The following is a 57,508-nucleotide window of genomic DNA, read 5'->3' as shown; positions in this document are numbered from 1 at the left end:
TGATAGTCGAGAGCGACGACGACGGCCTTGCCGTCCTTCTTGCCCGATGCCATCCAGATGCCCTTGTCATCCTTCTTGAGGTCTTTGAGGTCGGTGTAGCCGGCCTGTTCAATCCGATCCCTGGCTTGGCTCTCGGTGAAGCTGTTGGCGCCTTCCACCGGGGCGGTCGCGTTATTCGACCCAGGCGTCGCGATGGCCGGCGTCTTGCCGTCGCTTGTCGTTGCGGGCGCCGTCTGGGCCATGGCTGACAATACCGAAGCGCCCAGAAGCGCGGCGGCGAAAAAGAGCTTGTTCATGGAAATTTCCTTTCGTGTCGAACCTCTCGGATCCGTGGGCAGGAAACCCAAGTCGAACCTATTCGTTCCAGGCTCCGAGGCATAAACTCGATATGAGAGTCTTTGCCGATTTGCTGTTGAACCCATAGATCCAGTGCACGCTCGCCTATCAATCAATCGTGGGTGGGATCGGGCGGCGATATCGGATAGCACTCGTCTGTGGATGGTGGCGCATGCCATGGGAACGCGTCGAGGACCTCTTTGAAAAGGACGCAGGAATGAAATTCAAGTTCCCGATATCCTTGTCGCAAACTCTCAAATCGCAAAAGAGACTGCGGCGGATCCTGGAGAAAAACCTGCTTCAGCCGGCAATAGGCCGCCCTAAAAAGGCCCGGCGCCCTTCTGCGAGAATAGTGTTGAGCGAAGTCACGGGTTTCGGCAGCAATCCAGGACGGCTGTCCATGAAGCTCTACGTCCCCAGCCGAATGACTGCCAAGCCGCCTTTGGTGGTGCTCCTGCACGGATGTCGGCAGACGCCTGAAGGCTTCGACGCCATGAGCGGTTTCTCGGCGCTCGCGCGCCAATGCGGGTTTGTTCTCCTCTATCCGCAACAGACTGAGGCAAACAACCCGCAGCGATGCTTCAATTGGTTTCGGCCGAGCGCGATCGCTCGCGATCGGGGCGAACTGATGTCGGTGCGGCAGATGATCGACTTCACCTGCGGCCGGCACCGGATCGATCGTTCCAAGATATACGTGGCAGGACTGTCGGCGGGAGGCGCGCTGACCTCTGCCTTGGTAGCGACATATCCCGGACTGTTTGCTGGAGCCGCGATTTTCGCCGGCATGCCGCTCGGAGCCGCCCGGGACGCGATGTCGGCCCTGCGTGCGATGAAATCCGGCGTGTTGCGATCGCCGGGTGAATGGGGTGATCTCGTTCGCACCGTTTCGCCCGACCAAAAAACGTGGCCGCCGATTTCCATCTGGCATGGCACCGATGACAGCGTGGTAAACTTGTCCAACGCGCGGGCGTCCGTCTTCCAGTGGCTCGCGGTCGGCGGGATCAACGCGGACGCCGGCCGAACAACCTTAAAGCCGTGGGGTGAGCTCACCCAATGGAGGTTCAAAAATGTGGTCCAGGTGTCGTTTTATTCGCTGAAGGGTTTCGGACACGGCTTGCCGGTCCACCGCACGGCCAGAGCGGGCCAAACATCGCGGTTTGATCCGTACATTCTCGACGCGAGCATTTCAGCGCCGCTGACGCTGCTGAGGATATGGGGATTGAAGAGATGAGCCGAACGGTAAACGGTGATCGACGATGCCTGCGCATAGTCTTCGCCGAGCCAAAGGACACTAGCCGGCTGCGAATTTGCCGGGCCGAGGAAACGCACGAAACACAGGCTGGTCGGCGTTGATGGGCCCAATTGATCTGGCATCCGAGAACCGCGAAAATTTTTACACACGCTGTCGATTCCATAGCGGAATATCCACAACCGTTCCTCACCCGGGAGGATCCACATGCCCATCTTTCATGCCAGGTGCTCCTGCGGCGCGCTTTCCCTTGAGGTCGATGGAGACCCTTTGCACAATCACATCTGCACCTGCACGCGTTGTCAGCGTGCATCCGGCAGCGCGCTTTCACATAATGTCTGGTTCCGCGAGGAAAATGTCCGGGTCGTGTCCGGAGAATATTCGGCCTGGTTTCCACGAGGCGAGAGCTCGCCCGATGTGATGAAAGCCTTTTGCCGGATCTGCGGCGGTGGCGGTTTTTCAAAGTCCGGCGCCTATTTTCCCGGCTCGGTCGTCATCGCCGCCGGTACCTTCGCCGATCCCTCCTTTCCCGCGCCGGATCATGTCCATTGGTGGAACAACCGTCCGCACTGGATTGATCTGGCCCAGGCAATCGAACGTCATGCCGAGGATTAACTTTTCGGCATGAAGGGGATGCCACCGCGCTGGAGTCCCGTGAGAGGCCGCGACGGGAGTGCAGCACCGCCTCAAACCTGGAGATAGCCTGAGTTATGGGATGCATCGTCTGCTAAATCGGTTGATCGCCTTCGAAACACTCGAAGGCGTGGGACGTTGCTGGGCGACCTCTTATCAAGTGTGAAAGCATGACCAGCCATTCGACAAAAAAACTGCACGGCGACTTACCTTCGGCGTCAACAAAAGCAGCCTTGGCCGACCGGAAAGAACTTGCGGCGATCGCTTTCGAACGCACAAGGATGCCGATGGTCGTCGCAGACGCCCGCAAGCCGGATCTGCCGATCGTGTTGCCCCCGGAATGAACGATAAATAGCCGCCCGCAGTATTGCGCGAAAACGTCCGATCATGATGCGTGGTGCGGCTCGCTGGGCTGAAAGGAGAGCAGCGGAACTCGCAGCGTTTTCGCGCATTATCGCGGCACCGAAACCTCCCGGTGGACCGATGGACGCGCCGACGCCTCTCCGAGCAAAAACCCCGCAGTTCCTCAAGTCTCTTGGGCCTGGTCTCGTGACCGGAGCCGCCGACGACGATCCGAGCGGCATCGCCACCTACAGTCAGGTCGGCGCCCAGTTCGGCTATACTCTCGGCTGGACCATGCTGTTCAGCTATCCGCTGATGGCAGCAGTGCAGGGATTGAGCGCGGGTATCGGAGCGGTCTCAGGCAATGGGCTAGCCAAGAACCTGAAGCTGCATTACCACCGATGGCTTGCTTATGCGGCGATGGGGCTCCTGTTTGCGGCCAATTTCGTCAATATCGGGGCCGATCTCGCGGCCATGGGCGCCGCGCTTCGTCTCCTCGTCGGCGGTCCGGAAGTCGTCTACGCGCTCCTGTTCGGCATACTCTGCGCCACCATCCAGGTCCTGGTGCCGTATCCAGCCTATGTCTCGGTCCTAAAGTGGCTGACATTGTCACTCTTTAGCTATGTCGCCGTCGTCCTCATGGCAGGCGTACAATGGGGTGAGGCACTCGACTCGATTGTGATGCCGAGCGTCGCGTTCACCGGCGACTACTTCACCGCGATCGTCGCGATACTCGGCACTACAATAAGCCCTTATCTTTTCTTCTGGCAGGCCGGAGAAGAGGTTGAGGAGCTGCGACGCAGGAAGCTTGCGCGGCTCCGACGAAACCCCGACGCGGCGGAGCCAGAACTCGGCCGAATACGCATGGATACGCTCGTCGGTATGGGGTTCTCCAACATCGTGGCGCTTTGCATCATCGTGGCGGCCGCCGCCACGCTGCATTTGAACGGTGTCGAGCAGGTTGAAACCTCCGCCCAAGCAGCCGAAGCCCTGAAGCCGGTGGCGGGCGAATTGGCTTTTGCGGTATTTGCTGTGGGTATAATCGGGACAGGGCTTCTCGCCGTTCCCGTTCTCGCCGGCTCCGCCGCCTATGCGGTCGCGGAAAGCTTTGGATGGCCTGAGGGCCTGGACAAGAAGCTGAGGGAGGCCAAGGCCTTCTACGCAACAATCGTAGTGGCTACGATTGCTAGTGTCGCGGTGACCATGCTGGGCGTTGACCCTGTACGGGCCTTGTACTGGAGCGCGGTGGTGAACGGAGTTCTCGCCACGCCGATCATCATCATGATGGTGATCATGGCAAGGAACCCGGCTATCATGGGCGGGTTGAAGGCACCGCGCTGGATGGTCTTCATCAGCGGCTTAACTGCGCTCATTATGGGCCTGAGCACCATTGGCATGTTCCTCTTCTGAATACGCTGGCGCCCCGAGACGGGCGCCCACTATGGCTATCACGTCCATCTCGGTAGACCTACGCAGGAGGCACACCCCCGCCGCGTGATCTCTTTGCTGACACCCTTGTTCTTTCACAGTTTCGCCCCATGACGTTCTTTGGCGAGGTGTATTGCCGTGGAATTGTCTATGGAGAGCTTTGCGACGAGCGTCTTTGCTGCTGGGATTTTGTCCCGAAGCGGAACTGCGGGATCGAAAGTTCGTTTGATGAACTCTCAAGGAACAGGCGATGGCGCGATATTATTTTCATGTGCGGAGAGGCGAAAGATTGGAGCCGGACTCGGAAGGCGTGGAGTTGGCCAGTCCGGAGGAAGCCTACAGGGAAGCTGTCGGGGCCGCGCGGGAGATCCTTGCCGAAGCTATCCTGGCCCAACAGTCAACTGATGGCGACAGTTTCGAAATTACATTGGAAGACGGTACGTTGTTAGCAATCATCCCGTTCGCCTCTGTTATCCCGAAGGGGTGAGAGTCGCCGAACGGCCTCAGACAGTGAGGCGGCTGACGTCCGATCTTGAATATCCTCTCGCAGTTGATCATGAGGAGTACACTACAATTTGCTAACTTGCGCGAGAGTCCGGCGAGGGCGCAGGCAGCGATTTTTGAACATCTCGCGATCGACAGCCGATTGGTGCAATTGAAGGCATTCCGGTTCAGCCGACCTGCTCCACAGACAGGGTCCCCGCAGGGAGCGACTTGATCATCGACTTCGCGGAAACCGTCGGATCGAGCCAGTTGGCCCATGCGTCGCGCTCAAGGATGACGATCTGCCGGTCGTGGTAGGGCGCGATGTCCGGCCCTGGCTCCATCGTCAGCATGGTGAAGGCCTGTCCGACTTCCGGGGTTTCGCGCCAGATGCCGGCGATGCAGAAGATCGGTTCGTCCTTCTTGGTGAACAGCCACTTGTCCTTGCGTTTCTTTTTTGGGTCCTTCGGATCCGTGAACTCGTAAAAGCCGTCGGCAACGATCAGACAGCGGTTGGAGGTGAACTCGCGACCTTCCGACCGAAAATTATAGACTGGCCGCTTGTTCGGCCCCGGCCAACTCCAGCGCCGCTGCACGAGCTCGCCCTCATCGCGGATCCCGTCGATCGTCCTGACGACAGGCCCGACGTCGGTGATCTTGATGTCCTCACGCGCTTCGAGGTTGGGCATGCCTTCGCCGAAACGGATCTTGATCTTGAGGTCGGCGAAATCCTCGACAACCGATGCGACATCCACCAACAGCCGATAATCATTGCACATTGCTCTTCCCTTCGATTGTGGTCCCGCTACCGCACCACTGAGGCGCTGCAGGTGCAATATATCCTGGGATTGTTTACGCTCCAGCAGGACGAGAAGTACCTCGGCATCCCTCGTGCGCAGGCGGAGCGCGACCAGTCTTTTGATCAGTAGAGTTTGCGGCGGGACGATGGTGGCGCCATCGGGAACGTGCCGCACGACCATCTAAATTCGGTCTGATGTGCGCGCATACGTTTGGAACAGCAGTTTTCAGTCTGCCCACAATTATCCATTAGTTTTGTCTAATGTGACTGTTCTTGGTATGTTCTGAACGTTATGAACACGCCTGTTTTCCATTCCGATGCACCGCGCCGTCAACGTCGTCGGAAGGACGAACGTTTCCGAGCCACCGCTGCCTGGTGCCGGCGTCGGAGTTTCGGCATAAGAGCTTCAGCTTTTCGCTCGCCGGTGGCGACTGGTTCTATTTCGCGGGGATCTGGCGGCCGGCGGCCAGCGATTGGCCGGAGGCCTATGCCATCCTGACGATCGAAGCGAATGCCGACATCGCGCCGTTCCACAACCGGCAGATGGCGGTGCTGACACGGGATCAACGCACGGCCTGGCTCAACGATCTAAATCCTGCGGCCGCTGCCGGCGGGGGACGTTCCGGATCAAGCGCCACGCCGGCGCGCCGACCCAGCCGATGCATGACCGTCTAAAGCGCCAACCGCAGCTGCGGCTCCGTCCCGGAGGTCCGCCGCTCCAGCGACGACAGCGAGACGCCGAGCAGGCGAATGCCCTTCCGGGGTGGAAAGATCGGCGTGAGCAGTAGGCTGACGATGTCCTCCAGATCGGTGACAGCAGCGAGAGGCGCTGGAATCGTCTTGCTGCGGGTGATCTGGTTGAAGTCGGCATATTTGACCTTGAGGGTCACCGTCTTGGCACCGATCGCATTGGCCTCGCAATAACCCCACACCTTTTCGATCAGCGGCTGAAGCCCTTCACGCGCCGGCCCGTAGGCGTGGAGGTCATGCGAGAAGGTATCTTCAGCGCCGACGGATTTGCGCACCCGATTCGGCTTGACCTGGCGCTCGTCAATGCCGCGGGCGATGCCGTAAAAGTATGGCCCCGACTTCCCGAAATGCTCGACCAGGAATTCGAGGGTCTGCCGCTTGAGATCGCCGCCGGTGTCGATCCCGAGCCGGTGCATCTTCTCTGCGGTAGCGGGGCCGACACCATGGAATTTCTTGACAGGAAGGGCCTCGACGAAGGCCGGCCCATTCCTCGGCGTGATGACGGCCTGGCCATTCGGCTTGTTGAGGTCGCTCGCCATCTTGGCGAGGAACTTGTTGTAGGAAATCCCGGCCGAGGCATTGAGGCCGGTTACCTCTTTGATCCTGGCGCGGATCTCCAGCGCGATCTCGGTGGCGATCTCCATGCCCTTGAGATTATTTGTGACATCGAGATAGGCCTCGTCGAGCGACAGCGGCTCGATCAGCGGCGTGTATTCCGCGAATATCGCGCGGATCTGCTGCGATACCGCCTTGTAGACGTCGAAGCGTGGCGGCACGAAGATCAAATCCGGGCATTTGCGCTTGGCGGTCACCGACGGCATGGCCGAGTGGACACCATAGGCCCGCGCCTCGTAGCTCGCCGCTGCCACCACGCCGCGGGCCGCGGAGCCTCCGACGGCAATTGGCTTGCCGCGCAGTTCCGGATTGTCGCGCTGTTCGACCGATGCGTAATAGGCATCCATGTCCACATGGATGATTTTTCGGACAGGGATCGAGCTCATGTCGTTCATGGCGGCTTCAGCGATCGCGATAGGATCGGCTTTGAAAATTCACGCCGAAACAAAGCAAGAACATAGCAGGCTTCGGCGCGATATCAACCATTTCAATGGCGCCTCGGCCCTGCGGCCGAAACTACCAGCCGCCGGCAGCGTTCTCATCCCTAAGGAAATCAACATCAGGAGAAGCCCGATGGCGGACGACAGCACCACGACGATCAGAGCCACGTTCGAAACCCGGGAAGCGGCAGACCTTGCCGTCGAGCATCTTGTCCAGCAGCACGGCATATCCCGGCCCGACATCTTCATCCAGTCGGCCAGCGACCGCAATACCGCCGGCGCCGCACCATCGGGCGGCGATGCCTCGCATGACGATGGCGCCCGTCGTGACGCGCCGCTCGAAGGCGAGATCGAGGTCTCGGCGGATATCGCATCCAGCCAGGTCGCCGCCGTCCAGCGCAGCCTTGGAGATGCCGGCGCGCTGCGGGTGTCGCAAGGCTGAGCGGAAAATGGATGCCAGCGCCGTCCGCTCGTACGACTAGGAGATCATGAGTCCCATGACCGACAATCTCTCGAAATACCGCGCCAAGCGCAATTTTCAGAAGACCAGCGAACCGAGCGGAGAGGCGCATGTCAAACCGTCGAACCGCCGGCGGTTCATAATCCAGAAGCACGACGCCACCCGGCTGCACTATGACCTGAGGCTCGAGCTCGATGGCGTGTTCAAAAGCTGGGCGGTCACCAAGGGACCGTCGCTCGATCCGCATGACAAGCGGCTGGCGGTCGAGGTCGAGGATCACCCGCTCGACTACGGCGACTTCGAAGGCACGATCCCCAAGGGCCAATATGGCGGCGGTACGGTGATGTTGTGGGATCGCGGCTATTGGGAGCCGGAAGGCCGGAAGTCCCCGGAAGAGGCGCTGAGGAAGGGCGACTTCAAGTTCACGCTCGAGGGCAAGCGCCTGCATGGCAGCTTCGTCCTCGTCCGCATGCGCAACGACCGCGATGGCGGCAAGCGGACGAACTGGCTGCTGATCAAACATCATGACGATCACTCCGTCGAGGAAAACGGTGCGGCGATCCTGGAACAGAATGCGACGTCGGTCGCCTCCGGCCGCAGCATGGAGCAGATCGCCGCGGGCAAGGGCAGAAAGCCGCGGCCATTCATGATGGCGAACGCCGATGTCGAGGCGGACGCCGTCTGGGACAGCAAGCATGGTCTGGCCGCCGACGAGCGCAAGAAGCGGTCCCGCAAAGATGTCGCGACCTCCACCGCCGTCGACCTGCCGGAGTTCATCGAGCCGCAGCTGTGCGACAAGCTTGACCGGCCGCCAGCCGGCGACGATTGGCTGCACGAGATCAAGTTCGACGGCTATCGGATCCAGATACGTGTCGCCGCTGGTCAGGTAACGCTGAAGACGCGCAAGGGCCTCGATTGGACCGCGAAATATCCCGAGATCGCGGACGCGGCGTCGGAACTCACCGATTGCATCATCGATGGCGAGATCTGCGCGCTCGACGAAAACGGCGCCCCCGATTTCGCGTCGCTTCAGGCCGCACTGTCGGAAGGCACGACGGGGAACCTGGTCTATTTCGCATTCGACCTGCTGTTCGACGGTGGCGAGGACTTGCGATCGATGCGCCTGGTCGAGCGGAAGGAGCGGCTGCAGAGCCTGCTCGCCGCTGCCGGCGATGATCCTCGCATCCGCTATGTCGAGCATTTCGAATCCGGCGGCGACGCCGTGCTGCGCTCCGCCTGCAAGCTGCATCTCGAGGGCGTCATCTCCAAGCAGATGGATGCGCCCTATCAATCCGGCCGCACCGACAGCTGGGTGAAGTCCAAATGCCGGGCCGGCCATGAGGTGGTGATCGGCGCCTACGCCAAGACCAATGGCCGGTTCCGTTCCCTCCTGGTCGGCGTCCACCGCGGCGATCACTTCGTCTATGTCGGTCGGGTCGGAACCGGCTACGGCGCGAAGAAAGTTGACATGCTGCTGCCGAGACTGAAGGCGCTGGAGACGGCGCGATCGCCGTTCACCGGTATCGGTGCTCCGAAGAAACAGGCCGAGGTCGTCTGGGTGAAGCCTGAACTGGTGGCCGAAATCGAATTCGAAGGCTGGACCGCGGACGGCCTTGTCCGCCAGGCAGCCTTCAAGGGTCTGCGCGAGGACAAGCCGGCCAAGGAGGTCGAGGCCGAAAAGCCGGCGCCACCCGCCAGGACGGACACCGCTGAACCTGCGGCGAATGCCAAACACAGGCCTGTGCGTCGCAAGGGCGCGAAGGCCGAGGTCATGGGCGTCCTCATCTCCAATCCCGACAAACCGCTCTGGCCGGACGGTGGCGATGGCGAGCCTGTCACCAAGGAAGACCTTGCCCGTTATCATGAACTAGTCGGCCCCTGGCTGATCGAGCACATTAGGGGCCGGCCTTGCTCGATCATTCGCGCGCCGGACGGGATGGGCGGAGAACAGTTCTTCCAGCGCCATGCGATGCCCGGGACCTCCAATCTTCTCGAACTGGTGAAAGTCTTCGGCGACAAGAAGCCCTACCTGCAGATCGACCGTATTGAGGGGCTGGCGGCGATCGCCCAGATCGGCGGGCTCGAACTGCATCCGTGGAATTGCGAGCCCGGCAAGCCGGAAGTGCCTGGCCGGCTGGTGTTCGATCTCGATCCTGGGCCCGATGTGGCCTTCTCGACCGTGGTCGCGGCCGCCCGCGAGATGCGCGACCGGCTCGATGAACTCGGGCTCGTCAGCTTCTGCAAGACGACCGGCGGCAAGGGGTTGCATCTCGTCACGCCACTCGCCGTCAATAAGCGCAAGCCTCTCTCCTGGACCGAGGCCAAAGGTTTTGCACATGACGTCTGCCAGCAGATGGCGCGCGACCATCCCGACCTATATCTCATCAAGATGACGAAGAGCCTGAGAGGCGGCAGAATATTCCTCGATTATCTCCGCAACGACCGCATGGCGACCGCCGTCGCGCCGCTCTCGCCGCGCGCTCGGCCTGGCGCCACCGTATCAATGCCGCTCACCTGGGGCCAAGTGAAGTCCGATCTCGACCCGAGCCGGTTCACGCTGCGCACCGTGCCGTCGCTGCTTGCGAAAACCGCCGCATGGCGGGACTATTGTGACGGCGAGCGGCCGCTGGAACAGGCGATCAAACGTCTCGAAAAATCAAAGCGGGCAGCGTAGACTGCCAAGGTGGGTTCCAGAATTGTTCTATCTGTGCATTGCCTCAACCTGCATCCGCGAAGCTCAACGTGCCGGGGGGCACACATGAAAGGAGGCGGCGCTATGGCAAGAATTGTTCAAGAACAGACGACAAACAGGTTGTTGCGCAGTCTTTCTCAGGAAGCATTCAAAGTAATCGGGCCCTATGTGGTCTCCGTTGACCTGCCGGTGGGCCGGCCGTTGGTGGAAGCCGGCAAACCGATCGATCATGTCTGTTTTATCGAGAGCGGCTTGGCCTCGATGGTGGTTGTGAGTTCGGACGGCAACAGTATCGAAGTCGGCCAGATCGGATTTGAAGGCCTCAGCGGGTATCCTGTGCTGCTCGGTGTCGACCGGACTCCGAACCGCACGTTCATGCAGGTCGCTGGCCGGGGCCTTGAGTTGTCCACCAGTCGCGTTCTTGCCCTCCAGGATCAACCGGAAGCCCGCCTGCTCTTCCTCCGCTACATCCACACAAGGGAGCTGCAGCTTGCGCACTCCGCCTTGGCTGCTGCACGCTACAGCATGCACCAGCGCTTGGCCCGCTGGCTGCTTATGTGCCATGACCGCCTTATCTCTGACGATATGCCTCTTACGCACGACTTCCTGGCGCTGATGCTGGGCGTTAGGCGTTCGGGCGTCACCGAGCACCTGCATGTTCTCGAAGGCATGCACGCCATAAGGTCAACGCGCGGCAGCGTCAGAATTTTGAGCCGGCGCATTCTCATCGATATTGCCGGTGCCTGCTACGGCGCTCCGGAGGCAGAATACGAGCGCCTGATTGGAGCGGAAATGTCAGGCGGTGAGCGACCATCAAAATTGAGGGGGAAGGTTTGGCTTTCCTAGTTCCCTGCTCGCCTAGTGTAGGAAGGGCATCTCGAGCGTCTGTTAGATCAGAAGCCGCAACAGAGCATCTTCGTCCTTCACTCCATGCTGGAGCGCGGGACACTTATGAAACTTCGGGGCCGCGCGGGGCATCGCTCGATTGGAAGCAGACCTTGCCTCCGCACGACCCAACTCTGGAATAGATAAACCATACGAGAAAGGGCATCTCCGTTCAGCGGATGGCCCTTCCACGATCCAGTGAACTAGCCTTTAGTGCTGCGCCAAATTCCCGTTCGATTCCAAGTAAAAAAAGCCCCGTCGAGACGGGGCAAGTTCTTCACCGGGATCGCACAGGAATAAATGACGGGAAAAAACCGTGCGGCCGATCCCTTCTAACGAACTGGCCTCAAGCTAAGTTCCGGTACGGTATGTGACAAACGATATCCGCCTGTCGCATACGTCTGGACCGCAAAGCCCAGCGCAAATACGGCGTTCAAGGCACGCCTGCACCGCGAGAAGTCCCAGCTTGGCGGGGGCGGAACTCTGTCGCGCTCGCAAAAGTTAACCGTTGCTTTGACACGCGGGGGCGTAATGGAAAATTCGCGAATCGGGACTGATGAGGGACTGATGGCTTCCGCGTTGAAAGCTGTCCAGACCTCCCTCACTTTGACCCAAGTTGCCGATCTCCTAAAAACGGTTGACTTCGCAGCTACGCCTCTCGGCCCGCCGCAGCATTGGGATCAGTCTTTAAAGTCGGTGACGGCGCTGATGATCGATAGTCAGTTTCCTATGTTCGTGGCATGGGGTGACGAGCTGACCTTCCTTTACAATGATGCGTATGCGGAGATACTCGGAAGCAAGCATCCGGCCGCCTTTGGGGCGCGGTTCAAGGATATCTGGCATGAGATCTGGGAGGATATCTTTCCGCTCATCGACAGGGCCATGAAAGGCATCGCCACTTTCAGCGAGGACCTTCCGCTTATTATGAACAGGGCGGGTTATGACGAGCAGAGCTGGTTCACCTTCTCGTATTCGCCTGTTCGCGATCAGCAGGGTGTCGTACGGGGTATGTTCTGTGCCGTCACCGAAACCACCCAGCGCGTCATGCTGGAAAACCGACAGTCGTTCCATCTCGCGTTGGAGGAGACCCTCAGGGATATCGCCGATCCGGTTGCAGTGATGGCCGCGGCGTCCGAAGCGTTGGGCAGAGCGCTCGGCATAGCACGAGTTGGTTACGGTGAAATCGATGACGAAGAAGAACATGTCACCGTGGAGCGCGATTGGACGGATGGACGCATCGCAAGTGTAGCGGGCAAGTACCGCATGAATGACTTCGGTCCGCCGATCATCGAAGAGCTCAAGGCAGGGCGAGTCCTGTGCGTAGACGACGTGGACCGAGATCATCGGGTCGGAAGCATGGCTGCGGCGTTCCATGCAATCGAATCGAGAACGGTCTTGGCAGTGCCCTTGATCAAACATGGCCGGTTCAGAGCTATGTTGTTTCTTCACCACCCGCTTCCACACAAGTGGACGGATAACGACGTTGCTCTAGCGACCGAAGTTGCCGAACGGACGTGGTCAGCTGTCGAACGCGCAAAATCAGAGGCGGAGAAGGCACGTTATACGGCCCGGCTGGATTTTCTGGATGCGCTTGGCAAGGCGACCTCAACGCTTAAAGACGCGGATTCCATATTGGAAATCAGCACGCGCATGCTCGGCCAACAATTAGGTGTGTCCGTTTGCGCCTACGCCGATATGGACGCAGACGAGGACGGCTTTACCATTCGAGGAGACTGGGCAGCCCCCGGTTCGGGCCACATTACTGGTCGATACCATCTTAAGGATTTTGGCCGGCTCGCTGTTATTGAGCTTTCCGCCGGCCGCCCCCTTGTCATCAATGACAACTTGAAGGAAATCGCGTCGGAAGAGGCAGCCACGTTCCAGAGAATAGGCATCGCAGCGACCATCTGCCTGCCACTGGTTAAAGGCGGCAAACTCACAGCGTTGATGGCCGTCCATCATAAGCTGCCGCATCACTGGACCGCCCATGAAATTGCGCTTGTCCAGGAGGTTACTGACCGCTCGTGGGCCCATATCGAACGGGTAAGATCGGAGGCGGAGTTGCTGGCGAGTCAGGCCGAGTTGCGTCGGGCCAACGAGGTCTTAGAGGCAACGGTCGCGGAACGTACGGGCGAACTCATGGCAGCGGAAGAATCTCTGCGCCACGCGCAGAAGATGGAGGCCGTGGGGCAGCTCGCGGGCGGGCTCGCCCACGACTTCAACAATCTGCTCGCTGGGATCCTTGGCAGCCTAGAGGTGATGAGGACCCGTCTGGCACAGGGCCGATTGAACGATATCGATCGCTTTCTGACTGCGGCAGCCGGTGCGGCCACGCGCGGCGCGTCGTTGACGCAGCGTATGCTCGCTTTCTCCCGGAGACAAACACTTGCTCCGAAGCCCACCAATGTCACCAGGCTCATCACCTCGATGGAAGAGCTGCTTCGCCGTAGCGTCGGTCCTGCCGTGGCCGTCGAGGTTGTTCAGACATCCGGGGCCTGGCCAACGCTTGTCGATCCGGGTCAGTTGGAAAGTGCGCTGCTGAACCTGTGTATCAACGGACGCGATGCGATGCCATCTGGCGGCAGGTTGACGATCGAGACGGCAAATCATTGGATTGACGATCGCATGGCGTCTCTTCTGGGGCTCAAGGCCGGGCAGTATTTATCGGTGTCTGTCTCGGATACCGGTACGGGCATGTCAGCAGAAACAGTTGCTCGCGCTTTCGATCCATTCTTTACAACCAAGCCGATCGGCGAGGGGACCGGCCTCGGTCTTTCGATGGTATGGGGTTTCGCGGGCCAATCTGGCGGCAGCGCAAAGATTTATTCTGCGTTGGGTGAAGGTACTACCGTGTCCATCTATCTACCCAGGTTTACGGGTGACGTCGGCTCGGAAGAGACGCTTCCCGCTGGCAGGCTGACTGCAGCAGAGCGAGGTAAAACAATCTTGCTCGTCGACGACGAGCCCCTGATCCGCATGGTCTCCGCTGAACAACTCGAGGAATTGGGTTATCTGGTGATTCAGGCCGGCGACGCTCGTGAAGCAACCAAGGTGCTGGAAACAGGCCGGCGGATCGATCTGCTGTTGACCGATGTGGGGCTGCCCAATGGCATGAATGGTCGGCAGCTTGCCGATCGTGCCCGCGAATGGCAAGCAAATCTACCAGTCCTGTTTATGACAGGCTACGCGGAGAATGCGGTTTTAAATCACGGACATTTATCACCAGGCATGCAGGTATTGACCAAGCCGTTCGATATGGAGGCGCTGGCAAGAAGGGTGAAGGCTTCCATTGAGGGTCAATAGATGATCTCTAGCCGCGCTTTCACTCAAAAAGATCGTGGCCGCTAATTGCACCAAAGCGAAAACTAAAGGCGGCGCCATTGCTTATCTCGTCAGTTCTCAGGCGGTCACATTACGAGTGCCAATCCGAGGCTGGATGGAGGGATTTGGCCGGCGCAGTGCAGCTTAGGCCTGGGCCCCATTGTTGACATTCAAAGGCGTTGGACTGGTATTGCTTACGCGAGATCGCACACACCCTAAGGAGGCGGCATAGGTTCGCATCCGCCAAAAGGCGATACGGGCCTCGTGCTGAGGCCGACTTTCGCTCGAAGTGGCGATTAGTGAATTTCGGTTCCAAGGCTCAGTGCAACTTGAACTCGCCCGTGACGCGGCGCCATTCGTTTGGCCCGATCAACCGTTGGTGGGTATAGCGGACGGAATGAAGCGGCCCGTCAAGCGTGGACTGCCAAAAATCCAGGAACTTATGCATCTCCGGAAAGTCCGGAGCCAGATCGTAATCCTGCCAGACATAGGTTTGCAGGACGGACTCAAAATCAGGAATGCGATAGAGGATATGCGCTGTCGTCAGCCCATAGCCATTGAGCTGACGGTCGAGATCCGATGAAAATTGCATGCTTCATCTCCGTTTCATGACGATCGAAGGTCGCGCGAAATTTTGCGACGATCAACATATTCCCGAACGTGCCCACCGTTTTAATGTTCCTTTACAGGGTGTTAGCAGCCATATCGGCCGAGTGCTGATTTTTTTACATGGCCCTCTTGAAATCAAAAAAGCGCAAAACCAGATTTTGCGCGCAGAACGCTCGACGAGAGGTTTTGCACCCGCCCGGACTGGTCATCCGGTCCGGCCAGGGGAACAACATCGTTATTGTTTGTCCATTGGAGGAAAACATGTCGTTCCGACCGCTTCATGATCGCATTCTCGTCCGCCGGGTCGATTCCGAGGAAAAGACCAAGGGCGGCATCATCATTCCCGACACTGCCAAGGAGAAGCCGCAGGAAGGCGAGGTCATTGCCGTCGGCACCGGCGCGCGCAACGACGCAGGCCAGATCCAGGCGCTCGACGTCAAGGTCGGCGATCGCATCCTGTTCGGCAAGTGGTCGGGCACCGAGATCAAGATCAATGGCGAAGACCTGCTGATCATGAAGGAAAGCGATGTCATGGGCATCACCGAGGCCCGGGCCGAAAAGATCGCCGCCTGAGGCGATTTGCGCGCATTAGTCAAAAAAGCTGCCTATTGAAGGAGTGACAGAATGGCTGCGAAAGAAGTCAAGTTTCATAGCGATGCCCGTGAACGCATGCTGCGTGGGGTCGACGTGCTGGCCAATGCGGTGAAGGTGACGCTCGGCCCGAAGGGCCGCAATGTCGTGATCGACAAATCCTTCGGCGCGCCGCGCATCACCAAGGACGGCATTTCGGTCGCCAAGGAAATCGAACTCGAAGACAAGTTCGAAAACATGGGCGCCCAAATGCTGCGCGAAGTCGCATCCAAGACCAACGACCTCGCTGGTGACGGTACCACCACTGCGACGGTGCTCGCCCAGGCGATCGTCAAGGAAGGCGCCAAGGCGGTTGCATCCGGCATGAACCCGATGGACCTGAAGCGGGGCATCGATCTGGCCGTTGAAGCCATCGTCGCCGAGCTGAAGACCAATGCCCGCAAGATCTCCAACAATTCCGAAATCGCCCAGGTCGGCACGATCTCGGCCAATGGCGATTCCGAAATCGGCCGCTACCTGGCCGAAGCGATGGAAAAAGTCGGCAACGAAGGCGTCATCACGGTTGAAGAAGCCAAGACCGCCGAAACCGAGCTCGAAGTCGTCGAAGGCATGCAGTTCGACCGCGGTTATCTCAGCCCCTATTTCGTCACCAACCAGGACAAGATGCGGGTCGAGCTCGAGGATCCTTATATCCTCATTCACGAGAAGAAGCTCTCGAACCTGCAGTCGATGCTGCCGGTGCTCGAAGCCGTCGTCCAGTCCGGCAAGCCGCTCCTGATCATCGCTGAAGACGTCGAAGGCGAAGCCCTTGCAACGCTCGTCGTCAATAAGCTGCGCGGTGGCCTGAAGATCGCTGCCGTCAAGGCGCCTAGCTTCGGTGATCGGCGCAAGGCCATGCTCGAAGACATCGCCATCCTGACGGGCGGCACCGTCATCTCCGAAGATCTCGGCATCAAGCTCGAGAACGTGACGCTCAACATGCTCGGCCGCGCCAAGAAGGTGGCGATCGAAAAGGAAAACACCACCATCATCGACGGCGCCGGTTCGAAGGCGGAACTCGACGGTCGCACCGCTCAGATCCGCGCCCAGATCGAAGAAACCACCTCCGACTACGACCGGGAGAAGCTGCAGGAACGCCTTGCCAAGCTCGCCGGCGGCGTTGCCGTCATTCGCGTCGGCGGCTCGACCGAGGTCGAAGTGAAGGAGAAGAAGGATCGCGTCGACGACGCGCTGCATGCGACGCGGGCGGCAGTTGAGGAAGGGATTCTGCCGGGCGGCGGCGTGGCGCTTCTGCGCGCCGTCAAGGCGCTCGACAATATCAAGACCGTCAATGACGACCAGCGCGTCGGCATCGACATCGTTCGCCGCGCCATCGAGGCACCGGTTCGCCAGATCGCCGAAAACGCCGGCGCCGAAGGTTCGATCATCGTCGGCAAGCTGCGCGAGAAGAGCGAGTTCTCCTACGGCTGGAACGCCCAGACAGGGGAATATGGCGACCTCTATGCGCAGGGCGTCATCGATCCGGCCAAGGTCGTTCGCACCGCGCTGCAGGACGCAGCTTCCGTCGCCGGCCTGCTGGTGACGACGGAAGCGATGATCGCCGAGAAGCCGAAGAAGGACGCCGCTCCCGCCATGCCCGCCGGCGCCGGCATGGACTTCTAGTCGATCGCTCGGCCCGTCCCGCCTTCGGGGCGGGCCACCCCACATACTCTCATATGAACCAAGTTCCATCGGTCGACACAATGGAGCCAAACCATGAGAAAGGAAAACACAAGCAACTTCTCCAAGCAGCAAGCCGCGGCGATCAGCGCGGCGCACCTGCTGCATCCGGGAAAACACTTCAGTCATCCCCGTGACGTGCTGACCGCCACCGACATCAGCGTTGAGGAAAAGCGGGCGATTCTCGCCTCCTGGGCATCCGATTGCTTTGCGATCGAATCGGTACCTGCACTGCGACTCTATCCCGGGACGGAAATAGCCGTTTCCTATGATGAGATCCTAGAGGCCCTCAAGGCCTTGGACAAAGGTGATCGGCAATCCGGCGGGCCAGATTCATCGGGCTTCTCCCATGGCGGGAGGCCCCGTCGCGGCTTCGCCGGTCAACACTTGGGGTTGGGAAGGAGAATATGATGAAGCCCGATATGTTCAGACAGCCTGTCTCCGTTCTTGTTGGTCTTGGATTTCCGGTTGAGGTCCGCAGCGTGATGGACGCCTATCGGCATCTCACCGAGTGGCCGGCGTCGTTACGGGATAGCGCGCATTCCATCGCGCTCAAGGCGTGCGGTGCCGCACTCCGCGGCGAGATCGAGCCGGAGACGGCACGCGGCCTTTATGTCGCCTTCGCCGAAAAACACGATCTGCTGGCACCGGAAGACCAAGTCATTGCTGTCTCTCGGATGACGCGGGACAGGGATCCTCGGCCATACTGAGATACAGCCGATTACGACAGCACCTCGAGCCGCCTGGCCACGGGCGCATGTCACTTGTAGATCTTGGATGCAGATGCAAATGCGCAAGCTTGCGACGCAGGCAGCGGCGAAAGATGAGCCGCTGCCGACGCGATGCCATCGGCTGTTTTGAACCTGATTTTATCTCGGCTTGCCAGAGTTCGCTGCGGTCCTGCGATTTGTCTGGCTGTTGATTACGGCTCCCGCAAGAGTCCCTGTCGTTTCAGCCGGTTTGCTTTTCGTCCATATCGAAGACCGCCGCATTGTCCTGGACCTCGCGCAGGCCTTTGTAGGATGGGTGACGCAAGCTGCCGTCCTCCGTCCATCCGCTAAACTCTACCTCGGCGATTAATGTCGGCTGAGCAAAGACCAGGTTCTTTCCCTTGAGCGGGACCGCCGGTCGCGTCGTTCCCAGTTTATCGAGCGTGCTGCGCAGATATCCGGCGTCCTTCGCGTTGAACCCCGTTCCAACCGAGCCGACATCGATCCATTCGCGGCCCTTGCGAGCGGCAAGGAGCAGGCTGCCCAAGCCGTTGCGGGCAGATGCAGACCGCTCGTAGCCGATGATCATGAAGCTCTCGCGCTGGACGCATTTGATCTTGAGCCAGTCGCCGGTGCGACCGGAGCGGTAGGGCTGATCGCGATGTTTGGCGATGATGCCTTCGAGACCCATCGAGCAGGCATTCGCCAGAAGCTCTGCACCATCGCCGTAGACTTCCTCCGACAGCTGAATCGCGCCGGTGACACCGTCGAGAAAATCGTCCAGCAGGTGCCGGCGCACCGAGAGTTCGGTCCTCGTCAGATCATGGCCGTCGAAATACAGAAGGTCGAACGCCAGAAAAACTGACTCCGTCGACGTGCGCTTGCCGCCGCGTCCACCAAGCGACCGCTGCAGCGCCCCAAAATCCGAGCGCCCCTGCTTGTCTAGCACGACGGCCTCACCATCAAGGATCGCAGTGCCGACGCCGAGCTTCGCGGCCGCTTCGGCGATCATCGGGAACCGGTGTGTCCAATCGTGGCCACCGCGGGTGAGGACCCGCACTCCCTTCGGCTCGATGTGGATCGCCAGGCGATAGCCGTCCCATTTCACCTCGAATAACCAGTCCGGGCCTTTCGGCGGAACTTTCTTCAGCAGCGCCAGGCACGGCTCGACACGGTCGGGCATCGGATCGAACGGAAGACGCGGTTGTGCCGGATCGCGCGGCCGGGCCGGCTTGGACTTGGCAGCGGAACCGTCCTGCAGCAGCGGTTTGGTACGACGGCTCATCTGCCGGCCCGCTTTTCGGCCGCGACCGACTTCTTCAGGGCGTCCATGATATTGACCACATTGTTCGGGGGAGCCGAGGCGGCGGGTTTGCCCTTGGCTTTGGCGGGTCTCTTCAGCGTCTTCTTCTTGGCGGCGATGATATCGAGCAGGCGCTCCTGGACCGGATCGGCGACCATTTTCGGGCTCCAATCCTTGGTCTGCTTTTTGATGAGCTGTCGGACCAGAGGCATCATCTCCGAGTCCGCCGTTTCCTCACCGATCGCCCCGAAATAACTGTCTTCATCGCGGACCTCATCTCCATAACGCAGCGTCCAGAGGACGATACCCTTGCCGCGTGGCTCGAGCATGACGGCGCGCTCGCGGCGCGAAATCACCAGCCGGGATATGCCGACCATGTTCTGCGCCTCCATCGCATCGCGGATCACGGAAAACGCCTCCTGTCCGACCGGGTCGTTCGGTGAGAGATAATAGGGCGTGTCGAGCCAGGTCCAATCGATGCTGTCGCGCGGCGTGAAGGTGGAAATGTCGATCGTCTTGGTGCTCTCAAGCGCCACGTTCTCGAGCTCGTCATCCTCCAGCATGACATACTCGTTCTCTCCGCGCTGATAGCCTTTGACTTCGTCTTCCTCTTTGACGGCCTTGCCGGTGACGGCATCGACATAATGGCTGACGACGCGGTTCCGGGTCTGGCGATTGAGCGTGTGAAAGCGAACCTTTTCGCTTTCGGAGGTCGCCGGCATCATCTGCACCGGGCAGGTGACGAGCGAGAGTTTGAGATAGCCTCTCCAATAGGGACGCAGGGCCATGGCGTCTTCCTCCGATCAGCTGGCGCGGCGCGTCGGCGCCGCCGCCGGCTTCGATTTCGCGGCGGGCTTGGCTGCTTTCTGGCGGCCGGCGGTCCGGTTGGCATTGGCGGCGGTGCGCTTTGGCTTCGTCTCCTTCACGCCGAGACCGGCGCTCTCGCGCAGGGCCTGGAGCAGGTCACTCGGCTTGGACGCCACCGGTGCCTTCTTCTTCGGCAATGTGCGACCCTCGATCTTGGCTTTGACGAGCTCGGCGACGGCGGCTTCATAGCGGTCATCGAAGGTGCTGGCGTCGAAGCTGCCCTTCTTGGTGCCGATGATGTGTTCGGCGAGTTCGAGCATTTCGCCTTCGATCTTCAGGTCGGGCATCTCTTCGAACGCCTTGTCCGACGAGCGGACCTCATAATCGAAGTTCAGCGTCGAGGCGATCAGGCCTTTGCCATGCGGCCGAATGAGCACCGTGCGCAGCCGCCGGAAAAGCACGGTCCGGGCGATGCCGGCGACCTTCTCCCGCTTCATGCCGTCGCGCAGCAGCAGGAAGGCATCCGTGCCCATCTTGTCCGGCGCTAGGTAGTAGGGCTTATCGAAATAAGTGGTGTCGATCTGCGAGCATGGGATGAAGGCGTCGATTTTCAGCGTCTTGTCGCTCTCGGGAATTGCCGCTGCGACTTCCTCGGGCTCGAGCACGACATAGTGGCCGTTCTCGACTTCATAGCCTTTGACCTGGTTCTCGCGCTCGACCGGATCGCCGGTCTCGCTGTCGATGAACTCGCGCTTGACCCGATTGCCGGTTTTTCGATTGAGGGTATTGAAGGCGATGCGCTCCGACGAGGAGGCCGCTGTATAAAGCGCCACGGGGCAGGAAACCTCCCCGAACTTGATATACCCCTTCCAATTGGCTCTTGGACCCGCCATGACTTGGGACCTCCGCACACAACTCACGCGATTCAAGTGATTCGGCAGCGAATCGTTCCGAGTCGAAACGAATCATTTTTCAATGACTTAGCTCTATTCGGGTGCGCGTACTGCCAGTCCTGTCTAGACTCATGATTCCATGCATCTTTTCGCGCCGGCGCGCGTTTTCTCGGTGGAACAACCCCAAAGGAGTCCTGCCATGAGCAAGCGCGAACTGATCGATACCGGAACCGACAAACGCTATGTCCGTCGCGATAAGAAGGGCCGGTTCAAGGAGAGCGACGACGTCTCGCGATCGCTGTCCAGCGATGCCCGCATGAGGCTCGGCGCGAGGCCAAGCCTGCCAGGGCGACAAGGGCGATCGCAAGCACTGAAGGCCGTTGAGGCTGTCCATCGACATCGATAGTTGGACCTTCAGCCAGCGACTTTCCGAAAGCGCAGCCGATATGCCCAAAGCCTATGGTCGAAGTTGTCGGTCCTTCGGCAACGCGATCGCTATGAGCGCTGAGATCAAGGCCATGACCGCCACGGCGAGATAGATGCCCTCAAAGCTTTGGGTCGATGTCTTGATCACCCCGCCGAAGAAGTTGCCGGTGGTGCCGCCGATTCCCTGGAGCACGGTGCAAATTCCCAGGACAGTCACTGCAAGACGTGGCTGGGCGCGGTGGGAGACATAGACCGGGAGCAGGCCATAAATGGGGTAGAAGCCGAGCGAAAAGAAGATTGCCGACGCTAAAGCCTGGTCCATCGAGGGGTCCATGATCACAAGAGCGCCGGCAATGAGGAAGCTCGAATAGCAGGCAAGCATGGCGTAGCGTGATCCAAGGCGTGACGATATCGTCCCCACGACGAAACCCGCGCCGATCCCCACCGCTCCGACGGTTGCCCAGAGCCAGGAGGCGAAGCCGACCGAATAGCCCAGCTCCTCCCGCAAGAAGGGAGAGAGATAGGTGAGGTAGGGGTAGGGCATCATGCCATTGACGAAACCCAGCACGAAAATCAGTGCCCCCCACGGCATGATCGAGCGCAGGCTTGGCGACCCATCCGCAACTGCGGTTGATGTCTGTCCTGTTGTGTCGTCGAAGAGGCCCGCTCGACCAAAGAGGATGGCAACGGCGATGGCCAGCGTGATTGTGACCCCGCCCGTGACGGACCAGGCTATCCGCCAGTGACCGCTGCCTGCGAATGCCGATACCAGCGCGCTGTTGATCAGAACGCCATAGGCCGGAGCACTGGAGATCAGACTCATGGCAAAACCGCGCCGTTCAGCGTTCACGACTCGCGTGGCAAGATCAATCATCGGAACGAAGGTCGACGCGCCGGTCCCGCCGGCGATCATGAGAAGGCAGGCGGTGACATATATATTGCCGGTGGCAGGAATGGACATGAGGCAAAGCCCGCAAAGCGACACGGAGGCCACCACTGTCCAGGCGGCGCCGATCCGATGGACGAGCCAGGTGCCGAGCAAGGCGAAAGCGACCGTGGAAAGTTGGACCAAGCCGGTGACGAAGCCCACGAATCCATAGTCGAAGCCAAGGTCACGCCGCATGTCGGGGATGATCTGGGGAAAGAGGCTGAGACCAAAACCATAGCACGTGGCGACGCAGGCGATCATGAGGGCGACAAGAATCTCACCTCTGAGGCGTAGGCTGGTCACGATGATCGGTCCCCTCGACATACATTCGCGCATTTGCCGCGATTATCAGTTACCGATCCCGGGGCAAAGGCGATTCTGACTGTTTGATCGCAGGCATCGCATCAGTCTTGTCGGTATCCACTTTTCAAGACGGCGGGGTCGTTGGTCTCATTCTTCATCTTGATCGGGCAGAAATTCCAGCATTTCCAGCTCGTATTCCAGGCTGCCGATCTTATCGAACAGCGCCTGTTCGTAATTGGAAAGAACGCTGCCAAGATGCGCAAAGGCCTCCGGCTGCGGTCTTGTGCCGTTACTCGGCGTGAAGACGATTTCACCGTCATAAGCGAGATCGATATAGCTTTGAACAAGCGCCAGCTCATTCCTGGCAAACTCGATGTTCGAGCGGATTGCTGCCAGTTTCAGTTCTTCGGCCGTCGATCCGAAGATCGTGCCCGATACCTCGAGGCGCTTTTCCTCGAACGATACGACCTTTTCCGTCATGGGGTATCCTCCTTGCTGAATGGAAGGCCATTGACGGCCAAGCGGGGGAAGCGAGTCTGGCAGCGGTCAACGCCGTCTTCCGAAAACATTCGAGGGCAGCCGAGGCTCAGCCGCCGGCGAAGCTGCTGGAACGTGAAACTCGCGCCGTACTGCTTGACCAGTGTCTTTCGATCGAGCTCAGTGGTCCGATCGCAGGCAATGCACTCGACGGTGACGACCGATCCACGGAAGTCGCGAAGCGTCGCCGGTTCTTCATAGGTATTTTTTCTTATCGATGACATTTGAGAGCCTGTCGACCGTTCATCAGTAGGCGATTGAATTCCCTGTTCTTCCGGTGCCGCAGCAGGTGGTCAGGTTGCAGTCCGACGGTCACTCGCCGGTATATGCACATTGACTCAAGTATTCGGAACAAATAGGGAACATACTCGCTTTCAAATAAGATGAAAACCTGTTTTGACGAAGGCTTCGAATGGCGCGGACCAGCGCGAATCCCATTATTTCCGATCTTCGAGACCGCATCCAGCATCTCGAAGGGGCTGCGGCACGACGAAAATCGGTCCTTCCATTTGGAGTGACTAAGATTGACGCGCACCTGCCGGGAGGTGGATTGGCTTATGGGGCCGTCCACGAATTCGCCGGCGGGGGAGTAGGGGCGGTCGATGGAGCCGCGGCCGCGGTTTTTGTTGCAGGTATTGCGGCTCGAACCGCAGGCAAGGTCGTCTGGTGTCTGACGCGGCCCGATCTCTTCGCGCCGGGGTTGGCCCAGGTCGGGCTCCACCCGGACCGCGTTATCTACGTCGAAGCAATCAGGGAGGAATATGTTCTTGAAGCCTTCGAGGAAGCATTGAGGTTTGGCGGACTGGCGGCGGTCGTCGCAGAGGTGGTGCGATTGCCCATGGTCGCATCTCGCCGTTTGCAGCTGGCGGCCGAAAATTCCGGGACCATCGGGCTGATCATTCGACGATGGCGGCGGCAGACCGAGGCGGGGGATTTCGGGCATCCAACGGCAGCGACGACACGATGGCGAATATCCGTGCTGCCATCAGAGCCCCTCCCGGTGCCTGGCCTCGGCCGGGCGAGATGGCTGGCCGAACTGATCAGGGTCAAGGCAGGTGAAAGTGCGAATTTTGAAATAGGTGCATGCGATGCCAAGGGTCGTATCAGTCTTTTTTCCGACATTCGCGACGGATCGGCTGAGACGCGCCGATCCCTCGATACCGGCTGAAATGCCGCTCGTTGTCGTCGCCAGGAGCGGCTCGAAACGATGGCTGTCAGCCGTCGATGCCAACGCTGCCAGGCTTGGCCTCCACGTTGGTATGGCCGCCGCAAAAGCGCAGGCATTGGTACACGGTCTCCGCGCAGTAGATGCCGATCCCGCCGCTGATCATGCAGCACTCGAACGCCTGACCCTCTGGGCGCTGTCTCAATACTCGCCGGTCGTGGCAGCCGATCCGCCGGACGGCATCGTCATGGATACTGAAGGAGCCGATCATCTTCAGGGCGGCGAGGAGCTGATGCTTTCCGGTCTCGTAAACCGGTTTCGGGCACGAGGCCTGCCAGCTCGTGCGGTCGTTGCCGACAGCTGGGGAGCTGCATATGGGCTGGCGCGAGCGATCAGGGAGGTTAGAGTCATCGCGAAAGGGAAAACGGCTGATGCGGTAACGCCGCTTCCCCTCTCGGCGCTGCGACTGAGTGCCGAGACGGTGATTAGTCTGCGCACGCTCGGCTTCCAAACGGTCGGCGAGCTGGCTGCGACACCGCGTGCGCCCCTATCGCTCCGCTTTGGTCCGGAAATCGGCCGTCGCCTTGACCAGATGTTCGGCCGGGTGGCTGAGCCCATTGATCCGATCCGATGTCCGGAGATCGTCGAGGTAGATCGTGCTTTCGCCGAGCCGATCGGCGCTGCGGAGACCATCGGAAAATATATCTCGCTGCTCGTAAGGAAGCTCTGTCGCGAGCTGCAGGCGAAAGGTCTGGGTGTCCGGCGCACAGACCTCATTGTTTACCGCGTCGACAACACGATCCAGGCGCTTAGGGCAGGGACGGCCAAACCGGTACGCGACGTAGCCTGGTTGACGAAGCTGCTGCGTGATCGCATCGAACGCATTGATCCCGGGTTTGGCATCGAGAAGCTTAGCCTCGCCGCCAGTATGGTCGAGCCGCTGGATGACCGCCAGATCGTCTCTGGTCTCGTCGAAGCCGCCGAGGTCGATGTCACGTCCCTCATCGATATCCTTGGAAACCGTGGCACGCTGCGCATCTACCGACTGGCTCCGGTCGCAAGCGACGTGCCAGAGCGGTCAGTCCAAAGGATTTCGCCCATCGCCGATGAAAATGGAGAGACCTGGCCGATGACCTGGCCCCGGCCGGTGCGATTGATGGACCGCCCCGAGCTGATTGAGGTCATGGCATTGCTGCCCGACCATCCTCCCGTTTGGTTCACTTGGCGCGGTAAGCGTCGGCGCGTGAAGCGTGCCGACGGACCTGAGCGCATCTTCGGAGAATGGTGGCGAAGGACGTCGGAATGGGTTGCCGTTCGGGACTATTTTTCGGTCGAGGACGAGATGGGCGAGCGCTACTGGATTTACCGGTCCGGCGACGGCATCGATCCCGAGACCGGTTCTCATCGCTGGTTCATCCATGGAACCTTCTCATGAGGTATGCCGAGCTCCAGGTCACCACACATTTCAGCTTTCTGCGCGGAGCATCCTCGGCAGAGGAACTGTTCGCGACCGCAAAGCTGCTCGGCATCGAGGCGCTCGGCATCGTCGATCGCAATTCCTTGGCCGGCGTCGTGCGAGCACTGGAAGCGTCTCGGGCAACCGGCTCGCGACTGGTCGTCGGCTGCAGGCTCGACCTCAAGGACGGCATGTCAATCCTGGTCTATCCGACAGATCGCGCGGCATACGCCCGATTGACCCGTCTGCTGACGCTCGGGAAGAGCAGGGGCGGGAAAGCGAACTGCATCCTGCACCTCGATGATCTGGCCCTCTATTCAAAAGGCCTGCTCGCCATCCTGGTGCCGGACCTGGCCGATGAGATCTGCGCGACGCAGCTCAGGAAGATGGCCGAAATCTTCGGCGACCGCGCCTATGTCTCGCTCTGTCTGCGCCGGCGGCCGAACGACCAGATGCGGCTGCACGAGCTGTCGAACCTGGCGGCGCGGCACCGGGTGAAGACGGTCGTCACCAATGACGTGCTGTTTCATGAGCCCGGCCGGCGCCAGCTCCAGGACGTGGTGACCTGCATCCGCACCGGAACGACAATCGACGATGTCGGTTTCGAGCGTGAAAGGCATGCGGACCGCTACCTGAAGCCGCCGCAGGAGATGGAGCGGCTGTTCAGTCGCTATCCCGAGGCGTCCGCGCGAACCATGGAAATCGTCGAGCGCTGCACGTTCTCGATGGAGGAGTTGACCTATCAGTATCCGGAGGAAGCCATTTTCCCCGGAAAGACAGCGCAGCAATCGCTCGAGCATTATGTCTGGGAATGTGTGCCCAACCGCTATCCGGAGGGCATGCCTTCCCACGTCGAGAAGATCATACGCCACGAGCTGGCGCTGATCGAGACCATGCGCTACGCTCCCTATTTCTTGACGGTCTTTTCCATCGTCCGATTTGCCAGATCCCAGGGAATCCTCTGCCAGGGGCGTGGCTCGGCCGCAAACTCGGCCGTCTGCTATGTGCTCGGAATTACATCAATCGATCCCGACACCAACGATCTGCTATTCGAGCGTTTCGTTTCGCAGGAACGAGATGAACCACCCGACATCGACGTCGATTTCGAGCACGAGCGGCGCGAGGAGGTGATCCAGTGGATCTACAAGACCTACGGCCACGACAAGGCCGCCTTGTGCTCCACCGTGACCCGCTACCGCGCCAAGGGCGCCATTCGCGACGTCGGTAAGGCACTCGGCCTGCCCGAGGACCTGATCAAGGCGCTTTCCTCCGGCATCTGGTCCTGGTCGGAAGCGGTCGGGGAGAGCCAGGTGCGCGACCTTGGCCTCAATCCGGACGATCGACGTCTCGCATTGACCTTGCAGCTTGCCCAGCAATTGATGGGCGCGCCGCGGCATCTCGGCCAACATCCCGGCGGCTTCGTCCTGACCCACGACAGGCTGGATCATCTCGTGCCGATCGAGCCGGCGGCGATGGCTGACCGCCAGGTGATTGAATGGGACAAGGATGACGTCGAGGCGCTGAAGATGATGAAGGTCGACGTGCTGGCGCTCGGCATGCTGACCTGCATGGCCAAGGCTTTTGCCCTGATCGGCAAGCACAAACATCAGGATCTCAACCTCGCCACCATCCCGCAGGAGGACCCGGCCACCTATGCGATGATCCGCAAGGCCGATACGCTCGGCACCTTCCAGATCGAAAGCCGAGCGCAGATGGCCATGTTGCCGCGCATGAAGCCGGAGACTTTCTACGACCTGGTCATCCAGGTGGCGATCGTCCGGCCGGGCCCGATCCAGGGTGACATGGTCCATCCCTATCTTCGCCGCCGCGAGGGCAAGGAAAAGGTCGAATACCCGACCCCCGAACTCGAGGCGGTGCTTGGCAGAACCTTGGGCGTTCCTCTGTTTCAGGAGTCGGCGATGAAGGTCGCCATGGTCTGCGCCGGATTTTCAGCCGGCGAGGCCGACCAGCTGCGCCGAGCAATGGCACGTTCAAATTTACCGGCGGTGTCAGCCGGTTCGAGGATAAGCTTGTTTCCGGCATGATCCGCAACGGCTACTCACCGGAATTTGCCAAGCGCACCTTCGGCCAGCTGGAAGGCTTCGGATCCTATGGTTTCCCCGAAAGTCACGCGGCGTCTTTCGCACTGATCGCCTATGCTTCCAACTATGTGAAATGCCATTTCCCGGATGTGTTCTGCGTTGCGCTATTGAACTCGCAGCCGATGGGCTTTTATGCGCCGGCACAAATCGTTTCTGACGCGAGGAAACACAGCGTCGAGGTGCGACCGGTTTGCATCAACCGCTCGCGTTGGGACTGCACGCTCGAGGAGGTGGAAGACACAACCCGGCATGCGGTGCGGCTCGGCATGCGTCTGGTGCGCGGATTGGCGATGGCCGACGCCGCCCGCATTATCGCCGCGCGCGCCGACGAGCCCTTCGCATCAGTGGACGACATGTGGCGGCGATCCGGCGTGCCGGTGGGCTCGTTGGTGGAGCTTGCGGAAGCGGACGCCTTCCTGCCGTCGTTGCGGCTCGAACGGCGCGATGCGCTTTGGGCAATCAAGGCGCTACGCGACGAGCCGCTGCCTCTCTTCACGGCCGCAGCCGAACGCGAGGCGCGGGCGATTGCCGAACAGCAGGAGCCGGACGTCGAGCTCAGGCAGATGACAGATGGGCATAATGTCATCGAGGATTATTCTCATATCGGCCTGACACTGCGGGAGCACCCCTTGCGATTCTTGCGGGCCGATCTCAGCAAGCGACGGGTCGTCACCTGTGCGGAGGCGATGACGGCGCGCGACGGTCAGTGGCTGATGGCCACCGGTCTCGTGCTGGTGCGCCAGCGTCCGGGTTCGGCAAAGGGCGTGATGTTCATCACCATCGAGGACGAGACCGGCATTGCCAATGTCGTCGTCTGGCCGAAGCTGTTCGAGCGCTCGCGCCGCGTGGTGCTCGGCGCCAGCATGATGGGGATCAACGGCAGGATCCAGCGCGAAGGCGAGGTGGTTCACCTGGTCGCCCAGCAGCTCTTTGATCTATCAGCCGACCTGTCGGGGCTTGCCGGGCATGATGGTGAATTCCGCCCCCCGACGGGCCGCGGGGACGAATTCGCCCATGGCTCTCCGGGAAGCCCGGACTCGCGCGAGAAAACGCCGCGGGCCGTTCGCGCCAGGGATATGTTCGTGCCGGATCTGCATATCGATACGCTGAAGATCAAGAGCCGGAATTTTCACTAGCTCGGCTATCCGCTGATTGCTGCAGTCGTGGGGCGGCTGGTTCGACTCCGTTCAAGGCGAAGGATAGGGACGAGCGTCTTAATTGGGGCCGCCTGCAGACCGTCTGCTATTAGGTGCCGAGCCCCGGATCGTGGCCGTCTGATTGACGCCAAGCCAAATACCAGATCCTGTTCCATATGCCGTCCTTGAGTCCTATCACCCTCCTGCATCCGGTGCGAGTTCGCCTGTATCGTTGATCCCGATCAAACCCTGCTATGGGAGAGCTGCTTGTCAATCCCGGTCTTGTTGCGGCGCATGCGTCGCTCGCGGGCCGTAATGTTCTCCACGCCGCGTACGGACCCGGACTGTACGGAATGCGGGAGCGGCAAGGGCAGCCGCTTGGGACACGGGCAGTCAGGCCCCGACCTCCCAGTGTTCGCTAGGTAAAGTTCCTGCGACGCGCTTTGTCCTCTCTATGCACGAAGGCATGGTGTGAGTTCCAGGGAGGCGACACTCTTTCTTGACCACATTCCACCGGCAGTCACGGTGTTGGTGGAACAGCAGCGAAGATATGTTCGAGCATCGAACTTTCAGCTGGCTGCTAATGTCAACTTTTGGGGGCTCTCGGTTTGCCTCGTGGACGCCGTGTTCTAAGGATGTTCACGTTCTGGGCTAGAATGATCGCATAATGGATCGAAAGGAACACCAATTCATTGGACACGCCGATGGGCGGTACTGTGAAGGGAACTACGCCGGCAAGCGCGCCTCGGCATAATGGTCGGCGGCCTCTTCCAGCACCTCTTCTGCCCACTGGTTCAGACTCTTTCCCGAAAGCTCAGCAGCAAGAGCTGCTCGGCGATGGACTTCGGGAGCGACACGAAACATCATCTTCCCAGAATAGGGTCGCTGAGGCTCTTTGCCGATTTTCCTGCAGGTCTCCAGGTAGTCATCGACTGCCTCATGGAAGGCTCTCTTAAGTTCAGCGACACTGTCACCGTGAAAGCCGATTACATCGGAGATACCTGCAATCCTGCCAAAAAACACATCGTCCTCAGCGTCGAATTCGATGCGCGCGTGATATCCATTGTAGGTCATGATGTTCATGGCGTTACTCCAATCTGCATCAGGAACTCGCGAGCATCGCGCACCTGATAACGCTTTGCTTCCTTGGCCGGATGTGGTCTATGGAAGCTCGCAATGATCCCGTCTTTTTCAAACTTAACGCGGGAACCATTCCCCTCAATGAGGTCGGCTCCGGCAGCCACAAGCAGATTCTCTATAGCGGCCCATTCAATGGTTCCCGAGACCGGGTCCATGAAGACCGCCGCGAGAGTCTTTCTCTGCTTGCTGTTCATGCTAGCAAATATAGAGACGCTTGCTGATTATGCAAGCACAAACTCAACAGCCTCTTAAATTCATCCCAAACGTCGAACGGGCGCGTGGTGGGGCGATAATCCCGAGTCGGCAGTTCGTATCCCTTCAAGGCGCCTTATGCCGATCCCGAAAAATGGAAAGCGCGTTGCTGTTATGCTAAAATAATCTCGTTGTGTTGCCCTTGCCTCACTACCGACCTGACGAGTGCCAACTGTGTCATTGAACACCCGGCTGACAGAGTACTTCGGCATCAGACATCCTGTTCTGCTCGCGCCTATGGGCGTGATGGCTGGCGGGCAACTCGCAGCTGCAGTCTCCGATGCCGGAGGCCTTGGTCTCATTGGCGGCGGCTACGGCGATGCAGTCTGGCTCGAGAAGCAATTTGACGCTGCCGGTAATTCACGTGTCGGATGCGGTTTGATCAGTTGGTCGCTGGCAACCAAACAGAACCTGCTTGATCTCGTTCTGGCGCGTAGACCCGCGGCGCTGATGTTTTCATTTGGTTCGCCGGCACCCTTTGCGCGCCGGGTGCGGGAAGCGGGAATACCTGTCATTTGTCAAGTTCAATCGATGCTGCACGCCCGTGAAGCACTTGACGTCGGAGCTACCGTAATTGTGGCTCAGGGCAATGAGGCCGGAGGTCACAGCGGATGTCGCTCGACGTTCACGCTGGTTCCCGAGATCGCCGACCTGGTTGCGAAGCGGGCGCCGGAGACGATTATCGCGGCGGCGGGCGGTGTGGGCGACGGCCGTTCACTAGCGGCGGCGCTGATGCTCGGTGCAGATGGTGTCTTGATCGGTACCCGGTTCGTTGCGACTTCAGAGTCAGCGGCGCCTCCCGGTTTTCGCGAAGCAATCGTAGCTGCTGATGGCGACCGGACGATAAAAACGAGGACTGTAGATATCGTCCGTGGCTATCATTGGCCCACAGCGGAGTTCACCGCCCGCGTTCTGAAAAACCGCTTCGTTTCCACCTGGCACGGACGCGAATGCGAGTTGGCCGCGCAGCCTGCACAAAAGATCCAAAGCGAGCTGTTCTGGAAAGCGTTCGACGCTGGCGACGCGGACAACTCAGCTGTTCTGATGGGCGAGGCAGCGGGCTTGATTCACAGTGTGGATCCCGCCCGGAGGGTGATTGAGGAGATGGTTGAACAAGCGGAGCGCCTGCTATCGCGAGCGACATGAAGTACCATTGCCGTGACCCCTTGATGCCGGCGGTCGTTCTCCCTGACGGCCAGTATAGGAGTCAAAGGCGAGGCGTCCACGTGTTTTCGAACTGCTCAAAGGGCTTCGCGTGAATTCCTCCGACCGCACTTTGTGCAGGCGCGAAGACATATCGGCGAAATAGACTATCCGGCTACCGGAACCTCACTCTTCCAGTCAAATCGTGAGTCATTCAGCGATGTCCGCTCTCGGGCCTGGTTGAAAATCGCCCTGTAATCTTCCCGGAATGGAGCAACCAGCTCCGGGAAGCCGATAACGGGGTGACCCCGGCAAAAGTTCTGTGCTCGCTCACGGCGCCGGCAGGCTTGAACTGGTCTTGGCTGAACAGGCCGGCGGCATCAAGGATCACTCGGCAAGCATTGAGCTCGAAAAGCTGACGCTACTTATCAGCGAAGCAGACCTTCTCTCCCGAACTCGTCCCAACCGCTCAAGCCGTTCATGGCGTCTTCGGCGACCGGATCAGCTTGCTCGGTCTTCGCTTGTTTCTTCAGTGACCGCGTCACCTTCGCCTGGTAGGCGGCGCGTCTGCGGTTTTCTGCTTTGGCCGCCGCGTCGTCTTCGCGCCATGCATCCACGGCGCAGCGATCGAGCAGGTCCTCGATGATCCGTGGATCGAACACGTGAAAGGTGATCCGCCGCGCTCGGCCCTGAAGCCTGACGGTTCGGGTTCCCGCGCTTGGAAGACGCCCGTCCTCCAGCCAACGCTTCCTTTCGGAAGCCGTTATCCCCAGGATGTCCTCGATCTCGCGAGGAATAATTGGCAGGTCTGCGATGCGCTGGAGCGTTTCGGAGACGATCGATGAGGTCGCGCGAAACGCTGTCTTCGACGTAACCGGCATGACGAGAGTGAGCTTGCCCCACTGCATATCAAGCGACTTCCTGACGGCGGGCGGCAGGCGAGACCGGATTTCCTGAAGGATTCCCTTCACTCTGATAGCCGATCCGAGCGTCGCGTCCAGTGGGAGCGGCCACTCCCTGATCAGCTCAGGTTCATCGCTCTTCGTTTCCGTCTTCACTTTGGGCATGCTGGAACAGATGGGATTGGCAAGGCCAAGCGTCAACGGCGTGCCTGTCTTTCCATGGAGTAAGGCAGTGCGGGGCGCCAACAGGTCGGATCGCCATATGCCGATTGCTGGCCGGAGTCTATGACCGCCTTCTAGAAAGATAGGTCGGCGGCGTCCGACTGCCGACACGCGGGTCCCAGTGCATCCGGAGTGAGTTCGATCTCGATATTTTCGACAATCGGCGGGATTTTCTCAGGTTTCGGGAAGTGCGGGTATCGAGACCTCTTATAGGTGCTCTCACCAGAAGCCCCAGAAGGAGCGTTGCTGCCGAGCCATGCGAGGCAGCAAGAGAGTTAGGCCAAAAGACCGGCTACCGTTGCGTTCGTGGGTATCGCGCGGGATTCAGCGCGACGCCGTCGCGCTCGATGTCCTCGAGGTATTCGAGAGCATGGTGCGCGACGCCCTTGGCGGCTATGAGCCGCCGAACAAATGGACCGGCGAGGAGGCTATGCTTTCGCTTCCTTTTCCCGAAACAGCAATCCAGGTATTCGGAGAGCCAGTACAGGGTCAGGCAGTCCCCGGTTCATGGTCAGGCCGCACCGCAGCATCCCGCGTTGCTGGCTGTCGTAGAGACTCGACTTCCTCCGAGAGGCGATCCTTGATCTCGTCGTGAGCATCGGAAGCAACCGCAACAGCCTTTTGGTAGGCAGTTGAGGCGATGGCGGCGCCTTGATCGACAAGTTCAGATGTTTGAGTGCCGATCGCTTCCTTGGCGGCATCCGATGCTTCTCCTGCGAGCTCATCCTCCATTTCGGTGCTTGGCAGTGCCGCGCCGATCGCGGCTCCGACTGCAAACGCCAATGCACCACCCACCAGCGGCTGGTCGCGAAACTGGGTAAGGATCATCATGTTCAGTTTGTTTGTCTGTTCTTGCAGGTTTGTTGCGGCCGAAGACGCACGGTCGGCGAGCGCACTTGCAGTTCCCGTCGCGTGCTCGGAAGCGTCTTGCACGGCAGTTTTTACTTGCTCCCACTTTTCGGCGGCCCAGCCGGATGCAGTGTCGAGGATCGCTCCGGTCTCATCAACGATTTGATCGACCCTTTTGCCGCTCGCATCGATAAAGCCGCGATAGGTCTTGCCCGTTTCATCGACGAAATGACCGGCCCGGCGTCCCGTTTCATCAGTCAAAGCCTTCAGTGTCTTGCCGGTGCTGTCCGAAAAATGGCTGTACCGGACGCCGCCGACGAAGGTCGGGGGGCCGAGGCGGCGCACAGGCCCATGGACCGGATAGAGATCATATTCCGGCTCGGTTCTCGTCGTTGATCCCGTCGCTGACGAAGGGGTGCCCTTGGCCATCAGCCAGGCCAGACTAACACCCATCAGCGCCACCGGGAGCGGATTCTCCTTCAACGCTCGGCCGAAATTTCCGACGAACTCTCTGCCGCCGCCGCCTTTGGCATAGGCGATAAGCTCGTCGATCAGTTGGCCCGGCGACATCCGCTCCTGGAGCGCCTCGATCCGTTGCCCAAGCCGCTGACGATCTTGGTCGATTTCCCGCTGAAGCTCGAGCGAGCTTTTGTCTGAAGTCGTTTCCATCAGAGTTTATCCTTTACAGTTTGCACGTCTCGACGAAGCGACGTCGTAGTGCGCCCAAGGGCCAGATTGCTGCGACGGAAGGCGGCAAGGCCACGCCGGATCATGATCCAGGCAATAAACCCGATGATGACGCTGACGATGATCGCAGCCAGCGCGCTGGCCACAGGTTCGCTGAACCCCTGCGCTACGAGGAGTGCGGCGACCCCGCTGACGACGGCGCTCAAGAGCACACCGATGGCTCCGATCGCCAGGATCGTTCCGATCAGAAGGATCTCGACGCCGCTCAAGACGGCGGCAAGCTTCTCCGATGCTTCGGCTTTGGCCAGGTCGATCTCCTTACGCAGAAGGCCGGTAACATCACTTAAAAGACCGCCAACCAAGTCGGCCAATGGCATGTTTTCGGAGGGTTTAGCCATTTTCCTTGTCCTTGCTTCCCGAGATGATTGCTTGTGTCGATGGAGGCTCTCTTCGGGTCTTCTCGGCTCGATTGGCGGAAGCGGTCAGAAAACGGCTTGCGGTCAGCCCTGCGAGGGCGGCGATTCCCAAAAATGCGACCGGCTGCCTGCGGCCAAAATCCTCGGCCAGAATTGCCATCTCGCCAAGGTCTTTGCCCTCCACGCGTCTTGCGGCGCTGGCAACGCTGCGACCGAGCCCCCGTGCGTAGCGACCGACCTGGTCCTGGCCGGAGTGCTCCAGTTCCGCCCCTACCTTTTCGAGCGCCGTCGCAATGCCGCTCATCTGGCGCGCTGCAAAGTGCGCCTGCTCCGAAACCAAGTCCTGTGCCTTTTCGAGGCCCGCGACGGACGCCTCCTTCACCGTCGCTTTCGTCGAACTGATATCGTCGCTGATCTTGTTTTTCAGCTCAGTCGTCGGAGAGACGTTCGCAGACGGACCGCGTTCTCCTCCCGGTTCTGAAAATTCGTCGGTCATCGAGGCCTCCATGGTGGCACGTTTGTGGGCGCCGAACCTCGATCTTCCGGCTTTGTTCCCTTGGGGGCGCTCATCCTCTTGGGCGATACTGGCAGACGACATCCGCGGCAACGATCCGGAAGTTACCAAACCCTCAAGGACGCGCCGTACAGGGTGGCTGAACATCCAGGTCCGAAACCGCCAATGCCATCATCAAACTGCTCCCCAGAAGGGATCTGCCCGGAGCGATTCGATTGGTGGCTTGACCTGCCATCATGCCGCCAAACGCCACCGCCTTGCGCCGTTGTATGAGCCTGTATGACAAAGTTCACCACAAGGCCGAAGCGGGCTCTTATTTGACGTAGGGGTGCTGCTCAGCCGCTGAGGTGCGGGAAAAATCATAGTATGAGTTTTGGTGAGAAGGAGGATTTCATAAGATGCTATCGCTTTTGCTGCCCACTGAGAGTATGCATGATCTCGGAATGGAAAATCTGGAGGAAACATGCCGCGGGCTGAACGTCCAACGTCGCGCAAGTCATTCGCGTCCCAGGTTGCCGATGTATTGCGCGAGCAGATCGAGGCGGGTTTCTACGCGCCCGGTGACAAGCTGCCGACCGAGCCGGCGCTCATTGATCGTCTGGGGTTCAGTCGTACCGTGATCAGGGAGGCGATCGCTGCATTGCGTGCCGATGGGTTGGTGGAATCGCGGCAGGGAGCCGGGGTGTTTGTGATAGGCCCGAAGCCCGTCGATGAAGGGCTGAAGCTTTTTACGGAAGAGACCGACAAAATCTCCGACATCATCGAGGAACTCGAGCTGCGCATTGGAATAGAGGTAGAAGCGGCGGGCCTGGCGGCGGCCCGCAGTTCGCCGGCGCAAGAGGCCGAGATCCAGGCTCAGATTGACAAATTCGCCGACCTCGTCGCCGCAGGTCGACCCACCGATGAGGCAGATTTTCAGTTCCACATGGCGATCGCCACCGCGACCAATAATGCCAGGTTTAAGACCTTCCTCGAGCATGTGGGGCGCCGGATGATTCCGCGGGTGAAGTTCAAGACCGTGATGGGTGGGGTCGATCCGTTGCCCAGCCGAGATCAGCCGATCCTCGAGGAGCATCGCGAAATCGCTGATGCGATTCTCGCCCGTGACCCAGAAAGGGCCCGCGAAGCCATGCGCCGACATCTCGTTACCGGCATCAAGCGTTATCGCTCGTTGATGATTCGCCGCTCAGCTGCAGCCCGCGACAAAACCGATTGACTCATCTCTAAAGTCATCATATGACACCACGCGACATAATACTAATTCGCGGAGGTTTCTTTTGTCGCCAGATGAACTCAAGTCGCGCATTGGCTCCGGCCTCCTGTCGTTTCCGGTTACGCATTTCAACGACGACTTCAGCCTTAATCTCAAGAGCTACCGCGAACACGTCGGATGGCTTTCCGGCTTCGATGCGGCCGCTCTTTTCGCCGCCGGAGGAACGGGCGAGTTTTTCTCGCTGTCGCCCGAAGAGGTCGGGAAAGTCACGCGCGCGGCCAAGGAAGCGTCGGGCGACGTGCCAATCATCGCCGGTTGTGGTTATGGCACATCGCTTGCCACGGAAACCGCTCGGCACGCCGAAGCCGCCGGCGCCGATGGTCTGTTGCTTTTGCCGCATTACCTGATGGAAGCGCCACAGGAGGGCATCTACCGGCACGTCAAGGCCGTGTGCGAATCGACCGGCCTCGGCGTCGTCATCTACAATCGCGCCAATTCGGTCGCCAATGCCGAGACCGTGGCCCGTCTCGCCGATTCCTGCTCGAACCTCATCGGCTTCAAGGACGGAACCGGCAAGGTCGATCTGGTCCGCCACGTGACGGCGAAGCTCGGTGACCGACTTACCTATATCGGAGGCATGCCGACGCACGAGCTTTTTGCCGAGGGGTTCAACGGCGTGGGCGTCACGACCTATTCCTCTGCCGTCTTCAACTTTGTGCCGAAACTGGCGCAGCGTTTCTACAAAGCGATGCGTTCGGGTGACCGGGCGACAATGGAGGCGATACTGAACACCTTCTTCTTTCCCTTCGCGGCGTTGCGTGATCGCGAGCAGGGGTACCCCGTCTCGATCATCAAGGCTGGAGTCGATCTGATCGGGCGCACGCCGGGTCCGGTGCGTCCGCCGCTGACGGATCTGACGCCGCAGGAGAAGGAAATGCTGCGCGATCTCATCGACAGGGCCGCAGGCTGACACAGGAGCTTCGGCGGCCGTGTAAATGGTCGAGGATGTCGCCGGCCGAGGACGGATGCAATCAACAAGGGAGGTAAACATGAAGAGGATAAGCGTATTTGCGATGGCGTCCGTCATCCTGATGGCGGGCGCAGTATCATCTGCGACCGCGCAGACAGGGGCGGAAATCCGCATCGTCCTGCCGGAACAGCCTGCAAACCTGGAGCCCTGCGGCACCATCATTACCAATGTCGGGCAAATCCTCAGCCAAAATGTCGTCGAGCCGCTGACCGTCATCGATGCCAAGACCGGCCAGCCGCAGCCGAAGCTTGCCACCGAATGGACCCAGCTCGATCCGGTAACCTGGCGGCTCAAACTGCGCGACGGGGTGAAATTCCAGGACGGCTCGGACTTCAACGCACAAGCGGTCATCTTCTCCATCAACCGCATGACCGGTGGCAAGATCACTTGCAGCAATATCGCCAAATTCGGCGATGCGAAGCTGACGGTGACGGCCGTCGACGATCTGACCGTCGAGATCAAGTCGGATAAACCCCAGCCCATTCTCCCGACGCTGTTGAGCGTGGTCATGGTCGTCTCGCCGAAAACGCCCGAGGACAAACCGGTTAACGATCCGATCGGGACAGGTCCCTTCAAGCTTTCGACCTTCTCGCCGCAGACCGTTGTGCTCGATGCCTTTGACGGCTACTGGGGCGAGAAGCCGGAGTTTACCAAGGCGACCTACGTCTGGCGTCCTGAATCCTCGATCCGCGCCGCCATGGTCGAGACCGGCGAAGCGGATCTGACGCCCTCTATCGCCATCCAGGACGCGAGCAACCCGGATACAGACTTCGCCTATCTGAATTCGGAAACGACGGCAATCCGTATCGATACTGCCCAGCCGCCGCTTGACGACCCGCGCGTGCGCAAGGCGCTCAATCTAGCGATCGATTGGGAAGGCCTCGCCCAGCTTTTCGGGGACGATGTCAAGCGGGCCTCACAGATGGTCGTTCCGGGGATCAACGGCCACGACAATGCGCTCGAAGCGTGGCCCTACAACCCGGATGAGGCAAGGAAGCTTCTCAAGGAGGCGGCTGCCGACGGCGTTGCGGTCGACACCGAAATCAAGCTCATCGGCCGCAACGGCATCTATCCGAACGGTTCGGAGGCGATGGAAGCCATGATGACGATGTGGCAGGCCGCTGGCCTAAACGTCAAGCTGACGATGCTCGACGTCGCCGACTGGCTCAGATACCTGCAGAAGCCGTTCCCAGCGGAGCGCGGCGCCAATCTCTTGCAGATGATGCACGACAACAACAAGGGTGATGCCGCCTTTACGATCCCGATCTTCTATCGTTCGAGTGGCAACTATGCGACGCTCGCCGACCCGGCGCTCGACAAGGAGGTCGACGCGGCGCTCGCGGCCACCGGCGAAGACCGCACCAAGAGCTTCCAGACGATCTTCGACAAGGCACGCAAGAAGGTGGTCGCGGACATCCCGATGTTCCACATGATTGGCTATACCCGTGTCGGCGCCCGACTTGATTGGAAGCCGGACATCACGACCAACAGCGAGATCCCGCTGGCCAATATCCGCCTCAAGGATTGATCGAAGCGATGGGCAGGGTGGCTGGCGCCACCCTGCGAACCGATCTGACATGCTTCTACGCGATACGCACGAAGGGCATCGGAAATGTTCAGCTATATAGGGCGCCGTGCGTCCCACAGCATCCTGTCGGTCATCGGCCTACTGACGCTGGTTTTCTTCCTGACGCGGCTCACCGGCGACCCGTCTGCCCTGTATCTGCCGCTCGACGCGACGGCCGAGGCGCGCGCTGCATTTGCGAAATTGAACGGCCTTGATCAGCCCATCCCCTGGCAGTTCACGGAATATCTGAAGGACCTGCTGCACCTTGATTTCGGCCAGTCGCTGCGCCAGAACCGCTCGGCGATGGAGGTGGCGCTCCAGGCCTTTCCGGAGACGCTGAAACTTGCTGTCGTTGCGATCACGCTTTCGACGGCGCTGGCAATCCTCGTCGGATCGCTCGCCGCAGCACGTCCCGGCAGCCTTTTCGACCGTATCGCCAGCCTCGCTTCCCTGGCCGGTGCAAGCGCTCCGGACTTCTGGATCGCGATCGTCGGCATTCTGCTCTTCGCGGTCGGACTGGAGGTTCTGCCAACATCCGGCACCGGCACCGGTGCCCATTGGATCATGCCGATCTTCGTCCTGATGCTCCGGCCCTTCGGACTTCTTGTCCAGGTCGTACGCGGCACCATGCTGTCGGCACTTGCCTCGCCCTATATCAAGACCGCACGCGCCAAAGGGGTTCGCCGGCAGAAGATCATCTTCGGCCACGCGCTGCGCAATTCGCTTCTACCCGTGGTGACGGTCGCCGGCGACCTCGCCACAGGTCTCGTCAACGGCGCCGTTGTCGTGGAGTCTATTTTCGGTTGGCCGGGCATCGGTAAGTTGATGATCGACTCGATCATCCAGCGTGATTTTGCCGTTGTCCAGTCGACGATCCTGGTTACGGCGACTGCCATCTTCATCCTGAACATTGCGATCGATCTGCTCTATGCATTTCTCGATCCGCGCATCCGGTATTGAGCCATGACGATCATCACTCCTGATGCCAAGCCTGCGGCAACTCCCGGAACCAGCCGGGTCCTGCTTTCCTATTTGCGGCGAGACAGGCTGGCGCTGGCTGCGGCAATCTTCCTTGCGCTTTTTGTCTTGGCGGCCATCCTTGGCCCATGGATCGTCGGCGACGCCGCGTCGCGGCTTGGGTTGCGCCAGCGCAATCTTCCTCCCTTTTCGCTGGACCACGCCTGGGTCTACTTTCTCGGCGCCGACACTCTCGGTCGGCCGATACTCGCCAGGCTGATCGTCGGCGCGCAGAGCACCCTCGGCATTGCCGCTGCGGCGGTCTTTTCCTCGATGCTGGTCGGCGGCACACTCGGTCTTGTCGCCGGCTACTCCGAACGATGGTACAGTCATCTGATCCTGCGCCTCGCCGATATCGTGATGAGCTTTCCATCGCTGCTTCTGGCGCTGATCGTGCTCTATACGCTTGGCCCGAGCATCACCAATCTCGTCATCGTGCTCGCCATTACCCGCATGCCGATCTATCTCAGGACGGCACGTGCCGAGGTGCTGGAACTGCGCGAGCGCATGTTCGTCAGCGCGGCTCGCTCCATGGGTGCTGGCTCCGTGCGGATCATCTTGCGGCATATCGCGCCGCTCGTCCTGCCTACTTTGGTAACGATCGCCGCCATAGACTTTGCCACAGTCATTCTGTCGGAGTCGGCACTAAGTTTTCTGGGCCTCGGCGTCCAACCTCCGGATTTCACCTGGGGCGCAATGGTTGCAAATGGACGCGGCTATCTTTCCACCGCCTGGTGGATTGCCTTCTGGCCAGGCCTCGCCATCATGCTGACGACGCTGTCTCTCAACATCCTGTCGAACTGGGCCAGAACCGCCGCTGATCCGCAACAACGCTGGCGTCTGCAGACTTTGCGAAAGGCCGCCCGATGACGAACGCGCCCGATTCCATTGCCAAAGATGAACGGCCGATCCTCAAGTTAGATGGGCTCACCGTCGACTTTCTCTCGAATGACGCGCCGGTTCGTGCGGTCGACAACGTCTCCTTTCATGTCAACCAAGGCGAGACACTCGTTATTCTCGGCGAAAGCGGCTCGGGCAAGAGCGTCAGCACCAGCACGGTGATGGACCTCGTCGACTGTCCGCCTGGCGATATCGTCGGTGGATCGTGCGTCTTCGATGGCGTCGAGCTGTCACGCCTGAATACGGAGGATCGCCGAAACATCAACGGCCGTCGGATCGCGATGATCTTTCAGGATCCGCTTGCCTATCTCAATCCCGTCTACACCGTTGGACGGCAAATCGGGGAGGTGTTCGAGAGCCATGATGCCGCACATGGCAGGCAGGCACGGGCCAACGCTATAGAGTTGCTGCGACGCGTCGGCATCCCCGAGCCGGAAAGCCGGGTAGATTTTTATCCGCATCAATTCTCCGGCGGCCAGCGGCAGCGCGTGATGATCGCCATGGCAATTGCGTTGAAGCCTGACATTCTCATCGCCGACGAGCCCACGACGGCGCTGGACGTCAGCGTCCAGGCGCAGATTCTCGATCTCCTGCGCGACCTCCAGCGCGAGACCGGCATGGCGCTTGTCATGATTACCCACGATCTCGAGGTCGCCGCATCCATGGCCGACCGGATCATCGTCATGAATGGCGGGAAAATTGTCGAATCCGGTCTCGCCCAAGAGGTGTTCGACCGCCCGCAACACCCTTATACGCGCCGCCTGATCGCCGCACTCCCGCATGGCGAGGCGGCGGAAGCATCACACAGGCGATCGACGGATGTGGCAAGCGAGACGCTTCTCAAGGTCGAGCGCCTAACAAAGGAATATACACTTGGATCCGGCGCCTTCGCCGCAAAGCGCAGTTTCAAGGCCGTCGACGACGTCTGTTTTGAGGTTAGGAAAGGTGAGACGCTCGGCATCGTCGGGGAGTCGGGTTCAGGCAAGTCGAGCATCGCACGCATTCTGCTGCGGCTCAACGAACCAAGTTCCGGCAAAGCGATCTATGCAGGCGAAAACATCTTCGAGATGAACGGGAAGCGCCTCGTAGCATTCAGGCGTAAGGTCCAGATGGTCTTTCAGGATCCATATGGTTCTATGAACCCGCGCATGAACGTCCGAGCCATCATCTCGGAGCCTTGGGCGATCCATCGTGACCTCCTGCCCAGGAGCAAGTGGCGAGACCGTGTCGCGGAACTTCTTGAGCTGGTCGGCCTGCGGCCGGAACATGCCGAGCGCTACCCACACCAGTTCTCCGGCGGCCAGCGTCAGCGTATCGCCATTGCCCGGGCGCTGGCGAGCGAGCCGGAACTGATCGTCTGCGACGAGGCGGTCTCCGCCCTTGATGTCTCAATCCAGGCACAGGTGATCGATCTGCTCGCCGATCTTCGCACGCGGCTCGGCCTCTCCTATATCTTCATCACTCACGACCTGCCGATTGTGCGGCATTTTGCCGATCGAATCTTGGTGATGAAGCAGGGAAGGATTGTCGAGGAGGGTCCGACTTCGACACTGTTCGGCGCGCCGCAACATGCGTACACACACGCCCTGCTAAGGGCGGTTCCTAAGCCAAAGTGGCTGAATCCAACCGATGCGCCGTCGGCTGCGTAATCCGAATAGACTGGAGCCTGTTGCAGCCGCAACTGACCGCTGCGACCTTCACGAGACTGATTTCGAGGAGAAAAAGCGCGTCAGGAAGGGGCTCAACGCCAAATATTGGTCTACGCTGAACGACGGCTTCGGCTTTCATTTCAAAGCTTGCGCGACTGGGAAACCGGTTTCGAGCTGACAAGCAGCGCTTGTCTGAACTCAAACCCTGTTGTCCGGTAGAAGAGGTGCGCTAGTAAGCGACGGTTCGTCGATGGAGGGAGCAGTAGGTGTGAGTAGACTTTCCGCTCGATCAAGCCCTCTTCCCTCAGGATCGAGACTTGTGGCAGCGTACCATCCGTAAGAGGCAGACGTGGCGCCTTGTCGCTGGGCTGGCGGAATGCAAACGCTGAGGTAACCTGGAAGTGACTGATGTCATTCTTCTTTTTTTGGCCGGCTTGTTGGCAGGCAGCATGAATGCGTTGGCGGGTGGCGGGTCGTTCGTATCCCTGCCTGCGCTGATATCGGTCGGCGTGCCGTCGGTTGCCGCAAACGCGACAAGCACCTTAGCCTTGTTTCCCGGCGGAATGGCGAGTTCGTGGGTCTACCGCGACGGCGTTAAGAGTGTGTGTGGTGTCAATGTCGCCGCCATCGCCATCGTGACGGTGTTGGGTGGTGTGGCCGGAAGCCTTTTATTGCTGCTGACCCCATCCAGGATTTTCGACGGAATTCTGCCGTGGCTTTTGCTGGTGGCGACATTGATGCTGGGCGCAGGGCCAAGGCTCAGCGTCAAGCTCCAGACGCAGGCACGTCCAAATATTCCAGCCTTCGTAGCGGTTCAGTTTCTTCTCGGTCTTTACGGCGGCTATTTTGGCGGCGCAGTGGGTCTCATGATGCTTGCGGCATGGAGCGTATTTGGGGGCGGGGAGATCAAGAGCCTGAATCCGACAAGAATGGTGATGGTCACTGCCGCAAACGCGGTCGCCGTAATCGTCTTCGTAATGGCCGGGGCAATCGTCTGGCAACAGTGCATCGCCATGACCTTCGGAGCTGTTATCGGCGGGTGGATCGGAGCGCATGTCGGACGTAGGCTGCCATCACCGATCGTTCGGATGCTAACCCTTGCGGTCGCCCTTTTGACAACCGCGGTATTCTTTTCGCGAGCCTATCTTTGAGCGCCGGGCCAACATCCTTGACGGATCTGAGGACCTTAAGTCCGACAGACTGAAGACGCGGGTTCCCGTTGGAAGCGCCCCTCGGCGAGCATCATGTTCGTCCATGTTGGAGAAAAGGATGCAGGTGCCTCCGCAAATGGAGCTTTTCCGCCGTTCCGGCCGTCTCTTTTGGAATTTCTTCGTGCGGAGCGCCTCGGCCCCACCAGCTAAATTGCCTTCATTCGGGATCGGAAGCGCTTGATGCGCGTGTGGCTGCCGCATGTCGCGTCAGAGCACCAAATTCGTCGTCCGCTCTTGGAATGATCCAGAAACAGCCATCCACAATTGTTGCCCTTGCACTCTCGTACCGACCGCCGCCGATCGCGCTCGATCAACAGTTCGACCGCCTCGATCGCAAAGAGCTGAGTCAGCTGGCAAAGGTCGTCGAAAGGCAACGTCCACAAGTAACCGACGCCTTTTGCCGCAAGGACCTGATGGACCCGGCCGAGACGCGCACGATCCTCCAAGAAGCGGAGATCGTCGATCGGGGAGCGTTGCCCGGTCTCCTCGGAAAGAAAGAGCCGGTATATCGATTCACGCAGCGCGAGAGCGTCCGCCAGCGCGTCAGCGGCCTTCGCGGGGTCGCTTTCCATCTGCCTGCGAAGTCGTGATGCGGCGTACTGATCGATGCGGCCGAGCCGTTCGGCCAGGATAAGCAAATCCGCGAATGACCCCAGGAGGTCCGGCCCCCAGCGGTCACGCCTGCTATCGACGGTATTGGCGAGGTCGAGGGCCGGATGACCGCCGCTGAGGCGCATATCAGCTGTCGAGGTAGACATGCCTGGAACAACTCCTGAGCAACCAGGTTGTAACGGTATAAATAACCTTTAACCGTTACAATGCAAGGCCGGGCAAATGTCGTCTCCCCGCAATATGCTGAAATTTGTCGTTTTGTGCTTCGTTTGGGGTTTGACCTGGGTCGCCGTCAAGCTAGGCGTGCAAACGGTGCCGCCGATGATGTTTGCCGCAACGCGATTCATGGTGGCAGGTGCCGTCTTCATCGCATTGGCTTGGGCGAGAGGGCAACGAAAGGCGGTCGCTAAGGCAGATAAGAAACGTCTTGTCATCGTCAGCCTGCTGATGATCACGCTTTGCTACGGGCCGTTGTTCTGGGGCATGCAGTTCGTGCCTTCTGGAACTACGCCAAGGGATGTAAGCCATGGAGATCACCGGCTCCGGAGTGAAGGTTCGCCAACTTCAAATCCTGCGCGAGGTCATGCGTGCCGGGTCGGAAAGGCTTGCCGCGCAGGTGTTGAAAATAACGCAGCCGGCGGTCAGCCAGAACATCAAGCAACTGGAGGAGACGATCGGCTTCGGACTTTTCCGCCGGGAAAATAACAGACTGGTCCCAACAGCTAAGGCCTGGGAGTTTCTGCGCACCATCGATGCTGCTTTTACTGGTCTTGATCGCATCGGGCCCTCAATCGAGTTTTTGCGGAGCAACGACACGCGGCTGATCGGGATCGCGGCGCCAAATGCTTTTTCATTTTCAACGCTGCCGAGGGTCGTCCGAAGGATCCGGGAGAGGAGCCGTTCTTACGCCGTCCAGGTGAAGACAGGCACATATGAGCAAATCGCAGCTCACGTGTTGAACGGTCGCTCGGACCTTGGCATCTCTCGCTTGCCTATCGATGAACGCACCCTTGATTGGATGCCGATCGGCTCGGCCACCAACGTGTGTCTTTTTCCATCAAACCATCGATTTACGACACAGCAGGTTGTCACCGCGGAAGATCTTGTCGGCGAGCCTATCATCGACATCGACCCGCAGTTTGCGTCTCACCAAATGAGCGTCAATGCCCTTCGATATATGGGAACTGCGCCCGATATCGCCGTGGAATATGACGCCAACGGCCACGATATCGGCTATGTCATGACAGGTATCGGCGTTTCGATCACGAATGAGATTATTGCGAAGGAATATGCCAGTTTTGGCGTGGAGTCTCGGCCGTTCCAACCGGGGGCCGTGTATCATTATGTCGTTGTCTGGCAAAAAGATCGAAAGCTGAGCGATAGCCTTAGATTTGCTGTGGAAGAACTGGTCGCTGTTGCGGCAGATCAGGCTGCTTAAGCCTGGAAGTGGCAGCCGCGAACTTGTCGGCACGAAGCACTTGGACGTAATCCGTTATATCATAACATTGCATAAGCGGAATTATGGAACTGCGAGCGGCACGCGTCCTTCTATGTCCCAGATGAACGCTTGGCTTCGAATGGGTCCTATCGCCAACTCGGTGAATCGTGCCGCAAACGCCAAGCCGGCTTACGGACAAAACTAAGTCCAGGCGCGAAATTCACTTCACAATATTATAAATCGATGTAAAGTAGTGCGGAGACTCAAAAATAGGACGAATGCCTTGAGCCGGACACGTTTTGCCACAAGATTGAATTCCTTCGCCTCTGGTGCGCACCTTGCCTGGCCGGGGCAGTCCGGAAAGCCGTCCGTCACGCAGATGGCGCAGCGTGCGGCCCGCGTCCAGGGATTGACCGACCTCGACTTGAATTACCCCGATCACGTGAACGACAATCCCGCCGAGTTAGGCCGGAAGCTCAGTGATCTCGGCCTGTCGATCAACGGCTTCGCCATGCGGTACTACACAAATCCGGACTTCAAGCTCGGCGCGTTCACCCATCCCGAAGAAGCGGTTCGCCGCGAAGCGATCGATCTGACGAAGAAGGGAATCGATGCAGCCCGCGAGGCCGGCGTAAATCTGATGACCATCTGGCTCGGCCAGGATGGTTTCGATTACGCCTTCCAGGCCGATTATGCCGCCATGTGGCAACACGAAATTGAAGGAATTCGTGAAGTTTGTCGACATGATCCAGATTGCCTGATTTCCATCGAATACAAACCAAACGAGCCACGCTCCTACAGCCTGCTGCCTGATGCAGCGACGACGCTGCTCGCTATCAAGGAAGTCGGGACGGAGAATCTCGGGGTCACGCTCGACTTCGCCCATGTACTTTACGCCGATGAACAGCCCTCCTTTGCAGCGGCCCTGATCGCGCGTCACAGCCGGATTCTCGGCGTCCATCTGAACGATGGGTACGCCAAGCGAGACGACGGGCTGATGGTCGGCGCCGTTCACACGCTGCAGACCGTCGAATTGCTCCGCCAGATTCGACGGGACGGCTATAACGGCGCGATCTACTTCGACACTTTCCCCGACTTGACCGGTCTCGACCCGGTCCGCGAATGCGAGGTCAACATCCAGACCGTCCAAAGGATGTTGAGGGTCGTCGACCGCCTCGAGCAGGACAGTCGCCTTTCGAGCGCGATTGACCGACAGGACGCCGTTTCCACGCAGGCCATCGTACAGGAGTTGATGCTCGGCGCGGACCACTGAACAGACTTAACCCCGGGAGGAATTCCATGAAGAGATTGTTTGCCGCGGCTCTCGCCGCCACCCTTTGTGCTGGCATCGCGACAGCGCAGGAACTGAAGCCGCTCAACTCGGACTCCGAGCCGGACCGCATGGACTGGTCCGACCTTGACGCCAAGCTCGGCCCGCTGCCGAAATTGCCTGAGGGTCTCAAGGTCGGCGGTGTCTCCAAGACGCTGACCAATGAATACTGGCGCTCCCTCGGCAAGGGCTATCAGAAGTTCGCGGACAAGCTTGGTGCGACCGTGGCCTATCAGGCCGCCCAGAGCGAAGGCGACCAGCTCGGCCAGCTGACGATCGCCGAAGGCATGGTCACACAGGGCTACAATGTTCTGCTCGTCTCCCCACAGACCGATGCCAATCTTCAGCCCGTCATGGAACAGGCCAAGGCGGCCAATGTACCGGTCGTCAATGTCAACGATGCGGTGATCCCACAGGCGGAGCATTACGTCGGCAATGTGCAGCGCGACAATGGCGTCCGCGTCGCCAAGTGGTTCGTCGAAAACCGCCCGAACGGCGGCAAGGTAGCGATCATCGAAGGCCAGGCGGGCGTCTATGCTGCCGTGCAGCGCACCAGCGGCTTCAAAAGCACGATCGAGGAAGGCGGCAAGTTCACCGTTGTCGCAAGCGTTCCCGGCAACTGGGATCGGCAGATGTCCTACGACGCGGCGACCACCATCCTCCAGCAGCATCCGGATCTCGTTGGCTTCTACTGCAACAACGACGGCATGGCGCTCGGCGTCGTCGAAGCCGTGAAGGCGGCCGGCCTGCAGGACAAGGTCGTGGTCTTCGGCACCGACGGTATCTCGGACGCCTACAAGTCGATCGAAGCCGGTGAGCTCACAGGCACCGTCGACAGCTTCCCGGTTCTGACGGGCGAGGTCGCGATGGAAGTCGCCCTCCGCCTCGTCGCGGGCCAGAAGCTGCCACGCGTTGTGGCGACGCCGCAGGCGCTGATTACCAAGGACAACGTCAAGGACTTCCAGGGCCAGGGTGTCGATGTACGCGCGGTGCTGATGAAGGCCACAGGCAAGTAAGCGCCTCCCAAGGCGGGACGGCTGGCGCTCGGCCGGCCGTCCTCACTCTCAAAGGGTTCGATTCCATGGCTCCTTACAGACTGACATTCGAAGACATTTCCAAGGTCTTTCCTGGCGTCAAGGCGCTCTCGGAAGTCTCCTTCGACGTCGCGCCAGGTGAAATTCACGCGCTTCTCGGTGAGAATGGGGCGGGAAAATCGACGCTCCTGCGCATCCTCTCCGGCGTCTTTCGGCCGACGCAGGGCGAAGTGAAGGTCGATGGGACAGTCTATCATTTTCGCAAGCCGGAGAGCGCCCGCCAAGCAGGGATCGCCATGATCCATCAGGAACTGCAGCAGGTTCCCCATCTCACCGTCGCCCAGAACATGTTTCTCGGTCACTCCCTCACCAGGCTCGGCGGCATCATCGTCGATCGCCGTGAGCAGGAGCGCCGAGCGGCTGAAGCCCTGGCGATGATCGATCCGGCAATCGACCCTTCGGCGCCGATTTCTTCGTTGAAGGTGGCCCAGCGGCAAGTCGTCGAGATCGCCCGCGCGCTCCTCGACAAAGCCAAGATCGTTGCCATGGATGAACCGACGTCGAGCCTGACACCCAGTGAATTCGACAGGCTGGCGGAGATCATCGAACGTCTTGCAGCCGGCGGAGTGTCAATCATCTATGTGTCCCACAAGATGGACGAGGTCTTCCGGGTCTGCCGCAGGGCGACGGTCATGCGTGACGGAAGGGTCGTCCGCGCGGGTATCGATCTCAGGGCGAGCGCACCGGACGAAGTCATTGCCATGATGGTCGGTCGCGAATTGCTGGCCGAAGAGCACCATTCGCACGCAACCCGCACGGTGAGCGTCGAAGTCCGCAACCTATCGACCCATCGTATCCGCGACGTCTCTTTCGACCTCCACAAGGGCGAGGTTCTCGGTGTGGCAGGTTTAGTGGGCTCCGGCCGGACGGAGCTTCTGCGCGCAGTATCCGGCGCTGATCGGGTGACTTCCGGCACAGTTAAGGTCGATGGGACGACCTTGACTTTATCCAATCCTCGTACGGCGATCGCGGCCGGCATCGGGCTACTCCCTGAAGAGCGCAAGCGGGAGGGGATCATTCCGGGGAGGTCGGTGAAGGCAAACATGGCGCTGCCTTCGATAGCGCGCTTCGCCAAGGCGGGTATCATCAACCATCACAAGCTTAGGCGGACCGCGAGAGACCTTCTCAAGCGCGTCAACCTGCGGCCATTTCAGCTCGACCGCCAAATCAGGTTGTTCAGCGGCGGCAATCAGCAGAAGGCCATCATCGCGCGGTGGCTCGCGGCGGGCTCGCGGATCCTTCTCTTTGACGAGCCGACCCGCGGCATCGACGTCGGCGCAAAATCCGAGATCTACCATTTGATCGAAGAGCTCGCAGCGGACGGGCACTGCGTGATCGTCGTCTCCTCCGAGCTTCCGGAGGTGTTGAGGGTGTCCGACCGTGTGCTCGTGATGCGTGACGGCGCTATCGTGGCTGAACTCGGTCGCGACCAGCTCAGTGAAGAAACCATCGTCTCTCATGCCGTCGGCACCACCGGGCGCCCCGTTGGCACGGCGTGACCAATAGGAAAAGCCCATGACTCACAGCATCGAGAATGCCGCAGCGCCATCAAGCAAACTTGTCGGATCTCTATCGGTCCGCGATGCCGGCACGCTGATCGGCCTCGTCGCCATCGTGATCATCTTCGGCCTGCTATCTCCCGACTTTCTCTCGCAGAGAAACCTCTTGAACATTCTCCAGCAGTCCAGCATCAACGCCTGCTTGGCGCTCGGCATGACCCTGGTGATCATCTCGGGCGGCATCGACCTCTCCGTCGGTCCAACGGCGGCCATAGCAGCCGTCATATCGGCGACGCTGCTTGTGGCCGGCATCCCGGTTCCTCTCGCCATCTTTGCGGGGCTTGGCATCGGCGTCCTTTGTGGCCTCGTCAATGGTGTGCTTGTTGCCTATGCCGGACTGCAGCCCTTCATCGTGACGCTCGGCACGCTCAGTACCTATCGCGCGATTGCGCTCATCTATACCGGCGGCAATCCTGTGCTGGGTGTCCCGCAAAGCTTCCGGACGCTTTTCAACGGCAGCGTCGCCGGTGTTCCAAATTCGGTCGTGATGGTGGCGGTCGTCGCTCTCGTGGCCTGGGTGCTTCTCAAGAAGACGCCCCTGGGCGAATATCTGCTTGCGGTCGGCGGCAACGAAGAAGCCGCATATGTCGCCGGTGTCCCGATCGCGGTTACCAAGATCACGGCCTATGTGATCTCGGGTGTCCTGGCGGCACTCGCTTCGATGATCCTCATCGGCCGGCTTGGTGCCGCGGAACCGATCCTGGGCAACCTGTGGGAGCTCGACGCGATCGCCGCCGCGGCAATCGGCGGGGCATCGCTGATGGGCGGCAAGGGCAGTGTCATCGGTACGCTGCTCGGGGCGATCATTCTGGGCGCCATGCGCAACGGATTGACGTTGATGAACGTGCAGGCCTTCTACCAACTTCTTGCCACTGGCCTTATTATCCTTGTCGCGATGATGATCGATCGCGTCACAAGGGGACGGGGATGAATTCTGCAAATGATCTCAAGGCGGTGGGGCCGCGCATCCGGATGATGATGCCTCAGCTCACCCCCTTGGAGGCGCGTGTCGTCGAGACGGTTTTCGGGCTGAGGGATTTCTCCGAAGAGACCGCGCTCAAGGACTTGGCGGCCGAGGCCGGGGTTTCCGAGGCGATGGTCGTGAAGATCACCAAGAAACTAGGATTCAGCGGCTTCCGTGACTTCCGCACAGCGGTCTCGAGCTACAACAGACTGCCGACAGCGGAGATGCATCAGGAACTTTCCGCGGAAGACAGTTCCGCGGAAATCATCCAGAAGGTTTTCCGAACGTCGATCAACGCGCTGGAGGAAACCCTTGCGATCCTTGATGTCGATGCCTTCGATCGCGCCGCCGATTTGTTGGCGAAACCGGGACAACGCGATTTCTATGGTGTGGGAGGTTCGGCGCAAATCGCGCGGGACGTCGCTCACAAATTCCTGAGGATCGGTGTCCGCTGCAATGTCCAGGACGACTCGCACATGATGCTGATGTCGGCTTCCCTGCTTGGGGCAGACGACGTGGCCATAGGATTTTCCCATTCGGGTAACACCACGGCAGTGATCGAGGCGATACAGCTCGCACGGAAGTCCGGCGCGCGGACGATCGCCATCACCAATTACGGCGGATCGGCTTTGGCTCAGATTGCCGACATCGTTCTGTGTTCGACGGCGCAGGGATCGCCTCTGATGGGCGAGAACGCGGCGGCGCGGATCGCGCAACTCAACATCCTCGACGCGCTATTCATGGCCGTCGCCAAGAGAAACTACCAGGCGGCAGAGAGAAATCTCGAGAAGACGATGTCCGCCGTCACATCCAAACGCAAGGACAAGCTTCCATGACCGCCCCCTCGCCCTCCGTCGTCGTCTTCGGCAGCCTGCACTACGACATTATAGTGCATGGCCCGGCTCGGCCCCGCAAGGGTGAGACGGTGACGGGCGACAGCTGGCATCCAAAATGCGGCGGCAAGGGTGGCAATCAGGCCGTATCGGCGGCCAAAACCGGTATTCGGTCTGTTATGGTCGGAGCGGTCGCCAATGACGATTTCGGGCGCGTCCTGCACGAAAACCTGGGCCGCAACAATGTGGACCATCGGTTCGTGAGGACGGTGACGGGCGTCGGCAGCGGCATGAGCGTCGCGATCTTTGACAGCGAAGGCGATTACGGTGCGGTCATAGTCTCCGGCAGCAATCTTGAGCTTGGGCAACGGGACGTGGACGCCGCCTCGGAAGCCTTTGTCGAGGGAGCAGTCTTGGTGTTGCAGAACGAAGTTCCCGATCAAGCCAACGTGGCAGCGGCACGGGCAATGAAGTCCGTTGGAGGAAGAGTTTTTCTCAATGCCGCGCCGGCGCGGCCCCTCTCACGGGATCTAGAGGGACTGGTGGATGTGCTGATAGTGAATGGCATCGAGGCGGAACAGCTTGCCCATGTTCCGACAGTCGAAACCTTAAAAGACGCGGAAAACGCCGCCAGGCTGTTGGCCGCCAGATTCCCGACCGCCGTGGTTACAGCAGGCGGCGAAGGCGTGGCTTGCGCAACCATGCTGGGCGATGCATTCTCGATTGGTGCCATCCAAGTCGAATTGGTTAGCACGCATGGAGCTGGCGACGAGTTCACGGGCGTTTTCGCCGCCGAACTTGCCCGCGGACGTGATATCCGTTCCGCTCTGGATGCCGCCAACCAAGCCGCCGCCATCTTCGTTAGCACACCCTTCTAAGTGAGATCGAATCTAATTCCTCATTCTCGATCGAAGCAACTAGGTGGCAGATGCTTTTAAGTATCTATTCGCAGTACCCTATCCCCTTTTTACCGCTGCAGCATGCTGGTGTAACCGGATGCAAGGGTTCGCGCCCTGTCCCCACGCCTCTTCAGGTTCCGGAGACTTCGGGTCTCAATCGATCATGAACCACCGATTCATCCATTTAGGGGCGCGCGGTCGGGCAAGGTAAGTCTGATCGACAGTAATCCGTCTGCAGATACCTCCGGCACGATCTCTGTGTAGTCATTTATGGTCGGGTCGTTGGGTAAATCTAAACCGTGCCCAGCGGCAGTGACGACTACGACGTCCGCGCCTGCCGCTCGCCCGGCTTTTACGCCTGCCTCAACATCCTCAAAGACGAGACAGTTCGCAGCCGGAAATCCAAGCCGTCTTGCCGCTAGAAGGAAACATTGTGGGTCCGGCTTACCAACTGCGACATCTTCCCCGGTTACGATAACGCCTGGTATCGTCAACCCTGCGGCTTCAAGTCGCCTCTGAGCGAGCTTCTTTGAAGCAGATGTGACGATCGCCCAACGATCAGTGGGAAGAGCAGCCAAGAACTCTGCCGCTCCCGCAATCGCGACAACTCCCTGGACGTCGTCGATCTCCGCATTTGTGACCTTTGCAGCTTCAATCTCCGGGTCCACGCCGGGAAGCTCCAGCCGCCGAATAGTGTCAATTGCCCGTTGACCGTGCATTGTCGGGAGGAAGGCGATGGGATCCAACCCCTGGCGTTTCGCCCACGCACCCCAAACTCGCTCGGCAGCGGCTATGGAAGTCAGAAGGGTTCCATCCATATCGAAAAGAAAGGCCGAGAACTGCTTGTTTAGATCGAGCTTCAACGGGAGTATCCTTATTTGGGTGCTGAGCCGAGGTCTGAATCGCCATGGAGGTTGCTGGCTGAAGGCTAGGCTGCCCTCTCTGCCTGAGCGAATCGCGATTCATTCAGTGCAAACGATCCGACCAGTTGAACGAGGTCGTCTACTTGCTCCGCAAGCCGGCGGGTGGCCGCGCCAGCCTCCTGGGCCATTGCGGCGTTCAGCTGGGTCACTCTTTCCATGTTGCTTACGGCGTCGTTTATCTCGTTGAGGCTCTTTGCCTGACTTTGGCTGGAGACTGCTAACTGCCCAACATCTCGGGACACGTCGCCAATCTTCAACGTAATATCATCAAGGGCGTGGCCGGCTTGCTCGACAAAGTCTACACCCGCGTCGACCTCCGTCGTCGAATGATGTATAAGAGTGCCGATTTCTTTCGCCGCCAAAGCGGCACGTTGGGCAAGTTCTCTGACTTCGTGCGCGACGACAGCAAATCCCTTCCCCGCTTCTCCTGCGCGGGCGGCCTCAACTCCAGCGTTTAGCGCGAGAAGGTTTGTCTGGAATGCTATACTGTCGATCACCGTGACGATATTCGTTATGCGATCGGATGCCTCCTTTATCCGAGACATCGCGCCGATAGCGTTTTCCACAATAACAAGTGAACCATCGGCTTGGAGCTTGACGCGCTGTACGATGTCTGCGGCACTCGTAGCACGTTTTGACGCCTCGGCTACGATGATGGTGATCTCTTCGATCGCTGCCGCCGTCTGTTCGATCGAGCCTGCTTGCTGTTCATTTCTGCGAGAAAGTTCTTCGGAAGCATCTGCGAGGAGACGGCCATTGGTGTGAATTTCGGCCGACGTCTCACGGACATCCAACATAGTCGAGCTTAGGTCGTTGATAGTGCTATTGAAGTCTCGCCTGAGAATATCCAGGTCCCCAGCAAATGGGACCTCGATGGTGTTCCGCAGATCTCTGCTCGCCAGGTTTCTAAGCCCGTCCGCAAGTGATGTTACTGCCAGTTCGATGTTTTTCTGGGTAGAAGCTCGTTCGCGATCGTTCGCGTCCCGCTCCGACTCGGCCAGTCGATGGAGCTCTTCCGTCCGCGCCTGGATGGCAACCTTCTGAACGGCGTTTTCCTTGAAGACAGCAAGGGCACGCGCCATCTCGCCGATCTCATCCTTGCGCCGGTCTCCATCGATCTGAATATCCAACGAGCCGCCGGCCAGACGCCGCATGCTGCCTGTGATCGAACCGATCGACCGTTTGAGCGTGACGACCAGTGCAACACCACACGCTATCGCGACGAGAAATCCAATCGCCATCGATGTCAGAGACACCGAGTTCGTCATCGATCGCTCGGCCAATGCCATCTGCTGCTGGGCGTCCGCAAAGGCGTCCATCAGGCCCCAGATCTCGTTGATTTTATCAGTCGCGTGGCGGTACTGCCCCTCGGCACTCGCCCGATTGGCCTCCAGTCCGGCTGCGCCTTTTCGCAATTCGTTGGCGATTTCCTCCACCTTGCCCGGGATTTCACCGAAGTAGGGATCAATCGCCACCAACTCTGTCAGCAAGCGCATCTCGCCCATATAGACAAAGAGAGTTCGCTCCACTGCCTTGACGTTATCCTCCGTCGGTTCACCCAAAAGGCTGGCGAAAGCAATTTTTATGTCGCTGCTGTTGCTTACGATCGACCGAAGCTTTTTCGTGACCTTGTCGGCATCGAGCGAGCCATCGCTCGAACCATCCACCTCGGCAGCGGCTTGATAAACGGCTGCGGCACTCTGCACCCGCAATCTTTCCGACAAACCAGCCAGGTCGTTTGCGATCGCCAACTCCTCGGGCTGCCCCTCCGTTTCTTGGTCTCCATTCCGGTTGAGCAACGCCAAAATCCGGTCTGCCGTGCTTGAAGCGTCTCTCACACCTAATGAATTGAGAAGACGATCAGATTTTGAAAGTTTGTGTGCGAGGTCTTCCAACGATGCTCGAATAGTTGTTCCTTCGCGACGCAACGACGAGCCATCGATCGCCCGTAGTTGAACTCCGAGATTTTCGCAGCCATTAAGAATCGATTGAAGTATCAACGTCTCGGAGAGTCTCGATTTCCGCTTGTTTTCAAGTTGAGCAGCTTGGGCGACGATCTTGAACGCGTGCTTGCCAAGTTCCATTTGCACGGAATTTAGCGCGTCGAGTTGTGCGGCAATATTGTTCGTCAGCTGTGAACGGTCTTGTCGAAGTTTCCATATCTCGTTTATGTGGCTCAGGATCGTGCGCGTTGCGTCCTGTGCTTTCCGCAATTCAGCAGCAGCCTGGGCGTCCGGAATCACGTCGATCATACGGTCGAGTTCGGTGATCTGTTTGGCAGTTATGTCGGAGGCCTGCTTGAACGCCGCATCATCGGGCTCGCGAAGAAACGTTGTGATGCCGGCATAAACGGACTTGAACCCCGAAAGCAGCCGGACCACGTCATTCGATGTGTTCAGTCGCGCTTCCAAGACCTTCGTTGCGTAGAGTCCGGTGGCGCCCACCGCGACGATCGTCAGCAATAGCGGCAGAACCAGTACGATAACTTTGGTCTGAATCCTGAACCGCGCAAGTATCCTGTCCATTTTTGCCCCTCCCAAAAGCACTCGCTGCTCGGAATTGAGACACGATTACACGAACTGATTAAATTTACCTTTCGGCATTACAAATCGTGACATGAAAACATAAGTGTTCATATTGTCGGCGCCGAAGGGAATCTGTTGGACTCTTTCTGGACAGTTAATATGCCGCCGGAACATAAGTTCCAGTCGCTTTTCGGTAACCGTGTTCCGATAATCACGAGAAACTGGGATCGAGCGCGCCGGACGCATAGCGTTTTGCCATTACCGAAAGAGGAAGGGCAGTAATCCGATCCGCCATGCCGTCCGTTCCGAACTGACCGAAGCGCTCCTTGCAAAGTTTGGTGAGCGCGGCCATTGCCGGTTTCAGATATTTGCGCGGATCGAATTCGCTCGGATCTTCTTGCAGAACCCGGCGGATCTGCCCGGTCATAGCCATACGGCCGTCCGTGTCGATGTTGATCTTGCGCACGCCGTTCTTGATACCGCGCTGGATTTCTTCGACAGGCACGCCCCAGGTGGGTTTCATCCGGCCGCCGTATTTGTTGAGAATCTGCTGAAGTTCGACCGGAACCGACGATGACCCGTGCATGACGAGGTGCGTGTTTGGCAGCTTGCGGTGGATTTCCTCGATGACATTCATCGCCAGCACCGAACCGTCGGGCTTACGCGTGAACTTGTAGGCGCCGTGCGAGGTTCCCATGGCGATCGCCAGTGCATCGACGCCAGTTTCGCGCACGAACTTCACCGCCTCGTCCGGGTCCGTCAACAGCTGGTCGTGCGACAGCTTGCCTTCCGCGCCGTGCCCATCCTCGGCCTCCCCCATGCCGGTCTCGAGAGACCCGAGTACACCGAGCTCGCCTTCGACCGAAATGCCGCCGAGATGGGCCATTTCGGTCACTCTCTTGGTCACGCCGACGTTATAATCCCAATCGGCGGGTGTTTTGGCGTCCCCTTTTAGCGAGCCGTCCATCATGACCGAGGTGAAGCCAGCCTGTATGGCCGTCATGCAACTGGCCGGATCGTTGCCGTGGTCCAGATGCACGCAGACGGGAATGTGCGGGTAGATTTCGACGACCGCGTCCATCATATGCTTGAGCATGATGTCGTTGGCGTAGGCGCGCGCGCCGCGTGATGCCTGTATGATGACGGGGGCGCGGACCGCATCCGCGGCTTCCATGATGGCGAGCGCCTGTTCCATATTGTTGATATTGAAGGCGGGAACCCCGTAGCCCTCCTCCGCTGCATGATCCAGCAACTGCCTCAGCGTAATGCGCGCCATTTTGAAATCCTCCTCTAGAGCATGATGCCGAAAAGTGTGAGCGGTTTTCGGGCGACATCATGCTCTAACTCTTTAATGTAGAACAGGATTCAGATTTTAGGCCGACCCGGCCTAAAATCATCCTGTTCTAGCCGAAAAGCGCCGGCTGCTAGTTGCCGCATGATCGCGCAGTGTTTTGTGGTCGCGTCTCAAGCGTTCAGCACACGGCCATAGGCATCGAGCACT

General features: G+C 59.5%; 50 protein-coding genes and 4 pseudogenes (1 of these 54 cut by a window edge). 35 read left to right on the top strand and 19 right to left on the bottom strand.

What is annotated here, in order from left to right:
- Positions 1 to 296: the 5' portion of a hypothetical protein gene (locus CO670_RS17875; RefSeq protein ID WP_097591467.1), read on the bottom strand. The gene continues 22 nt to the left of window position 1, outside the view; 296 of the gene's 318 nt are visible here — the first part of the coding sequence; it begins with the start codon at positions 294 to 296; its stop codon lies off the left edge, out of view.
- Positions 297 to 553: 257 nt separating this feature from the next.
- Between CO670_RS17875 and CO670_RS17870 the strand changes: the two genes are divergently transcribed.
- The 5 genes and pseudogenes from CO670_RS17870 (at position 554) to CO670_RS17850 (ending at position 4,475) form a co-directional block, all read left to right on the top strand.
- Positions 554 to 1,567: a PHB depolymerase family esterase gene (locus CO670_RS17870; RefSeq protein ID WP_097591511.1), complete on the top strand. Its 1,014-nt coding sequence runs from the start codon at positions 554 to 556 to the stop codon at positions 1,565 to 1,567.
- 225 nt (positions 1,568 to 1,792) lie between these two features.
- On the top strand, positions 1,793 to 2,200 hold the full coding sequence (locus CO670_RS17865) for a GFA family protein (RefSeq protein ID WP_097591466.1): 408 nt from the start codon (positions 1,793 to 1,795) through the stop codon (positions 2,198 to 2,200).
- A 188-nt stretch (positions 2,201 to 2,388) separates the two neighbouring features.
- A pseudogene (locus CO670_RS17860) lies at positions 2,389 to 2,550 on the top strand (PAS domain S-box protein); the annotation flags it as partial.
- 151 nt (positions 2,551 to 2,701) lie between these two features.
- The gene (locus tag CO670_RS17855; RefSeq protein ID WP_097591465.1) at positions 2,702 to 3,970 is read left to right on the top strand and encodes a divalent metal cation transporter; all 1,269 of its coding nucleotides are present in this window, start codon (positions 2,702 to 2,704) and stop codon (positions 3,968 to 3,970) included.
- 268 nt (positions 3,971 to 4,238) lie between these two features.
- Positions 4,239 to 4,475: a hypothetical protein gene (locus tag CO670_RS17850; RefSeq protein ID WP_097591464.1), complete on the top strand. Its 237-nt coding sequence runs from the start codon at positions 4,239 to 4,241 to the stop codon at positions 4,473 to 4,475.
- A gap of 184 nt (positions 4,476 to 4,659) precedes the next feature.
- Here CO670_RS17850 and CO670_RS17845 read toward each other — a convergent pair whose 3' ends face one another.
- Positions 4,660 to 5,250, bottom strand: coding sequence for an SOS response-associated peptidase (locus tag CO670_RS17845; protein ID WP_097591463.1), 591 nt, complete (start codon positions 5,248 to 5,250; stop codon positions 4,660 to 4,662).
- A 312-nt stretch (positions 5,251 to 5,562) separates the two neighbouring features.
- Between CO670_RS17845 and CO670_RS17840 the strand changes: the two are divergent.
- A pseudogene (locus tag CO670_RS17840) lies at positions 5,563 to 5,932 on the top strand (SOS response-associated peptidase family protein); the annotation flags it as partial.
- 9 nt (positions 5,933 to 5,941) lie between these two features.
- On the opposite strand, the gene dinB reads toward CO670_RS17840, so the two are convergent.
- Positions 5,942 to 7,030, bottom strand: a complete 1,089-nt coding sequence (gene dinB / locus CO670_RS17835; RefSeq protein WP_097591462.1) for a DNA polymerase IV — start codon at positions 7,028 to 7,030, stop codon at positions 5,942 to 5,944.
- A gap of 178 nt (positions 7,031 to 7,208) precedes the next feature.
- On the opposite strand from dinB, the gene CO670_RS17830 reads away from it, so the two are divergent.
- From CO670_RS17830 to CO670_RS17815, 4 genes are all read left to right on the top strand, one after another.
- Positions 7,209 to 7,517, top strand: coding sequence for a hypothetical protein (locus CO670_RS17830; protein ID WP_049735717.1), 309 nt, complete (start codon positions 7,209 to 7,211; stop codon positions 7,515 to 7,517).
- A 55-nt stretch (positions 7,518 to 7,572) separates the two neighbouring features.
- Positions 7,573 to 10,209 carry a DNA ligase D gene (gene ligD, locus CO670_RS17825; protein ID WP_097591461.1) on the top strand — a complete coding sequence of 879 codons (2,637 nt, stop codon included), beginning with the start codon at positions 7,573 to 7,575 and terminating at the stop codon, positions 10,207 to 10,209.
- A 102-nt stretch (positions 10,210 to 10,311) separates the two neighbouring features.
- Entirely contained in the window at positions 10,312 to 11,073 is a 762-nt protein-coding gene (locus CO670_RS17820) for a Crp/Fnr family transcriptional regulator (protein WP_097591460.1), read from the top strand.
- Between the two features lie 570 nt (positions 11,074 to 11,643).
- A complete protein-coding gene (locus tag CO670_RS17815; RefSeq protein ID WP_245425872.1) occupies positions 11,644 to 14,415 on the top strand; it encodes a GAF domain-containing protein in 2,772 nt (923 codons plus the stop codon).
- Between the two features lie 337 nt (positions 14,416 to 14,752).
- On the opposite strand, the gene CO670_RS17810 is transcribed toward CO670_RS17815, so the two are convergent.
- Positions 14,753 to 15,025 (bottom strand): usg protein, encoded by a 273-nt coding sequence (locus CO670_RS17810; RefSeq protein WP_097591459.1) that lies wholly within the window; start codon positions 15,023 to 15,025, stop codon positions 14,753 to 14,755.
- On the opposite strand from CO670_RS17810, the gene CO670_RS32595 reads away from it, so the two are divergent.
- The 5 genes from CO670_RS32595 (at position 15,024) to CO670_RS17790 (ending at position 18,062) form a co-directional block, all read left to right on the top strand.
- Positions 15,024 to 15,326, top strand: coding sequence for a hypothetical protein (locus tag CO670_RS32595; RefSeq protein ID WP_141502330.1), 303 nt, complete (start codon positions 15,024 to 15,026; stop codon positions 15,324 to 15,326). The two genes, CO670_RS17810 and CO670_RS32595, sit on opposite strands and share 2 nt — an antisense overlap.
- A complete protein-coding gene (gene groES, locus CO670_RS17805; RefSeq protein ID WP_097591458.1) occupies positions 15,304 to 15,615 on the top strand; it encodes a co-chaperone GroES in 312 nt (103 codons plus the stop codon). Before CO670_RS32595 ends, groES begins: the two co-directional genes overlap by 23 nt.
- A 51-nt stretch (positions 15,616 to 15,666) precedes the next feature.
- Positions 15,667 to 17,295: a chaperonin GroEL gene (gene groL, locus CO670_RS17800; RefSeq protein WP_097591457.1), complete on the top strand. Its 1,629-nt coding sequence runs from the start codon at positions 15,667 to 15,669 to the stop codon at positions 17,293 to 17,295.
- Positions 17,296 to 17,388: 93 nt separating this feature from the next.
- A complete protein-coding gene (locus CO670_RS17795; protein WP_245425869.1) occupies positions 17,389 to 17,763 on the top strand; it encodes a hypothetical protein in 375 nt (124 codons plus the stop codon).
- Complete coding sequence (locus CO670_RS17790) at positions 17,763 to 18,062, top strand: DUF982 domain-containing protein (protein WP_097591456.1); 300 nt, start codon at positions 17,763 to 17,765, stop codon at positions 18,060 to 18,062. Before CO670_RS17795 ends, CO670_RS17790 begins: the two co-directional genes overlap by 1 nt.
- A 241-nt stretch (positions 18,063 to 18,303) precedes the next feature.
- Here CO670_RS17790 and ligD (CO670_RS17785) read toward each other — a convergent pair whose 3' ends face one another.
- The 3 genes from ligD (CO670_RS17785) to CO670_RS17775 are packed head-to-tail and all read right to left on the bottom strand — an operon-like array spanning position 18,304 to position 21,065.
- On the bottom strand, positions 18,304 to 19,347 hold the full coding sequence (gene ligD, locus CO670_RS17785) for a non-homologous end-joining DNA ligase (RefSeq protein WP_097591455.1): 1,044 nt from the start codon (positions 19,345 to 19,347) through the stop codon (positions 18,304 to 18,306).
- Complete coding sequence (locus CO670_RS17780; protein WP_097591454.1) at positions 19,344 to 20,153, bottom strand: Ku protein; 810 nt, start codon at positions 20,151 to 20,153, stop codon at positions 19,344 to 19,346. The genes ligD (CO670_RS17785) and CO670_RS17780 overlap by 4 nt, the downstream gene beginning before the upstream one ends.
- A 15-nt stretch (positions 20,154 to 20,168) precedes the next feature.
- A complete protein-coding gene (locus CO670_RS17775) occupies positions 20,169 to 21,065 on the bottom strand; it encodes a Ku protein (protein WP_097591453.1) in 897 nt (298 codons plus the stop codon).
- A gap of 199 nt (positions 21,066 to 21,264) precedes the next feature.
- On the opposite strand from CO670_RS17775, the gene CO670_RS17770 reads away from it, so the two are divergent.
- Positions 21,265 to 21,471: a hypothetical protein gene (locus CO670_RS17770; protein ID WP_176538971.1), complete on the top strand. Its 207-nt coding sequence runs from the start codon at positions 21,265 to 21,267 to the stop codon at positions 21,469 to 21,471.
- Between the two features lie 51 nt (positions 21,472 to 21,522).
- Here CO670_RS17770 and CO670_RS17765 read toward each other — a convergent pair whose 3' ends face one another.
- Complete coding sequence (locus CO670_RS17765; RefSeq protein WP_245425867.1) at positions 21,523 to 22,722, bottom strand: MFS transporter; 1,200 nt, start codon at positions 22,720 to 22,722, stop codon at positions 21,523 to 21,525.
- 147 nt (positions 22,723 to 22,869) lie between these two features.
- Positions 22,870 to 23,202: a hypothetical protein gene (locus CO670_RS17760; RefSeq protein ID WP_097591451.1), complete on the bottom strand. Its 333-nt coding sequence runs from the start codon at positions 23,200 to 23,202 to the stop codon at positions 22,870 to 22,872.
- 469 nt (positions 23,203 to 23,671) lie between these two features.
- On the opposite strand from CO670_RS17760, the gene CO670_RS17750 reads away from it, so the two are divergent.
- The 3 genes and pseudogenes from CO670_RS17750 to CO670_RS17740 all read left to right on the top strand — a co-directional run bounded on the left by CO670_RS17750 (position 23,672) and on the right by CO670_RS17740 (position 29,118).
- Positions 23,672 to 24,427, top strand: a complete 756-nt coding sequence (locus tag CO670_RS17750; RefSeq protein WP_097591449.1) for an ImuA family protein — start codon at positions 23,672 to 23,674, stop codon at positions 24,425 to 24,427.
- Complete coding sequence (locus CO670_RS17745; protein ID WP_097591448.1) at positions 24,348 to 25,859, top strand: DNA polymerase Y family protein; 1,512 nt, start codon at positions 24,348 to 24,350, stop codon at positions 25,857 to 25,859. The genes CO670_RS17750 and CO670_RS17745 overlap by 80 nt, the downstream gene beginning before the upstream one ends.
- Positions 25,856 to 29,118, top strand: a pseudogene (locus CO670_RS17740) (error-prone DNA polymerase). Before CO670_RS17745 ends, CO670_RS17740 begins: the two are co-directional and overlap by 4 nt.
- 726 nt (positions 29,119 to 29,844) lie before the next feature.
- Here CO670_RS17740 and CO670_RS17735 read toward each other — a convergent pair.
- Both CO670_RS17735 and CO670_RS17730 read right to left on the bottom strand, forming a co-directional pair.
- A complete protein-coding gene (locus tag CO670_RS17735) occupies positions 29,845 to 30,201 on the bottom strand; it encodes a type II toxin-antitoxin system HicB family antitoxin (RefSeq protein ID WP_049732468.1) in 357 nt (118 codons plus the stop codon).
- Positions 30,198 to 30,452, bottom strand: coding sequence for a type II toxin-antitoxin system HicA family toxin (locus tag CO670_RS17730; protein ID WP_097591447.1), 255 nt, complete (start codon positions 30,450 to 30,452; stop codon positions 30,198 to 30,200). Before CO670_RS17730 ends, CO670_RS17735 begins: the two co-directional genes overlap by 4 nt.
- 232 nt (positions 30,453 to 30,684) lie before the next feature.
- Between CO670_RS17730 and CO670_RS17725 the strand changes: the two genes are divergently transcribed.
- Positions 30,685 to 31,656, top strand: a complete 972-nt coding sequence (locus tag CO670_RS17725; RefSeq protein WP_097591446.1) for a nitronate monooxygenase — start codon at positions 30,685 to 30,687, stop codon at positions 31,654 to 31,656.
- Between the two features lie 425 nt (positions 31,657 to 32,081).
- Here CO670_RS17725 and CO670_RS17720 read toward each other — a convergent pair whose 3' ends face one another.
- The 4 genes from CO670_RS17720 to CO670_RS17705 form a co-directional block, all read right to left on the bottom strand.
- Positions 32,082 to 32,720 (bottom strand): hypothetical protein, encoded by a 639-nt coding sequence (locus CO670_RS17720; RefSeq protein WP_097591509.1) that lies wholly within the window; start codon positions 32,718 to 32,720, stop codon positions 32,082 to 32,084.
- A gap of 546 nt (positions 32,721 to 33,266) precedes the next feature.
- The gene (locus tag CO670_RS17715) at positions 33,267 to 34,295 is read right to left on the bottom strand and encodes a DUF3618 domain-containing protein (protein WP_097591445.1); all 1,029 of its coding nucleotides are present in this window, start codon (positions 34,293 to 34,295) and stop codon (positions 33,267 to 33,269) included.
- The gene (locus CO670_RS17710; protein ID WP_097591444.1) at positions 34,295 to 34,711 is read right to left on the bottom strand and encodes a phage holin family protein; all 417 of its coding nucleotides are present in this window, start codon (positions 34,709 to 34,711) and stop codon (positions 34,295 to 34,297) included. The genes CO670_RS17715 and CO670_RS17710 overlap by 1 nt, the downstream gene beginning before the upstream one ends.
- A complete protein-coding gene (locus tag CO670_RS17705) occupies positions 34,704 to 35,225 on the bottom strand; it encodes a nutrient deprivation-induced protein (protein WP_097591508.1) in 522 nt (173 codons plus the stop codon). Before CO670_RS17705 ends, CO670_RS17710 begins: the two co-directional genes overlap by 8 nt.
- A gap of 481 nt (positions 35,226 to 35,706) precedes the next feature.
- Here CO670_RS17705 and CO670_RS17700 point away from each other — a divergent pair, with 481 nt between their 5' ends.
- From CO670_RS17700 to CO670_RS17670, 7 genes are all read left to right on the top strand, one after another.
- Positions 35,707 to 36,459: a FadR/GntR family transcriptional regulator gene (locus CO670_RS17700; RefSeq protein WP_097591443.1), complete on the top strand. Its 753-nt coding sequence runs from the start codon at positions 35,707 to 35,709 to the stop codon at positions 36,457 to 36,459.
- A gap of 61 nt (positions 36,460 to 36,520) precedes the next feature.
- Entirely contained in the window at positions 36,521 to 37,426 is a 906-nt protein-coding gene (gene kdgD / locus CO670_RS17695) for a 5-dehydro-4-deoxyglucarate dehydratase (RefSeq protein ID WP_097591442.1), read from the top strand.
- Positions 37,427 to 37,505: 79 nt separating this feature from the next.
- The gene (locus CO670_RS17690; RefSeq protein ID WP_097591441.1) at positions 37,506 to 39,014 is read left to right on the top strand and encodes an ABC transporter substrate-binding protein; all 1,509 of its coding nucleotides are present in this window, start codon (positions 37,506 to 37,508) and stop codon (positions 39,012 to 39,014) included.
- An 84-nt stretch (positions 39,015 to 39,098) separates the two neighbouring features.
- Positions 39,099 to 40,013, top strand: a complete 915-nt coding sequence (locus CO670_RS17685; protein WP_097591440.1) for an ABC transporter permease — start codon at positions 39,099 to 39,101, stop codon at positions 40,011 to 40,013.
- A gap of 3 nt (positions 40,014 to 40,016) precedes the next feature.
- Positions 40,017 to 40,940, top strand: coding sequence for an ABC transporter permease (locus CO670_RS17680; RefSeq protein WP_097591439.1), 924 nt, complete (start codon positions 40,017 to 40,019; stop codon positions 40,938 to 40,940).
- Entirely contained in the window at positions 40,937 to 42,619 is a 1,683-nt protein-coding gene (locus CO670_RS17675; protein ID WP_176538972.1) for an ABC transporter ATP-binding protein, read from the top strand. The genes CO670_RS17680 and CO670_RS17675 overlap by 4 nt, the downstream gene beginning before the upstream one ends.
- A 401-nt stretch (positions 42,620 to 43,020) precedes the next feature.
- A complete protein-coding gene (locus CO670_RS17670; protein ID WP_097591438.1) occupies positions 43,021 to 43,770 on the top strand; it encodes a sulfite exporter TauE/SafE family protein in 750 nt (249 codons plus the stop codon).
- A gap of 206 nt (positions 43,771 to 43,976) precedes the next feature.
- Here the strand turns inward: CO670_RS17670 and CO670_RS17665 are convergent, their stop codons facing one another.
- The gene (locus tag CO670_RS17665) at positions 43,977 to 44,588 is read right to left on the bottom strand and encodes a CGNR zinc finger domain-containing protein (protein WP_097591437.1); all 612 of its coding nucleotides are present in this window, start codon (positions 44,586 to 44,588) and stop codon (positions 43,977 to 43,979) included.
- Between the two features lie 76 nt (positions 44,589 to 44,664).
- On the opposite strand from CO670_RS17665, the pseudogene CO670_RS17660 reads away from it, so the two are divergent.
- The 8 genes and pseudogenes from CO670_RS17660 to CO670_RS17625 all read left to right on the top strand — a co-directional run.
- A pseudogene (locus CO670_RS17660) lies at positions 44,665 to 44,889 on the top strand (EamA family transporter); the annotation flags it as partial.
- Between the two features lie 79 nt (positions 44,890 to 44,968).
- Complete coding sequence (locus CO670_RS17655; protein ID WP_097591436.1) at positions 44,969 to 45,880, top strand: LysR family transcriptional regulator; 912 nt, start codon at positions 44,969 to 44,971, stop codon at positions 45,878 to 45,880.
- 283 nt (positions 45,881 to 46,163) lie between these two features.
- Entirely contained in the window at positions 46,164 to 47,153 is a 990-nt protein-coding gene (locus CO670_RS17650; protein WP_097591435.1) for a sugar phosphate isomerase/epimerase family protein, read from the top strand.
- A 26-nt stretch (positions 47,154 to 47,179) separates the two neighbouring features.
- Positions 47,180 to 48,226, top strand: coding sequence for a substrate-binding domain-containing protein (locus tag CO670_RS17645; RefSeq protein WP_097591434.1), 1,047 nt, complete (start codon positions 47,180 to 47,182; stop codon positions 48,224 to 48,226).
- 65 nt (positions 48,227 to 48,291) lie between these two features.
- Positions 48,292 to 49,803: a sugar ABC transporter ATP-binding protein gene (locus CO670_RS17640; protein ID WP_097591433.1), complete on the top strand. Its 1,512-nt coding sequence runs from the start codon at positions 48,292 to 48,294 to the stop codon at positions 49,801 to 49,803.
- Positions 49,804 to 49,819: 16 nt separating this feature from the next.
- Positions 49,820 to 50,794, top strand: a complete 975-nt coding sequence (locus CO670_RS17635) for an ABC transporter permease (RefSeq protein WP_097591432.1) — start codon at positions 49,820 to 49,822, stop codon at positions 50,792 to 50,794.
- Positions 50,791 to 51,663 (top strand): MurR/RpiR family transcriptional regulator, encoded by an 873-nt coding sequence (locus tag CO670_RS17630; protein WP_097591431.1) that lies wholly within the window; start codon positions 50,791 to 50,793, stop codon positions 51,661 to 51,663. The genes CO670_RS17635 and CO670_RS17630 overlap by 4 nt, the downstream gene beginning before the upstream one ends.
- A complete protein-coding gene (locus tag CO670_RS17625; RefSeq protein WP_097591430.1) occupies positions 51,660 to 52,538 on the top strand; it encodes a ribokinase in 879 nt (292 codons plus the stop codon). Before CO670_RS17630 ends, CO670_RS17625 begins: the two co-directional genes overlap by 4 nt.
- Positions 52,539 to 52,735: 197 nt before the next feature.
- On the opposite strand, the gene CO670_RS17620 is transcribed toward CO670_RS17625, so the two are convergent.
- From CO670_RS17620 to fba, 3 genes are all read right to left on the bottom strand, one after another.
- A complete protein-coding gene (locus CO670_RS17620) occupies positions 52,736 to 53,377 on the bottom strand; it encodes an HAD-IA family hydrolase (protein WP_097591506.1) in 642 nt (213 codons plus the stop codon).
- A gap of 110 nt (positions 53,378 to 53,487) precedes the next feature.
- Positions 53,488 to 56,007, bottom strand: a complete 2,520-nt coding sequence (locus CO670_RS17615) for a HAMP domain-containing methyl-accepting chemotaxis protein (RefSeq protein WP_097591429.1) — start codon at positions 56,005 to 56,007, stop codon at positions 53,488 to 53,490.
- A gap of 211 nt (positions 56,008 to 56,218) precedes the next feature.
- Positions 56,219 to 57,283, bottom strand: a complete 1,065-nt coding sequence (fba, locus tag CO670_RS17610) for a class II fructose-bisphosphate aldolase (protein WP_097591428.1) — start codon at positions 57,281 to 57,283, stop codon at positions 56,219 to 56,221.
- Positions 57,284 to 57,508: the final 225 nt, after the last annotated feature.

The sequence above is a fragment of the Rhizobium sp. J15 genome, from assembly GCF_002531825.1.
Lineage (GTDB): Bacteria > Pseudomonadota > Alphaproteobacteria > Rhizobiales > Rhizobiaceae > Rhizobium.
The sequence above is the reverse complement of the archived record's forward strand: the minus strand, read 5'-3'. Positions and strand labels throughout refer to the sequence as shown.

Coding starts and splice junctions, on each gene's coding strand:
- CO670_RS17705 (WP_097591508.1), bottom strand. CDS start 35,225: ATGACCGACGAATTTTCAGAACCGGGAGGAGAACGCGGTCCGTCTGCG.
- CO670_RS17640 (WP_097591433.1), top strand. CDS start 48,292: ATGGCTCCTTACAGACTGACATTCGAAGACATTTCCAAGGTCTTTCCT.
- CO670_RS17870 (WP_097591511.1), top strand. CDS start 554: ATGAAATTCAAGTTCCCGATATCCTTGTCGCAAACTCTCAAATCGCAA.
- CO670_RS17685 (WP_097591440.1), top strand. CDS start 39,099: ATGTTCAGCTATATAGGGCGCCGTGCGTCCCACAGCATCCTGTCGGTC.
- CO670_RS17690 (WP_097591441.1), top strand. CDS start 37,506: ATGAAGAGGATAAGCGTATTTGCGATGGCGTCCGTCATCCTGATGGCG.
- ligD (WP_097591455.1), bottom strand. CDS start 19,347: ATGAGCCGTCGTACCAAACCGCTGCTGCAGGACGGTTCCGCTGCCAAG.
- CO670_RS17770 (WP_176538971.1), top strand. CDS start 21,265: ATGAGCAAGCGCGAACTGATCGATACCGGAACCGACAAACGCTATGTC.
- CO670_RS17655 (WP_097591436.1), top strand. CDS start 44,969: ATGGAGATCACCGGCTCCGGAGTGAAGGTTCGCCAACTTCAAATCCTG.
- CO670_RS17795 (WP_245425869.1), top strand. CDS start 17,389: ATGAGAAAGGAAAACACAAGCAACTTCTCCAAGCAGCAAGCCGCGGCG.
- CO670_RS17775 (WP_097591453.1), bottom strand. CDS start 21,065: ATGGCGGGTCCAAGAGCCAATTGGAAGGGGTATATCAAGTTCGGGGAG.
- CO670_RS17620 (WP_097591506.1), bottom strand. CDS start 53,377: ATGGATGGAACCCTTCTGACTTCCATAGCCGCTGCCGAGCGAGTTTGG.
- CO670_RS17820 (WP_097591460.1), top strand. CDS start 10,312: ATGGCAAGAATTGTTCAAGAACAGACGACAAACAGGTTGTTGCGCAGT.
- CO670_RS17815 (WP_245425872.1), top strand. CDS start 11,644: ATGGAAAATTCGCGAATCGGGACTGATGAGGGACTGATGGCTTCCGCG.
- CO670_RS17700 (WP_097591443.1), top strand. CDS start 35,707: ATGCCGCGGGCTGAACGTCCAACGTCGCGCAAGTCATTCGCGTCCCAG.
- CO670_RS17730 (WP_097591447.1), bottom strand. CDS start 30,452: ATGAACAGCAAGCAGAGAAAGACTCTCGCGGCGGTCTTCATGGACCCG.
- CO670_RS17750 (WP_097591449.1), top strand. CDS start 23,672: ATGGCGCGGACCAGCGCGAATCCCATTATTTCCGATCTTCGAGACCGC.
- CO670_RS17720 (WP_097591509.1), bottom strand. CDS start 32,720: ATGCCCAAAGTGAAGACGGAAACGAAGAGCGATGAACCTGAGCTGATC.
- CO670_RS17710 (WP_097591444.1), bottom strand. CDS start 34,711: ATGGCTAAACCCTCCGAAAACATGCCATTGGCCGACTTGGTTGGCGGT.
- CO670_RS17780 (WP_097591454.1), bottom strand. CDS start 20,153: ATGGCCCTGCGTCCCTATTGGAGAGGCTATCTCAAACTCTCGCTCGTC.
- CO670_RS17850 (WP_097591464.1), top strand. CDS start 4,239: ATGGCGCGATATTATTTTCATGTGCGGAGAGGCGAAAGATTGGAGCCG.
- CO670_RS32595 (WP_141502330.1), top strand. CDS start 15,024: ATGCTTCATCTCCGTTTCATGACGATCGAAGGTCGCGCGAAATTTTGC.
- CO670_RS17635 (WP_097591432.1), top strand. CDS start 49,820: ATGACTCACAGCATCGAGAATGCCGCAGCGCCATCAAGCAAACTTGTC.
- CO670_RS17665 (WP_097591437.1), bottom strand. CDS start 44,588: ATGTCTACCTCGACAGCTGATATGCGCCTCAGCGGCGGTCATCCGGCC.
- CO670_RS17745 (WP_097591448.1), top strand. CDS start 24,348: ATGCCAAGGGTCGTATCAGTCTTTTTTCCGACATTCGCGACGGATCGG.
- groES (WP_097591458.1), top strand. CDS start 15,304: ATGTCGTTCCGACCGCTTCATGATCGCATTCTCGTCCGCCGGGTCGAT.
- CO670_RS17855 (WP_097591465.1), top strand. CDS start 2,702: ATGGACGCGCCGACGCCTCTCCGAGCAAAAACCCCGCAGTTCCTCAAG.
- CO670_RS17715 (WP_097591445.1), bottom strand. CDS start 34,295: ATGGAAACGACTTCAGACAAAAGCTCGCTCGAGCTTCAGCGGGAAATC.
- ligD (WP_097591461.1), top strand. CDS start 7,573: ATGACCGACAATCTCTCGAAATACCGCGCCAAGCGCAATTTTCAGAAG.
- CO670_RS17735 (WP_049732468.1), bottom strand. CDS start 30,201: ATGAACATCATGACCTACAATGGATATCACGCGCGCATCGAATTCGAC.
- CO670_RS17625 (WP_097591430.1), top strand. CDS start 51,660: ATGACCGCCCCCTCGCCCTCCGTCGTCGTCTTCGGCAGCCTGCACTAC.
- CO670_RS17675 (WP_176538972.1), top strand. CDS start 40,937: ATGACGAACGCGCCCGATTCCATTGCCAAAGATGAACGGCCGATCCTC.
- dinB (WP_097591462.1), bottom strand. CDS start 7,030: ATGAACGACATGAGCTCGATCCCTGTCCGAAAAATCATCCATGTGGAC.
- CO670_RS17790 (WP_097591456.1), top strand. CDS start 17,763: ATGAAGCCCGATATGTTCAGACAGCCTGTCTCCGTTCTTGTTGGTCTT.
- CO670_RS17830 (WP_049735717.1), top strand. CDS start 7,209: ATGGCGGACGACAGCACCACGACGATCAGAGCCACGTTCGAAACCCGG.
- CO670_RS17760 (WP_097591451.1), bottom strand. CDS start 23,202: ATGACGGAAAAGGTCGTATCGTTCGAGGAAAAGCGCCTCGAGGTATCG.
- CO670_RS17810 (WP_097591459.1), bottom strand. CDS start 15,025: ATGCAATTTTCATCGGATCTCGACCGTCAGCTCAATGGCTATGGGCTG.
- CO670_RS17630 (WP_097591431.1), top strand. CDS start 50,791: ATGAATTCTGCAAATGATCTCAAGGCGGTGGGGCCGCGCATCCGGATG.
- CO670_RS17845 (WP_097591463.1), bottom strand. CDS start 5,250: ATGTGCAATGATTATCGGCTGTTGGTGGATGTCGCATCGGTTGTCGAG.
- CO670_RS17645 (WP_097591434.1), top strand. CDS start 47,180: ATGAAGAGATTGTTTGCCGCGGCTCTCGCCGCCACCCTTTGTGCTGGC.
- groL (WP_097591457.1), top strand. CDS start 15,667: ATGGCTGCGAAAGAAGTCAAGTTTCATAGCGATGCCCGTGAACGCATG.
- CO670_RS17865 (WP_097591466.1), top strand. CDS start 1,793: ATGCCCATCTTTCATGCCAGGTGCTCCTGCGGCGCGCTTTCCCTTGAG.
- CO670_RS17680 (WP_097591439.1), top strand. CDS start 40,017: ATGACGATCATCACTCCTGATGCCAAGCCTGCGGCAACTCCCGGAACC.
- CO670_RS17615 (WP_097591429.1), bottom strand. CDS start 56,007: ATGGACAGGATACTTGCGCGGTTCAGGATTCAGACCAAAGTTATCGTA.
- fba (WP_097591428.1), bottom strand. CDS start 57,283: ATGGCGCGCATTACGCTGAGGCAGTTGCTGGATCATGCAGCGGAGGAG.